Annotated in this window: 55 protein-coding genes and 4 pseudogenes; 33 read left to right on the top strand and 26 right to left on the bottom strand. The window is 74.3% G+C overall.

Annotated elements, in window-relative coordinates; translation table 11 throughout:
* The first annotated feature begins 150 nt into the window (after positions 1-150).
* The gene (locus ACZ4WV_RS15895; protein ID WP_465746908.1) at positions 151-423 is read left to right on the top strand and encodes an HPr family phosphocarrier protein; all 273 of its coding nucleotides are present in this window, start codon (positions 151-153) and stop codon (positions 421-423) included.
* A 38-nt stretch (positions 424-461) separates the two neighbouring features.
* Here the strand turns inward: ACZ4WV_RS15895 and ACZ4WV_RS15890 are convergent, their stop codons facing one another.
* Entirely contained in the window at positions 462-1,154 is a 693-nt protein-coding gene (locus ACZ4WV_RS15890; RefSeq protein ID WP_465746906.1) for a DUF3152 domain-containing protein, read from the bottom strand.
* Positions 1,155-1,495: 341 nt separating this feature from the next.
* Here ACZ4WV_RS15890 and ACZ4WV_RS15885 point away from each other — a divergent pair, with 341 nt between their 5' ends.
* Positions 1,496-1,711 carry a heavy-metal-associated domain-containing protein gene (locus ACZ4WV_RS15885; RefSeq protein ID WP_465746905.1) on the top strand — a complete coding sequence of 72 codons (216 nt, stop codon included), beginning with the start codon at positions 1,496-1,498 and terminating at the stop codon, positions 1,709-1,711.
* 146 nt (positions 1,712-1,857) lie between these two features.
* Here ACZ4WV_RS15885 and ACZ4WV_RS15880 read toward each other — a convergent pair whose 3' ends face one another.
* The gene (locus ACZ4WV_RS15880; RefSeq protein WP_465746903.1) at positions 1,858-2,409 is read right to left on the bottom strand and encodes a DinB family protein; all 552 of its coding nucleotides are present in this window, start codon (positions 2,407-2,409) and stop codon (positions 1,858-1,860) included.
* A gap of 100 nt (positions 2,410-2,509) precedes the next feature.
* On the opposite strand from ACZ4WV_RS15880, the gene ACZ4WV_RS15875 reads away from it, so the two are divergent.
* Positions 2,510-3,508, top strand: a complete 999-nt coding sequence (locus ACZ4WV_RS15875; protein ID WP_465746901.1) for a helix-turn-helix transcriptional regulator — start codon at positions 2,510-2,512, stop codon at positions 3,506-3,508.
* A gap of 121 nt (positions 3,509-3,629) precedes the next feature.
* Complete coding sequence (locus tag ACZ4WV_RS15870; RefSeq protein ID WP_465746899.1) at positions 3,630-4,400, top strand: GNAT family N-acetyltransferase; 771 nt, start codon at positions 3,630-3,632, stop codon at positions 4,398-4,400.
* 62 nt (positions 4,401-4,462) lie between these two features.
* On the opposite strand, the gene ACZ4WV_RS15865 is transcribed toward ACZ4WV_RS15870, so the two are convergent.
* Complete coding sequence (locus tag ACZ4WV_RS15865; RefSeq protein WP_465746897.1) at positions 4,463-5,383, bottom strand: LysR family transcriptional regulator; 921 nt, start codon at positions 5,381-5,383, stop codon at positions 4,463-4,465.
* Positions 5,384-5,629: 246 nt separating this feature from the next.
* Here ACZ4WV_RS15865 and ACZ4WV_RS15860 point away from each other — a divergent pair, with 246 nt between their 5' ends.
* Positions 5,630-6,160, top strand: coding sequence for an SRPBCC family protein (locus ACZ4WV_RS15860; RefSeq protein WP_465746895.1), 531 nt, complete (start codon positions 5,630-5,632; stop codon positions 6,158-6,160).
* Positions 6,161-6,170: 10 nt separating this feature from the next.
* Complete coding sequence (locus ACZ4WV_RS15855; protein ID WP_465746893.1) at positions 6,171-6,899, top strand: maleylpyruvate isomerase family mycothiol-dependent enzyme; 729 nt, start codon at positions 6,171-6,173, stop codon at positions 6,897-6,899.
* Between the two features lie 168 nt (positions 6,900-7,067).
* On the opposite strand, the gene ACZ4WV_RS15850 is transcribed toward ACZ4WV_RS15855, so the two are convergent.
* The 3 genes and pseudogenes from ACZ4WV_RS15850 to ACZ4WV_RS15840 all read right to left on the bottom strand — a co-directional run bounded on the left by ACZ4WV_RS15850 (position 7,068) and on the right by ACZ4WV_RS15840 (position 9,141).
* On the bottom strand, positions 7,068-7,607 hold the full coding sequence (locus ACZ4WV_RS15850) for an HPP family protein (RefSeq protein WP_465746891.1): 540 nt from the start codon (positions 7,605-7,607) through the stop codon (positions 7,068-7,070).
* Between the two features lie 220 nt (positions 7,608-7,827).
* Positions 7,828-8,616: pseudogene (locus tag ACZ4WV_RS15845) on the bottom strand (amidohydrolase family protein); the annotation flags it as partial.
* Between the two features lie 9 nt (positions 8,617-8,625).
* Positions 8,626-9,141 (bottom strand): hypothetical protein, encoded by a 516-nt coding sequence (locus ACZ4WV_RS15840; protein WP_465746889.1) that lies wholly within the window; start codon positions 9,139-9,141, stop codon positions 8,626-8,628.
* 136 nt (positions 9,142-9,277) lie between these two features.
* Between ACZ4WV_RS15840 and ACZ4WV_RS15835 the strand changes: the two genes are divergently transcribed.
* On the top strand, positions 9,278-9,925 hold the full coding sequence (locus tag ACZ4WV_RS15835) for a DUF6461 domain-containing protein (RefSeq protein ID WP_465746887.1): 648 nt from the start codon (positions 9,278-9,280) through the stop codon (positions 9,923-9,925).
* 36 nt (positions 9,926-9,961) lie between these two features.
* Here ACZ4WV_RS15835 and ACZ4WV_RS15830 read toward each other — a convergent pair whose 3' ends face one another.
* Positions 9,962-10,720, bottom strand: a complete 759-nt coding sequence (locus ACZ4WV_RS15830; protein ID WP_465746963.1) for an NUDIX domain-containing protein — start codon at positions 10,718-10,720, stop codon at positions 9,962-9,964.
* A 319-nt stretch (positions 10,721-11,039) separates the two neighbouring features.
* Between ACZ4WV_RS15830 and ACZ4WV_RS15825 the strand changes: the two genes are divergently transcribed.
* The 3 genes from ACZ4WV_RS15825 (at position 11,040) to ftsH (ending at position 15,558) form a co-directional block, all read left to right on the top strand.
* Positions 11,040-12,617 (top strand): alpha/beta hydrolase, encoded by a 1,578-nt coding sequence (locus ACZ4WV_RS15825; RefSeq protein WP_465746885.1) that lies wholly within the window; start codon positions 11,040-11,042, stop codon positions 12,615-12,617.
* A gap of 130 nt (positions 12,618-12,747) precedes the next feature.
* Positions 12,748-13,362: a mycothiol-dependent nitroreductase Rv2466c family protein gene (locus tag ACZ4WV_RS15820; RefSeq protein ID WP_465746883.1), complete on the top strand. Its 615-nt coding sequence runs from the start codon at positions 12,748-12,750 to the stop codon at positions 13,360-13,362.
* A 222-nt stretch (positions 13,363-13,584) separates the two neighbouring features.
* Positions 13,585-15,558 carry an ATP-dependent zinc metalloprotease FtsH gene (gene ftsH / locus ACZ4WV_RS15815; protein WP_465746881.1) on the top strand — a complete coding sequence of 658 codons (1,974 nt, stop codon included), beginning with the start codon at positions 13,585-13,587 and terminating at the stop codon, positions 15,556-15,558.
* A gap of 6 nt (positions 15,559-15,564) precedes the next feature.
* Here the strand turns inward: ftsH and ACZ4WV_RS15810 are convergent, their stop codons facing one another.
* On the bottom strand, positions 15,565-15,999 hold the full coding sequence (locus ACZ4WV_RS15810; protein WP_465746961.1) for an Lrp/AsnC family transcriptional regulator: 435 nt from the start codon (positions 15,997-15,999) through the stop codon (positions 15,565-15,567).
* Between the two features lie 91 nt (positions 16,000-16,090).
* Here ACZ4WV_RS15810 and ACZ4WV_RS15805 point away from each other — a divergent pair, with 91 nt between their 5' ends.
* From ACZ4WV_RS15805 to ACZ4WV_RS15790, 4 genes are all read left to right on the top strand, one after another.
* Entirely contained in the window at positions 16,091-17,020 is a 930-nt protein-coding gene (locus ACZ4WV_RS15805; protein WP_465746879.1) for an SMP-30/gluconolactonase/LRE family protein, read from the top strand.
* Positions 17,017-17,856 carry an ammonia-dependent NAD(+) synthetase gene (nadE, locus tag ACZ4WV_RS15800; protein WP_465746877.1) on the top strand — a complete coding sequence of 280 codons (840 nt, stop codon included), beginning with the start codon at positions 17,017-17,019 and terminating at the stop codon, positions 17,854-17,856. Before ACZ4WV_RS15805 ends, nadE begins: the two co-directional genes overlap by 4 nt.
* Positions 17,853-18,782: an ADP-ribosylglycohydrolase family protein gene (locus tag ACZ4WV_RS15795; RefSeq protein WP_465746875.1), complete on the top strand. Its 930-nt coding sequence runs from the start codon at positions 17,853-17,855 to the stop codon at positions 18,780-18,782. Before nadE ends, ACZ4WV_RS15795 begins: the two co-directional genes overlap by 4 nt.
* Before the next feature lie 84 nt (positions 18,783-18,866).
* Positions 18,867-18,992, top strand: coding sequence for a hypothetical protein (locus ACZ4WV_RS15790; RefSeq protein ID WP_465746873.1), 126 nt, complete (start codon positions 18,867-18,869; stop codon positions 18,990-18,992).
* Between the two features lie 14 nt (positions 18,993-19,006).
* Here ACZ4WV_RS15790 and ACZ4WV_RS15785 read toward each other — a convergent pair whose 3' ends face one another.
* The 3 genes from ACZ4WV_RS15785 to ACZ4WV_RS15775 form a co-directional block, all read right to left on the bottom strand.
* Positions 19,007-19,741, bottom strand: coding sequence for a hypothetical protein (locus tag ACZ4WV_RS15785; protein WP_465746871.1), 735 nt, complete (start codon positions 19,739-19,741; stop codon positions 19,007-19,009).
* Positions 19,742-20,044: 303 nt separating this feature from the next.
* Positions 20,045-21,001 (bottom strand): SDR family oxidoreductase, encoded by a 957-nt coding sequence (locus tag ACZ4WV_RS15780; RefSeq protein WP_465746869.1) that lies wholly within the window; start codon positions 20,999-21,001, stop codon positions 20,045-20,047.
* A 186-nt stretch (positions 21,002-21,187) separates the two neighbouring features.
* Positions 21,188-21,607: a DUF5997 family protein gene (locus tag ACZ4WV_RS15775; protein ID WP_465746867.1), complete on the bottom strand. Its 420-nt coding sequence runs from the start codon at positions 21,605-21,607 to the stop codon at positions 21,188-21,190.
* Positions 21,608-21,665: 58 nt separating this feature from the next.
* On the opposite strand from ACZ4WV_RS15775, the gene ACZ4WV_RS15770 reads away from it, so the two are divergent.
* Together ACZ4WV_RS15770 and ACZ4WV_RS15765 are read left to right on the top strand one after the other, a co-directional pair.
* The gene (locus tag ACZ4WV_RS15770) at positions 21,666-22,517 is read left to right on the top strand and encodes a LysR family substrate-binding domain-containing protein (protein WP_465746865.1); all 852 of its coding nucleotides are present in this window, start codon (positions 21,666-21,668) and stop codon (positions 22,515-22,517) included.
* 59 nt (positions 22,518-22,576) lie between these two features.
* Positions 22,577-23,158, top strand: coding sequence for a DUF421 domain-containing protein (locus tag ACZ4WV_RS15765; protein ID WP_465746863.1), 582 nt, complete (start codon positions 22,577-22,579; stop codon positions 23,156-23,158).
* A gap of 84 nt (positions 23,159-23,242) precedes the next feature.
* On the opposite strand, the gene ACZ4WV_RS15760 is transcribed toward ACZ4WV_RS15765, so the two are convergent.
* Positions 23,243-23,965 (bottom strand): rhomboid-like protein, encoded by a 723-nt coding sequence (locus tag ACZ4WV_RS15760; RefSeq protein WP_465746861.1) that lies wholly within the window; start codon positions 23,963-23,965, stop codon positions 23,243-23,245.
* Positions 23,966-24,114: 149 nt separating this feature from the next.
* On the bottom strand, positions 24,115-25,488 hold the full coding sequence (locus ACZ4WV_RS15755; RefSeq protein ID WP_465746859.1) for a cytochrome P450: 1,374 nt from the start codon (positions 25,486-25,488) through the stop codon (positions 24,115-24,117).
* 287 nt (positions 25,489-25,775) lie between these two features.
* Between ACZ4WV_RS15755 and ACZ4WV_RS15750 the strand changes: the two genes are divergently transcribed.
* Complete coding sequence (locus tag ACZ4WV_RS15750) at positions 25,776-27,179, top strand: amidase (protein WP_465746857.1); 1,404 nt, start codon at positions 25,776-25,778, stop codon at positions 27,177-27,179.
* A 102-nt stretch (positions 27,180-27,281) separates the two neighbouring features.
* Here the strand turns inward: ACZ4WV_RS15750 and ACZ4WV_RS15745 are convergent, their stop codons facing one another.
* Positions 27,282-29,225, bottom strand: a complete 1,944-nt coding sequence (locus tag ACZ4WV_RS15745) for an FUSC family protein (RefSeq protein ID WP_465746855.1) — start codon at positions 29,223-29,225, stop codon at positions 27,282-27,284.
* Between the two features lie 431 nt (positions 29,226-29,656).
* Between ACZ4WV_RS15745 and ACZ4WV_RS15740 the strand changes: the two genes are divergently transcribed.
* The 6 genes from ACZ4WV_RS15740 to ACZ4WV_RS15715 all read left to right on the top strand — a co-directional run bounded on the left by ACZ4WV_RS15740 (position 29,657) and on the right by ACZ4WV_RS15715 (position 36,345).
* Positions 29,657-30,793, top strand: coding sequence for a phytanoyl-CoA dioxygenase family protein (locus ACZ4WV_RS15740; RefSeq protein ID WP_465746853.1), 1,137 nt, complete (start codon positions 29,657-29,659; stop codon positions 30,791-30,793).
* Positions 30,775-32,088, top strand: a complete 1,314-nt coding sequence (locus ACZ4WV_RS15735) for a DUF6271 family protein (RefSeq protein ID WP_465746851.1) — start codon at positions 30,775-30,777, stop codon at positions 32,086-32,088. The genes ACZ4WV_RS15740 and ACZ4WV_RS15735 overlap by 19 nt, the downstream gene beginning before the upstream one ends.
* A 154-nt stretch (positions 32,089-32,242) precedes the next feature.
* A complete protein-coding gene (locus ACZ4WV_RS15730; protein ID WP_465746959.1) occupies positions 32,243-33,490 on the top strand; it encodes a type III PLP-dependent enzyme in 1,248 nt (415 codons plus the stop codon).
* Positions 33,487-34,104 (top strand): GNAT family N-acetyltransferase, encoded by a 618-nt coding sequence (locus tag ACZ4WV_RS15725; RefSeq protein ID WP_465746849.1) that lies wholly within the window; start codon positions 33,487-33,489, stop codon positions 34,102-34,104. Before ACZ4WV_RS15730 ends, ACZ4WV_RS15725 begins: the two co-directional genes overlap by 4 nt.
* 5 nt (positions 34,105-34,109) lie before the next feature.
* Positions 34,110-35,345, top strand: a complete 1,236-nt coding sequence (locus tag ACZ4WV_RS15720; protein WP_465746847.1) for an MFS transporter — start codon at positions 34,110-34,112, stop codon at positions 35,343-35,345.
* 259 nt (positions 35,346-35,604) lie between these two features.
* Entirely contained in the window at positions 35,605-36,345 is a 741-nt protein-coding gene (locus ACZ4WV_RS15715) for a PIG-L deacetylase family protein (protein ID WP_465746845.1), read from the top strand.
* Position 36,346: 1 nt separating this feature from the next.
* Here the strand turns inward: ACZ4WV_RS15715 and ACZ4WV_RS15710 are convergent, their stop codons facing one another.
* The 3 genes from ACZ4WV_RS15710 to ACZ4WV_RS15700 all read right to left on the bottom strand — a co-directional run bounded on the left by ACZ4WV_RS15710 (position 36,347) and on the right by ACZ4WV_RS15700 (position 38,115).
* Entirely contained in the window at positions 36,347-37,099 is a 753-nt protein-coding gene (locus tag ACZ4WV_RS15710; RefSeq protein WP_465746843.1) for a DedA family protein, read from the bottom strand.
* A gap of 29 nt (positions 37,100-37,128) precedes the next feature.
* Positions 37,129-37,323 carry a DUF1918 domain-containing protein gene (locus ACZ4WV_RS15705; protein ID WP_465746841.1) on the bottom strand — a complete coding sequence of 65 codons (195 nt, stop codon included), beginning with the start codon at positions 37,321-37,323 and terminating at the stop codon, positions 37,129-37,131.
* Positions 37,324-37,446: 123 nt separating this feature from the next.
* Positions 37,447-38,115: a TetR/AcrR family transcriptional regulator gene (locus ACZ4WV_RS15700; RefSeq protein ID WP_465746839.1), complete on the bottom strand. Its 669-nt coding sequence runs from the start codon at positions 38,113-38,115 to the stop codon at positions 37,447-37,449.
* A 445-nt stretch (positions 38,116-38,560) separates the two neighbouring features.
* On the opposite strand from ACZ4WV_RS15700, the gene ACZ4WV_RS15695 reads away from it, so the two are divergent.
* The 4 genes and pseudogenes from ACZ4WV_RS15695 to ACZ4WV_RS15680 all read left to right on the top strand — a co-directional run bounded on the left by ACZ4WV_RS15695 (position 38,561) and on the right by ACZ4WV_RS15680 (position 40,483).
* Positions 38,561-38,872 carry an aminotransferase class III-fold pyridoxal phosphate-dependent enzyme gene (locus ACZ4WV_RS15695; protein ID WP_465746837.1) on the top strand — a complete coding sequence of 104 codons (312 nt, stop codon included), beginning with the start codon at positions 38,561-38,563 and terminating at the stop codon, positions 38,870-38,872.
* Positions 38,869-39,738: a TauD/TfdA family dioxygenase gene (locus ACZ4WV_RS15690; protein ID WP_465746835.1), complete on the top strand. Its 870-nt coding sequence runs from the start codon at positions 38,869-38,871 to the stop codon at positions 39,736-39,738. The genes ACZ4WV_RS15695 and ACZ4WV_RS15690 overlap by 4 nt, the downstream gene beginning before the upstream one ends.
* A pseudogene (locus tag ACZ4WV_RS15685) lies at positions 39,681-40,091 on the top strand (SDR family NAD(P)-dependent oxidoreductase); the annotation flags it as partial. The gene ACZ4WV_RS15690 and the pseudogene ACZ4WV_RS15685, both read left to right, overlap by 58 nt.
* Positions 40,092-40,171: 80 nt before the next feature.
* Positions 40,172-40,483 (top strand): hypothetical protein, encoded by a 312-nt coding sequence (locus ACZ4WV_RS15680; RefSeq protein ID WP_465746972.1) that lies wholly within the window; start codon positions 40,172-40,174, stop codon positions 40,481-40,483.
* A 36-nt stretch (positions 40,484-40,519) separates the two neighbouring features.
* Here the strand turns inward: ACZ4WV_RS15680 and ACZ4WV_RS15675 are convergent, their stop codons facing one another.
* The 3 genes from ACZ4WV_RS15675 to ACZ4WV_RS15665 all read right to left on the bottom strand — a co-directional run bounded on the left by ACZ4WV_RS15675 (position 40,520) and on the right by ACZ4WV_RS15665 (position 43,121).
* Positions 40,520-41,305 carry a DUF6585 family protein gene (locus ACZ4WV_RS15675; RefSeq protein WP_465746833.1) on the bottom strand — a complete coding sequence of 262 codons (786 nt, stop codon included), beginning with the start codon at positions 41,303-41,305 and terminating at the stop codon, positions 40,520-40,522.
* Positions 41,306-41,421: 116 nt separating this feature from the next.
* Entirely contained in the window at positions 41,422-41,928 is a 507-nt protein-coding gene (locus ACZ4WV_RS15670; protein WP_465746831.1) for a hypothetical protein, read from the bottom strand.
* Positions 41,925-43,121, bottom strand: coding sequence for a molybdopterin-dependent oxidoreductase (locus ACZ4WV_RS15665; protein WP_465746829.1), 1,197 nt, complete (start codon positions 43,119-43,121; stop codon positions 41,925-41,927). The genes ACZ4WV_RS15670 and ACZ4WV_RS15665 overlap by 4 nt, the downstream gene beginning before the upstream one ends.
* A gap of 114 nt (positions 43,122-43,235) precedes the next feature.
* On the opposite strand from ACZ4WV_RS15665, the gene ACZ4WV_RS15660 reads away from it, so the two are divergent.
* The 3 genes from ACZ4WV_RS15660 to ACZ4WV_RS15650 all read left to right on the top strand — a co-directional run bounded on the left by ACZ4WV_RS15660 (position 43,236) and on the right by ACZ4WV_RS15650 (position 46,057).
* Positions 43,236-44,675 carry a glycosyltransferase 87 family protein gene (locus tag ACZ4WV_RS15660; RefSeq protein ID WP_465746827.1) on the top strand — a complete coding sequence of 480 codons (1,440 nt, stop codon included), beginning with the start codon at positions 43,236-43,238 and terminating at the stop codon, positions 44,673-44,675.
* Between the two features lie 64 nt (positions 44,676-44,739).
* Complete coding sequence (locus ACZ4WV_RS15655) at positions 44,740-45,453, top strand: molybdopterin-dependent oxidoreductase (RefSeq protein WP_465746825.1); 714 nt, start codon at positions 44,740-44,742, stop codon at positions 45,451-45,453.
* Positions 45,437-46,057, top strand: a complete 621-nt coding sequence (locus tag ACZ4WV_RS15650; RefSeq protein WP_465746823.1) for a cytochrome b/b6 domain-containing protein — start codon at positions 45,437-45,439, stop codon at positions 46,055-46,057. Before ACZ4WV_RS15655 ends, ACZ4WV_RS15650 begins: the two co-directional genes overlap by 17 nt.
* 18 nt (positions 46,058-46,075) lie before the next feature.
* Here the strand turns inward: ACZ4WV_RS15650 and ACZ4WV_RS15645 are convergent, their stop codons facing one another.
* The 3 genes and pseudogenes from ACZ4WV_RS15645 to ACZ4WV_RS15635 all read right to left on the bottom strand — a co-directional run.
* Positions 46,076-46,744, bottom strand: coding sequence for a class I SAM-dependent methyltransferase (locus ACZ4WV_RS15645; RefSeq protein WP_465746821.1), 669 nt, complete (start codon positions 46,742-46,744; stop codon positions 46,076-46,078).
* Positions 46,741-47,271, bottom strand: a complete 531-nt coding sequence (locus ACZ4WV_RS15640; protein ID WP_465746957.1) for a TIGR04282 family arsenosugar biosynthesis glycosyltransferase — start codon at positions 47,269-47,271, stop codon at positions 46,741-46,743. The genes ACZ4WV_RS15645 and ACZ4WV_RS15640 overlap by 4 nt, the downstream gene beginning before the upstream one ends.
* Before the next feature lie 99 nt (positions 47,272-47,370).
* Positions 47,371-48,099 (bottom strand): annotated as a pseudogene (locus ACZ4WV_RS15635) (glycosyltransferase family 2 protein); the annotation flags it as partial.
* A 228-nt stretch (positions 48,100-48,327) separates the two neighbouring features.
* On the opposite strand from ACZ4WV_RS15635, the gene ACZ4WV_RS15630 reads away from it, so the two are divergent.
* Positions 48,328-49,083, top strand: coding sequence for a response regulator transcription factor (locus ACZ4WV_RS15630; protein ID WP_465746819.1), 756 nt, complete (start codon positions 48,328-48,330; stop codon positions 49,081-49,083).
* Positions 49,080-50,222: a sensor histidine kinase gene (locus ACZ4WV_RS15625; RefSeq protein WP_465746817.1), complete on the top strand. Its 1,143-nt coding sequence runs from the start codon at positions 49,080-49,082 to the stop codon at positions 50,220-50,222. The genes ACZ4WV_RS15630 and ACZ4WV_RS15625 overlap by 4 nt, the downstream gene beginning before the upstream one ends.
* Positions 50,223-50,264: 42 nt before the next feature.
* On the opposite strand, the gene ACZ4WV_RS15620 is transcribed toward ACZ4WV_RS15625, so the two are convergent.
* Together ACZ4WV_RS15620 and ACZ4WV_RS15615 are read right to left on the bottom strand one after the other, a co-directional pair.
* Positions 50,265-51,320, bottom strand: a complete 1,056-nt coding sequence (locus ACZ4WV_RS15620; protein WP_465746815.1) for an NAD-dependent epimerase/dehydratase family protein — start codon at positions 51,318-51,320, stop codon at positions 50,265-50,267.
* A gap of 54 nt (positions 51,321-51,374) precedes the next feature.
* Positions 51,375-51,497: a hypothetical protein gene (locus ACZ4WV_RS15615; RefSeq protein ID WP_465746813.1), complete on the bottom strand. Its 123-nt coding sequence runs from the start codon at positions 51,495-51,497 to the stop codon at positions 51,375-51,377.
* A 660-nt stretch (positions 51,498-52,157) separates the two neighbouring features.
* On the opposite strand from ACZ4WV_RS15615, the gene ACZ4WV_RS15610 reads away from it, so the two are divergent.
* Positions 52,158-52,919, top strand: a complete 762-nt coding sequence (locus ACZ4WV_RS15610) for a class I SAM-dependent methyltransferase (protein ID WP_465746955.1) — start codon at positions 52,158-52,160, stop codon at positions 52,917-52,919.
* Between the two features lie 603 nt (positions 52,920-53,522).
* On the opposite strand, the pseudogene ACZ4WV_RS15605 reads toward ACZ4WV_RS15610, so the two are convergent.
* A pseudogene (locus ACZ4WV_RS15605) lies at positions 53,523-53,830 on the bottom strand (hypothetical protein); the annotation flags it as partial.

The following is a 53,830-nucleotide window of genomic DNA, read 5'->3' as shown; positions in this document are numbered from 1 at the left end:
ACCGGATCACCGGACCGGGCCGGCCTTCAGGCCGCGCGACCTGCCCCCGAGCGCGACGCCCGTCCCGTCCGTGGTCCGTATCGGACGGCCGCCGGGTTCCCACCCCGGCGCCGCCGCCCCCCTCTTCCGCCCTCGCGATTGGACAGATCCATGCACTCGATCCAGGTGGCCGTCGGCTCCCGCAGCGGCCTGCACGCCCGTCCCGCCTCGCAGTTCGTCCAGGCCGCCGCCCGGCAGCCGGTGAAGGTCACCGTCGGCCGTCCCGGGCAGTCCGGCGTGGACGCCCGCAGCCTGCTCTCCGTCCTCGCACTGGCGGCGAGCCCGGGGGAGGTGCTGGAACTGGCGGCGGAGGGCGAGCAGGCGCCGGCGGCGCTCACGGCACTCGCCGAGGTGCTGGCGGCCGACCACGACGCGGCGGCCTGAGGCGTTCTACGGTGCGGTGTGGTGGTGGTCGGCGGGGCTCACGGCGCGTTGGTCGGGGCCTGGAGCGGCGGGCCGGTGAGTAGAGTGCCGGTCTCCGAGTAGGGCCAGCCGTTGGGGACGCAACCGTGCAGGCCCTTGATCTGCTGCATCATCACCGGCGCCGGGGCTCCCGGGCCCGGGCAGTCCACGTGGCCGTTTCCGAGGATGTGGCCGACCTCGTGGTTGACGGCGAGGGCGTGGTAGAGCTCGGGCTGGCCCAGGTAGAACTCGGACAGCTCCGTCCAGCGCTTCAGGTTGATCACCACCTGGTGCCCGACCCCGCAGTTGACCGTGCCTCCGGTGTCCAGGCCGTACTGGCCGCAGATCCGGTCGGTGGAGCTCGGGGTGGCCAGGTAGACGGTGAAGTCCACCGGGTCCGCGGCCATCCGCTGGAACGAGGCGGTGTTGCCGGCGGCCCAACCGTGCCGGGTGTCGCCGAGGACGGCGTCCACCTCGGCGGCGAACTGTGCGGGGGACTCGGCGATCCCGTTCTCCACCCGCACCTTGTAGCGGTAGAGGTGCTCCCCGGTGCCGAAGCGGGCGGAGCCGCCCGGCGCGGTGGTGAAGGCCAGCGGCGCGGGGCCGGTGCGCCAGGGTTGCCACCAGAGCAGGCCGGCCGTCACCGCCGCGACCAGCGCCAGGGCGAGCGCGCCGGGCCAGGGCTTCCAGCGCTTGCGGGGTGTCGCGGCCATGCGTAGGAACTCCTGAGCGGGGTCGAGAAGAAGGTGCACCAGGAGGGACGCGCGAACCGGCGGTCATGGTTCACGCGGATTCGGTCAGGGGTTCGGGCGCGGGTCGGGGTGCGGTGGGGGTCACGGCGGCCGCGTCGGCTGCGGGGGCCCGGCGGTTCCCGGAACCACTCGAAGGTGCCACCCGTGCGGCGTGTCCCTGGGGATCGCCGGCGGATTCCGGTGTGGTGGTGCGGGTCGACCGCTTCGACCCCTCCGGTGCGCCGTCGCTCACCAGGCGAGGGCGGGCCCCTCGACGCACGAATCCGACCCGCGTACTCGACGCACCATCGAAAGGCACCGTCATGTCCATCACCACCGTCCTCAACGTCTCCGGCATGAGCTGCGGCCACTGCGAGAAGACGGTGAGCGCCGGGCTGGCCGCCATCACCGGCGTCACCGACGTCGTCGCGGACGCGCCGAGCGGCCGGGTCACCGTCGCCTCCGCGCAGCCGCTGGACGAAGCGGCGGTCCGCAGTGCGGTGGACGGGGCCGGCTTCGCGCTCGTCGGTCAGCTCTGACCCCGTCGCGTGGTGGGGCCGTGCGGTCGGGCCGTGCGGGCAGGCCATGCGGTCGGGCCATGCGGGCAGGTCACGCGGTCTGGCCGTGGGGTGGAGCCGTGCGGTGGGGCCGCCGCTCACGCTGAGGCGGCGGCCCCACCCGCCGGTCAGCCCATGCTCTTCGCGCCGTCCAGGGATTCACGGATGATGTCGGCGTGGCCCGCGTGCTGGGCCGTCTCCGCGATGATGTGCGTCAGCACCCGGCGGGCCGACCACTCGGCCCCCGCCTCGAACCAGGGAGCCGACGGCAGCGGGTGGGCGGCGCCCAGGTCGGGCAGGGTGGCCACCAACTCGTCGGTGCGGCGCGCCACCTCCTCGTAGTCGGCGAGGACCCCGGCCAGCGTCTCCCCGGGCAGCATCCGGAACTCGTCGGCGCGGTGGGCGAAGTCGGCCTCGGTCATGGCGGTGAAGTCGGGCATCGCGGACGGGCCCTCGACGATGAAGTTCGCCCACGTGCGCTCGACCGACGTCACGTGCTTCACCAGGCCGCCCAGGCACAGCTCGCTCGCGGTGCTGCGCAGGCCGGCCTGCTCGTCGGTGAGGCCGCGAGTGGTGAAGCGCAGGAAGTGCCGCTGCTGCCCCAGCGCCGCCAGGAAGTCGGCGCGCTCACCGGTGACGGCGGGGGCGGTGGGGGCGGCGGTGGTCGTGGTCGGGGTCATGGCTCTGGCCTTCCGTTTTCGGTTCCTGCTCCCTCGGACAGGAACCACGTTACGGAGCATTGCGGCCAGTTCCTGTCCTGAATCCGGCGACAATCGAGACATGGCGAACACCAGCACCCGAACCCTGCGCCTCCTCTCCCTGCTCCAGACCCACCGGTACTGGCCCGGCGATGAACTGGCCGACCGGCTCGGCGTCTCCGTCCGCACCCTGCGCCGCGACATCGACCGGCTGCGCGAACTCGGTTACCCCGTCGAAGCCCAGCGCGGGGTCGACGGCGGCTACCAGCTGGCGGCGGGCGCGGCGCTGCCGCCCCTGGTCATCGACGACGAGGAGGCCGTCGCGCTCGCGGTCGGTCTGCAGGCGGCGGCCGAGAGCCCGGTCGAGGGCGTCGGCGAAGCCTCCGTGCGCGTGCTGGCCAAGGTCGTCCAGGTCATGCCCGCCCGGCTGCGCCGCCGGGTCGAGGCGCTGCGAGCGATGACCGTCCCGGTCGACTGGGGCAGCTCCGCCGGGTCCGGCGTCGACCCGGACGCCCTCACGGTGGTCGCCATGGCCTGCCGTGACAGCGAACGGCTCCGCTTCTCGTACACCGCCGCCTCCGCGCCCCGCACCGAACGCCACGTCGAACCGCACCGGCTGGTCTGCCTCGACCGCCGCTGGTACCTGGTCGCGTACGACCTCGACCGCGCCGCCTGGCGCAGCTTCCGCCTGGACCGCCTCACCGCGCCCCACGGCAGCGGCGCGCGCTTCGCCCAGCGCGCCCTGCCCGCAGCGGACGCGGCCGAATTCGTCCGCGCGGGCCGCAACGGCGTGCCCCGGCCGCACCGGGTCGAGGCGCTGATCGAGGCGCCGGCCGAGCGCGTTCGCGCTTTGGTGGGCCGGTGGGGCGAGGTCGAGGAGGCAGGCCCCGAGCGCTGCCGGCTCCTGATGACGGCGGACTCGCTGGACTGGCCCGCGATGGCCCTGGGATCGCTGGGCGCGGAGTTCCGGATCGTCCGGCCGCCCGAGTTGCGGACGCTGGTCGCGGAGTGGGCGGCCCGCTTCGGACGGGCGGCGGGGGAAGGGGAGGGGGAGTGCGAGGGGGAGCGGGACGGGGCGTAGACACGAGAAGTCGGCGACACCGACTTCTCGCGCTGTGCGGCTCCGCGGTCGCGCCTCGACCGTTCGCGGACGGGCCGATAATCGCTTGGCCCGCGGTGGCGGGCGGGGCGATCATGGCGGGATGACCGATCTGCTTGAGCGTGTGACCGCCTTCCACATCGCCTTCGCCCGTCGACAGGCAGCTGAGGTCATCGAACTCCCCGAATACCCCGGGGTGTTCGCGGTGCGGGACGAGGAGTTCGTCCTCTCCCATGAACACAACCACCTGGTCGTGACGGGCCCGGGCACGGACCCGGCGATGCTGCCCGAGCTGGCGGCGCGGTGGCTCGGGCCGCGTCAGCAGTACGCGATCACCGTGCTGGACGACGCGTTGGGCGAGTTGGTCGCCCCGGTGCTGGTCGAGGCCGGCTACCAGTGGGGCACCGTCGTCGTGCTGGCCCGCGACACCGCGGGCTGCGCCCTGCCCCGACCGGCGGCCCTACCGGTCGAGTTGTCCGAGCTGCGGGCGGCGGTGCTGCACCAGCAGTCCGAGTGGTACGCGGACGCGGAGCTGAGCCGCCAGCTGACCGACCGCCGGACCGCCCGGCTGCGCGGCGCCGACCAGGTGCGGTTCCTGGCCGCCCGGACGGCGGATGGCGGGATCGCGGCCTGGAGTGACCTCTACCTCGACCGGGTAGCCGGGCTGGCCCAGGTCGAGGACCTGGTCACCGCTGCCCCGCACCGCGGCGCGGGCCACGGTGACACCGTGCTCGCCACCGGCCTGGCGCTCGCGGCCGCCGCCGGGATCCCGCAGCTCTTCCTCCTGGCGGACGCCGCCGACTGGCCGCGGACCTGGTACGGCCGGCGGGGCTTCACCGAGATCGGCCGCAGCCACTCCTTCCAGTCGCGCTGAGCGGCGGAGCCGGCGGAGGCGGCTGAGGCAACTGGGCCGGTGCCTGGAGTCCGGGCTACCGATCAGGGAGCGGCAGGCGGGCCGGCCGCTGCCGCCGTCCGTCCGCAGTGGGCCGCGACGGTGTCCGCGAAGGCGCGGGCCAGCGGGTACAGGGTGTCCCAGTCGCGCAGCGCCCAGCCGACGGTGAGGGCGGGCAGCGCGGGCAGCGGCAGCAGTCGCAGGCCCGGGTGGCCGGGGCCCTGCCACTCGGGGAGCGCGGGCACGACGGCCTGGCCGAGGCCGAGTTCGGCCAGCAGGATCGCGGTGTCCCAGTCCGTGACGCTGGTGTCGAAGACCGGCCGGATGCCCGACTTGCCCAGCCAGTCGTCGAGTTGGGAGCGGGACACCGAGTTCTGGGGCAGTCCGATGAGCCGGGCGTCCTGGAGGTCGGCGGGTTCGATGCGGCCCCGGGCGGCGAGCGGGTCGTCGGCGGCGACGGCCAGGACCCAGGGCAGATCCGCCACGGGCCGCTGGTCGATCCCGCGGACCGGGGCGCCGAGGGTGATCCAGGCCAGGTCCACGTGCCCGGCGGTCAGCGCCTCCAGGCAGCTGCGACTGGAGATCCCGGTCTGGAATTCCAGGCTGACCTGCGGGAAGCGCTGCCGGAAGTCCACCACCGCCGCGGACATGAAGTGCCGGATGCTGGTGGCGCCGGTGGTGATCCGCACCGATCCGCTCTCGCCTCGGGCGAGTTCGGCGATGGTGCGCAGCGCGTGGTCGATCCCGCCCAGGCCGGTGGCCACGGCGGTCTGCAGGTGGCGCCCGGCCGTGGTGGGCACCACGCCGCGCGGGTGCCGCTCGATCAGCGGGAGGCCGAGTTCGCGCTCCAGCCGCTTCACGTGCTGGCTGACGGCGGACTGGCTGCACGCCAGGTCGCGGGCGACGGCACTGAGCGAACCGGCCCGGCAGACGGCGGCGAAGACGCGGAGGTCGTCAAGGGTCACGGGGGCCAAGGTAATGCTTGGAGCATCCCCAGCAAACCGGTGGATTGACTTGGGTGTTCGGCAGGATCGATCATCGTTGGCAGGGCCCGCGAGAAGGGCGGCAACCCGCCCGCTGCCTTCGCGGCGTTCCGGACGCCGGGACGGGGGTATGGCGGGTGCCGACCCACAGTGACATGAGTGAAGTCAGTGATATCGGCGACGTTGGTGACCGTGGCGTCAGCACGTCAGGTACGGAGGGGGAGCGGAATGCGGTACGCCGACGGTCCGGGTACGCAGAGCGAGGTGTTCGTGCAGGCCTCGGTCGAGCGCGTCTGGGAGCTGGTGACCGACATCGCCCTGCCCGCCCGGCTCAGTCCGGAATTGCAGCAGGTCGCGTGGCTGGACGGCGCGGACGGCCCCGCGTTGGGCGCGCGCTTCGAGGGGCACAACCGCAGGGCGGACATGCCTGACTGGCGGACGGTCTCCGAGGTGATCGAACTGGCCGAGTGCCGCTCCTTCGCCTGGGCCGTCATGGACGTCGACGGCCACTACGGCGCCCCGGTGACGGAGGTGGCCGGCGCACTGGCCCGGTGGCGCTTCGACCTGTTCCCCGAGGACGGCGGCACCCGGGTGCGCCAGTCGACGGTCCTCGGCCCCGGCCGAAGCGGGGTCACCCGTTTCATCGAGTCCCGGCCGGAGGCCGAGGAGCGGATCGTCGCATTCCGTCTGGAGGAGCTGCGGGGCGGGATGGCGGCGACCCTGGCCGGCATCAAGTCCCTGGCGGAGGCGGAGCGTTAGGCCGGCCGGCATGGAAACGGACTTCGCGAGCCTGCTGGAGGCCGTCCGGGCCTCGGCGGAGCGGCTGGACGGGAGCGTCGGGCCGCTGACCGACCGGCAGGCCCGGGAGCCGTCGCTGCTGCCCGGGTGGAGCCGGGGCCACGTCCTCACCCACATCGCCCGCAGCGCCGACGCGTACCGGTGGATGTTCGCGGTGGCCCGCACCGGCGTTCCGCCCGGGCCGCGCGCCGACTCCGCCGAGCTGGAACGGCGGTTGCGTGACGGCGCGGAGCGGGGCGCCGGTGCGCTGCTCGTGGACCTGCGGGGCAGCCTGGACGGACTGCTGGCGGACGCGGCGGCGCTGCCCGCCGGGCGCCGGACGGTGCTGGTCACCGCGCTGGCGGGGTGGCGGCACCCCGCCTGGTACCTCCTGTGGCGGGCCTGGCGGGAGCTCGAGGTGCACCACGTGGACCTGAACCTCGGCTACGCCTCGCGGAGTTGGCCGCAGGCCTTCGTCCGGCGGGCCCTGGAGGAGAGCATGGCGGCGCTGGCGGCACGGGGGACCGCGGTCGCCCGCGTCGAGGCCGAGGACCTCGGCCGCACCTGGACACTGGGCGGGCAGGGACCGGTGGTGCGCGGCCCGGGGCACACCCTGCTCGCCTGGCTCGCCGGCCGCGGCCCGGCGGCGGACCTGCGCGCGGACGCTCCGCTGCCGGCACTCCCGCCGTGGCCACTGCCGCCGGTGCCCGGCTGGGGGTGAGCACCCGCGAGCTGCCCGCCCGCCGTGGGGCGCCGGCCGGCGGCTGTCGTGTGCGTCCCGGGGAAGGGGTCGGCGCTGTGGGCGAGGGAAGGGTGACGACCTCCCCGGTAGGGGGCCCGTCGTCGTCGGAGCAGCGCCCCACGGCCGGATCGATCCGGCCGGCCACCGCTACCAGGAGAGGGGATAGCGGACCTGATCCCCGCCGATCCGGCCGGGCAGCAGGCCGACCACGACCAGGAGCACGGTGGCCAGCACGAGCAGCGGAAGGAACGGCATCAGCTGCGGGGCTTGGAGGACCACGATGACGGCGGTCGCCACGGCCGGGGAGTGCGAGAGGCGGGTGAGCATCATCGCGCCCAGCGCGAGCCCGGCGGCGACGGCCGCGCCCCAGGAGGTGCTTCCGGTGGCGGCCACGGTGGCGAAGCCGATCACGGCTGACAGCAGGTGACCGCCCACCAGGTTACGCGGCTGCGAGATCGGCAGTCCGGGCGCCCCGTGAACCAGCGCCGCGCTGGCCGCCAACGGCGGGATCAGAAGGGGCTGGTGGAGTAGCACGCCGATACCGACGAGTACGAGAAGGGCCCCGATGGCGAAGGCGGCCGCCCGAAGTGCGTGCAGTGGATGCGGCCGGGGTGACCTGGGCGGTCGGTGAGCCGCGACGGGCGGCGTCGGGGTGGGCAGAGGCGGAGGGGACAAGGGGACGGGCATGGCGCGGGCGGCTCCGGACGGGGGTGGGGGCCCGCAGATCATAAACAGACTGTTGAAGGAAGCGTAGGACGTTTCGCCTGCTGGACAGATCGCCGAGTCCCGGCACGAACCATCGTCCGGGGAACGCCGCATCGGACCGGGCCCGCCCCCGCTCCCGACGAAGGGACCGCGGGTCGCCCGGTCCGCCGGGGTGACGGCCGTCGGGGCGGCGCCGCGGTCGTCAGCCGAGGGCCTCCGCGCGGTGGGTGGGGCGGCCGTCCACGACGGTGAGCAGGACGGGCAGCTCGGCGAGTTCGCTGTCGGGGGTGGTGAGCGGGTCGGCGGCCAGGACGGTGAGGTCGGCGCGGTGGCCGACGGTGATCCGGCCGGCGTGCTGCTCCTCGCCCGCCGTGAAGGCGGCGTTGACGGTCATGGCGCGCAGTGCCTCCAGGGCGGTGAGCGCCTGGCCGGGGTTGTGCGGGGGCTGGCCCAGGTCGCGGGTGGGGCGGCGGTGGCGGGCGCCCGCCATGACGCCCAGCGGCGGGTAGGGGGCGATCGGCCAGTCGGAGCCCAGGACGACGGTGGCGCCGGCGTCCCAGAGGTCGCGGCAGCGCCAGGCGCGGTCGGCGCGCTCCTCGCCGAGCCGGCGGGACCAGTTGTCGGTGTGGTCGGCGCGGGTGAAGTCGCAGCAGTGGGTGGGCTGCATGGAGGCGACCACCCCCAGCTCGGCGAAGCGCCGGACGATCTCGTCGGGGACGGTCTCGATGTGCTCGATCCGGTGGCGGACGGGCCTCGGCGCGACGGCGACGCGGTCGACCGAGCCGTTGGCGGAGCGGCTGGCCAAACCGTCGGCCGGGCCGACGGCCAAACCGCCGGCCAAACCGTCGGCAGACGCCTTGGCGACGGAGTCGAGCGCGTGCCGAACGGCGGCGTCGCCGATGGCGTGGGTGGCGGTCGGCACGTCGGCCCGGTGCAGCTGCCCGATCACGTGGGTGTAGTGCGCAGGGTCGGGCCAGAAGGCGTGGGTGGACGGGCGGACTCAGCAGCAGGGGCCTTCGTGCTCACCCCCGGTCAGGCTGCGGACTGTCCGCTGTTCCGGACAGTGCTCGACAAGATCCGGCTCCCTCGACCCATCGGCCGTCCCCGCACCCGACCGACGCGTGTTCCAGGACCGCGCCCAGCTCTCCGCTTGTTCCAGGGGCCACAGGAAGTGGGCGCCGAACTCCCTCTCCTCACCAGGCTCCGCTTCCGTCAGCGCACGCACCAGCGCCGGGCTGTAGACGGCGCGGACCCGGAAGTTCACCAGGAATCGGCTCTTGACCACGATCCGCACGTAACGACGGCGGTTACCCCGGTGACGGCCGGCCACGATGACGTGTTCGCCGCCATCGCCCCAGGCCGGCGGTGCGATCCACACCTTCGCCCCCGGTGCGAAGTGCCGCAGCCCCTTACGGATCTCCAGCCCACCTTCGCCGTGGCGGGTCTCCTGAGCGACGTTGGCCACGAGACATACGCCCAGCGGCTCCGGTGCAGTTGTATCCGTCATGGTTGCCATGATCGCTCAATGCGGGTGTAGCGGCCCTGGTGCGCTGGAATCCCGGCCGTGGGGGCAGTTGGGTGTCGGGGGTGTGGGCTAGGGTGCGAGCCGGTTGTGGCTGTCCGGTGCGGGTCGGCGTGAGGGGAGGGGCGGCATGGGTGTGGGGCGGGGCGGTGTCGGTATCCAGTGGTTGGTGGACGCCGGTGGGCAGGTCGACGGTGTGGTGTTCGCCCGGGGGATTCCGCCCGGGGAGCTGGCCCGCCGGATGGGGGCCGACCCGGCGGCCGTGACGGGGCCGATCAGCGGGACGGAGATCTGGGGCCTGGACATCGAGGGCTACCGCCCCGGTGACGATGGTGACGGTGTGATCCGGGTCGGCGAGGCGGCCGGCTGGACCTTCGCGATCGAGTACGGGGACTCCACCGGCGGCGAGTTGCTCACCGAGATAGCCGGGCACGGTGCCGAGGTGGTGCACTTCCGCCCGATGCCGGAACAGCCGCCGGCCCTGCTCGACTACGCCCGGGACGGCGCGGTGCTGTGCGGCTTCGGCCTCGGCGAGGAACGCTGGCGCTGGGGGAAGGAGCCCGACCTGCTGCTGCCGGAGCTGGTCGCCGCGAAGGTCCTGGAGGCCGACGGCATCACCCCCTGCGGGCCCGGCGGCAAGCTGTACGGAGCCGTGCGGCACCGCGCCCTGGAGGCGGTCGGACGGCGGTTCGGGCTGTGCCTGCCCCGGGCCGTGCTGGGCGAGCTTCGGCTGCCGGCCTACGTGGTGCGCGGGACGCCGGTGCTGGAGCCACGGTGAGGCTGCTTGCCGTCCGCAGCAGGGGCGACCGGCGCGTCACTCCTCCCGTCGCAGGGGCCGCCAGCCCGCGAGGTGTTCGGCGAGGACGGCCCCCGGGTCCTCCGTGGTGTCCCGCAGGGCGACCATGGCGGCCGTGATCACGTCGCACAGCTCGCCCTGCAGGTCGGCCGCGGTGTGGCTGAAACCCTTGCGCGGGTTGGCGCCGAGCACGCCGAGCAGGGCCTCGGCGACCTCTCCGACCTCCTCCTGGAGCTTCACCACCTGCAACGGCAGCAGCGGCAGCCCGACCCGCGCCCGGTGGTCGGTGAGGTGGCGGTGGATGTCGTCGACCACCTCCCAGTCGGCCGTCCGGCCCGCTCGCAGTCGCGTCTCCAGCTGGCGCAGGTAGCCCTTGAGCGCGGGCGGCACCTTCATCTCCTGCGCCTCGGCGAGCGGGACCAGCCGCAGCTCCTGGCCCTCTCCGAGGACCAGTTCGGCCGGGTCGACGTCCACCAGGGCGTGGAAGTACCGCCGCCTGCCGCCGCGGTCGGTCTCGGCGAGCACGGGGTGGAAGGGCCGCAGCCCGGGCACGTGGAGGCCGGTCTCCTCGCGCAGTTCGCGGACGGCGGTCCGGTACGGCGTCTCGCCGGGCTCGCGGTGCCCGCCGGGGACGACCCAGTGGGCGGGCCAGCAGATGTCCGGCTTGTCGTCGCGGAGTTGGAGCAGGACCTCCCGGCGGCTGGTGGTGATGAAGACGTCCACGCTGGCGAACTCGGCGTCACCGGTCAAGGCGTTCGCAGCGTCCACGGCGTCCATGGCGTCCAAGGTGCCCTCCCCACGCACGGCTGCGGCCCCCGGCGCTGGTAGCCGGTGATCGGTGGTAAGGCTGCCACCCGGTGGGCCGGTTGAACCCTCACCCGGTCGGCCGGTGGCGGCCCGTTCGGCGCACGCCCCCCGTCCGGGGGTTCAGGCAGGCATCGCCGCGTCGCGGCCCCTAGGGTCTGTGATGCGCCGCCGGTGCCGCGCGCCGGGGCGTACGCCGCCTTGCCGTGCGCCGGTGTGCTCGGGGCGCCCGAGACCGAGCACGTCGGCGCCCGGCAGACCTGAGAGGTGGACCCGAGAGGTGGACCGCTGCATGCACACCGTCGTCCGCGGCGCCGCCGCGCTGGGCCTGGCCGCGCTGCTGCTCGCGCCCGCCGCCGGCTGCCAGAGCGGCAGCCGCTCCGCCGCCGAGCCCGCGCCGACCTCGCCGGCCGGCGGGGCCGCCACCACCGTCAGCGGCCTGGCCGCCCAGCAACTCGCCTGGCACGCCTGCCAGGCGCCGAGCACCGCCCAGGGCGGTGGCACCGCGCCCCCGGCGGACTGGCAGTGCGCCACCCTCAAGGCCCCGCTGGACTACGGCAAGCCGGACGGCGGCACCATCGACCTCGCGCTGATCCGCAGCAAGGCCAAGGACGACCAGCACCGGATCGGCTCGTTGCTCTTCAACTTCGGTGGCCCGGGCGCCTCCGGCGTGGCCACCCTGCCCGCCCTGGCCGACACGTACTCCTCCCTCAACACCCGCTACGACCTGGTCGGTTTCGACCCTCGGGGAGTCGGCGCCAGTGCCGGGGTGAAGTGCCTGGACGACCAGGCCATGGACGCCAACGCGGCGGTCGACAGCACCCCCGACACCCCGGCCGAGATCAAGGCCCTGGACGACGGCAACGCGCAGTTCGCCGCCGCCTGTGAGCACAACTCCGGCTCGGTGCTGCCCTACGTGGACACCGAGAGCGCCGCCCGTGACCTCGACCTGATGCGGCAGGTGCTCGGCGACCGGACGCTGTCCTACTTCGGCATCAGCTACGGCACCCAGCTCGGCGGCGTCTACGCGCACCTGTTCCCGCAGGGGGTCGGCCGGCTCTTCCTGGACTCGGTGGTCGACCCGACGAAGGACCCGGAGCAGAGCGCCCTCGGCCAGGCCCAGGGCTTCCAACTCGCCCTCGGCGACTTCATGAAGGCCTGCGCCGCCCAGGAGGCCGCCGCCTGTCCGACCGGCACCGGTGGCGCCGAGGGCACGGCGCGGATCACCGAACTGCTGCAGCAGCTCGACCAGTCGCCGCTGCCCACCGCCGGCGGGCGCAAGCTCACCGAGACCCTGGCCGTCACCGGGATCGCCGGCGCGCTGTACAGCCGGCAGACCTGGCCCGCGCTGGCCTCCGGACTCACCGAGGCGATGCAGCAGGGGAGCGGCGACACCCTCCTCCAGCTGGCCGACGCGCTGCTCGGGCGGGACCCGCAGGGGCACTACAACAACCTGAGCGCGGCCAACCGGGCGATCTCCTGCGTGGACTCCCGGCAGCGCTACTCCGACCAGGACGTCGAGCAGCGGCTGCCGCAGTTCCGCGACGCCTCCCCGGTGTTCGGCACCTTCACCGCCTGGGGCCTGACCGGCTGCACCGGTTGGCCCGTCCCCGGCAAGGCCGACCACCCGGAGGTGTCGGCCCCGGGTGCCGCCCCGATCCTGGTGGTCGGCACCACCGGTGACCCGGCCACCCCGGTCCAGGGCGCCCGCACGATGGCGCAGCAGCTGGGCCAGGGCGTCGGCGTCACGGTGACGCTGAACGGGGAGGGCCACGGCGGGTACAACACCGGCAACCCCTGCCTGAAGCAGACCGTGGACGCCTACCTGCTGGACGGCACGGTGCCACCGGACGGGACCACCTGCAGCTGACGGCGGCCCACCGGTAGCCGGGCCCGGCCGCAGGCCCCGAGCCCAGGCCATCCGTGCCGCGAAGTGGCCCAAGCAGAGAAGCGATGATTGGCTCTGGGGAGCGGTCCAATCCGCCCCTAGAGTCGTCGACGTGACCACGGAAACCACCAAAATCGACTTCTACTTCGATCCCGTCTGCCCCTTCGCATGGATCACCTCCCGGTGGATCCTCGAGGTCGAGCGGCAGCGCGAGCTGGATCTCACCTTCCGGGTGATGAGCCTGTCCGTCCTCAACGAGGGCCGCACCGACCTGCCCGAGCGCTACCAGCGCCTGATGACCACCGGCTGGGGCCCCGTCCGGGTCTGCATCGCCGCCGCCGAGCAGCACGGCGAGCACGTCCTGCGTGACCTCTACACCGAGCTCGGCACCCGGCTGCACGACCAGGACCGCCCCGCCGACGACACGGTCATCCGCGAAGCGCTGGTCGCCGCCGGGCTGCCCGAGGAACTCGCCGAGGCGGCCGGCAGCACGGCGTACGACATCGCGCTGCGCAAGAGCCACCACGAGGGCATGGACCCGGTGGGTGAGGAGGTCGGCACCCCGACCCTCCACGTGGACGGCGTCGCCTTCTTCGGCCCGGTGCTGAGCGCGATCCCGCGCGGGGAGGACGCCGTCCGGGTGTTCGACGGCGTCCGGCTGCTGGCCGGGTACCCGAAGTTCTTCGAGCTCAAGCGGACACGGACGGGATCGCTGGACTTCACCTGATCGCTGCACGCGGCCTGAGCCGGCGGCCTTGCGGCTTGGCGGCTTGGCGGCCCGGCGGACCACGGGCCGTCGGCCGTGGGCAACGCGGCCGGCTTTGCTCCGTCAGCCGCTCGGCCTCCCGTCCGGGGCCGAAGGGGCCGACCATGGAGGGTAGGGCTCCGGGTCCCGACCCGAGCAGGGCCCCTGGCAGGACGGGTGGCGCCCGAGAGGCGGTGAGCGTGGATGATCGTACGAACGCGTCTGCGTGCCGCCGTCCGCCACTCCGCGACCCCGCCCGGACCGGGCCGAAGCCCCGGCGGCCCCGGCCTGGGCCCCGGCCCCGGCCCCGGACGCGGCCCCGGCGGCCCCCCGCCCAAGCCACCCGTCCCCTCGTGGCGCCGCTGGCTGCTGCCCTTCGCCGTCCTCGCCACCCTGCTCCTGCTCCTCCTGTTCTCCAGGTCCGCCCCGACCGGCACCCGCTACGGCTACACCGACTTCCTCAACCGGGTCGACGCCGGGCAGGTGCAGACCGTCGACGTCAGCGACACCGGCGGCGTGAACGGCTCGCTCAAGGACGGCACCCGCTTCACCAGCCAGATCCCCACGGCCCTGGACACCTCCCAGCTCAGCCACGCGCTCTCCGACCACCACGTGAACGTCACCGCCAGCCACTCCGGCGGCAGCTCGATCTGGTCCACCCTGCTGCTGTTCCTCCCGCTGCTGATCTTCGGCGGGCTGTTCCTCTGGTCCGGCCGACTGGCCGCCCGGTCGCTCGGCGGCGGGCTGAGCGCGATCGGCCGCTCCAGGGCGAAGATCATCGAGGCCGAGCGGCCCGCCACCGGATTCGCCGACGTGGCCGGCTACGAGGGGGTGAAGCAGGAGGTCAGCGAGGTGGTCGACTTCCTGCGCAGCCCGGAGCGGTACGCCGCCGCCGGGGCCAAGGGGCCGCGCGGGGTGATCATGGTGGGCCCGCCGGGCACCGGCAAGACGCTGCTCGCCAGGGCGGTGGCCGGGGAGGCCTCGGTGCCGTTCCTCTCGGTGACCGGATCGGGCTTCGTGGAGATGTTCGTCGGCGTCGGCGCCTCCCGGGTCCGCGACCTGTTCGACGAGGCCCGCAAACGCGCGCCGTCCATCGTCTTCATCGACGAGATCGACGCCGTCGGCGGCCGTCGCGCGGGCGGCTCCCGAATCGGCGGCAACGACGAGCGCGAGCAGACCCTCAACCAGCTGCTCGCCGAGATGGACGGCTTCGACCAGAGCACCGGCATCGTCGTCATCGCCGCCACCAACCGGCCGGACGCCCTCGACCCGGCCCTGCTGCGCCCCGGCCGCTTCGACCGGCAGGTCACCGTGCCGCTGCCCAACCAGGCCGAGCGGGCCGCCATCCTCGCCGTGCACACCGTCGGCAAGACCCTCGCCCCGGACGCCGACCTGGACCGGATCGCCCGCGGCACCCCCGGCTTCTCCGGCGCCGACCTCGCCAACCTGGTCAACGAGGCCGCGATCAACGCCGTCCGCGCCGAACGCGCCACCATCACCGCGGCCGACCTCGACGACGCCCGGGACCGGGTGCTGCTCGGGCGCCGGGAATCCTCCAACGCCCTGCTGCCCGAGGAGCGGCACGCCGTCGCCGTGCACGAGTCCGGGCACGCGCTGGTGGCCGCGCTGTGCGAGCACGCCGATCCGGTCGCCAAGGTGACCATCCTCCCGGCGGGCGTCGCGCTCGGCGCCACCGAGCAACTCCCCGAGGCGGAGCGGCACCTGTACAGCGAGAGCTACCTGACCGACCTGCTCACCGTACAACTGGGCGGCCGCGCCGCGGAGTTGGTGGTCTTCGGCGAGGGCTCGACGGGCGCCGCCAACGACCTCGCCAACGCCACCTCGGTGGCCACCCGGATGGTGCGCGAGTTCGGCCTCTCCCCGGACCTCGGCCCGGTCGGCTACTCCAGCGGCTCCCCGCAGTACCTCGGTGAAAACCCCGAGGACCTGCTGCGCCGCCCCTACTCCGAGCAGACCCAGCGTGCGGTGGACGAGGCGGTGGCCGCGCTGCTGCGCGGCGCCGAACGCCGGGCCATCGAGCTGCTGCGCCGACACCGCCATCACCTGGACGAGTTGGCGACGCTGCTGGTCGCCCAGGAGACCGTGGACGGCGGCGTGGTGCTCGACATCCTGCGGCACCCCGTGCCGCTGACGAAGGAACCCGAAGGCGGGGCCTGAGCCGCCTCAGGGCGCGGGCGGGCGCTCGAAGAAGGTCTCCAGGACCACGGTGGCCTGGGTGCCGCTCACGCCGTCGATCGCGTAGAGCCGGCGCAGGACGTCCTGGAGCTGCTCGGTGGACGCCGTCCGCACCTTCACCAGCACCGAGGCGCTGCCCGCGATGATGTGCGCCTCCTCGATCTCCGGGATCGCGGCGAAGGCGGCGGCCGAATCGCCCATCCAGGCCGAGGAGTCCACCAGCACGAAGGAGAGCACCCCGAGCCCCAGGCTCCGCGGGTCCACCTCCACCGTGGTGCGGCGGATCACCCCGCGCTCCCGGAGCTTGCGCACCCGCTCGTGCGCGGCCGCCGCCGAGAGCCCCACGGCCCGCCCGAGGGCCGCGTACGGCCGGCCGGCGTCCTGCTGGAGCAGGGCGAGCAGGGCGCGGTCGGTTCCGTCCAGATTCTCGATCACCATGGTGGAACCATATCGCGTTCTGCCATACTCCCATTCGACAGAATGCCATTCGGCAGAAATCGACGAGGAGTGAACGATGTCTTCCAGTGCCATGTTCGGACTGTACGAGATACTGGACGACAGGTTCCGGCGGTGCGCCAACGGCGACACCCGGCTGGAGAAGCTCTACGGGGACTGCCGCTGGGCCGAGGGGCCGCTCTACCTGCCGGCCTGGCGGCAGGTGATCTGGAGCGACATCCCCAACGACCGGCTGCTGCGCTGGGACGAGGCCACCGGCAGCGTTGGCGTCTTCCGCACCCCCGCCGGCCACCCCAACGGCAACACCGTCGACCGTGAGGGCCGCCTGATCAGCTGCGAACAGGGCAACCGCAGGGTCACCCGGACCGAACACGACGGCAGGATCACCGTGCTCGCCGCCCACTACCGGGGCAAGCGCCTCAACTCCCCCAACGACGCGGTGGTCGGCTCCGACGGCGCGATCTGGTTCTCCGACCCGGACTTCGGCATCACCTCCGACTACGAGGGCCACCTCGCCGAGAGCGAGATCGACGCCTGCAACGTCTACCGGATCGACCCGCACAGCGGGGAAGTACGGCTCGCCGCCGACGGCTTCGAGGGGCCGAACGGACTGGTCCTCTCCCACGACGAGCGGCAGCTCTACGTCAACGACAGCCGATCCGGGCAGATCCGGGTCTTCGACATCGGCGAGGACGGCACCCTCGGCGGTGACCGGGTCTTCGTCTTCGGAGACGGCCGCCGTTTCGACAACATCCGCTTCGACCTCGACGGCCGGCTCTGGGCAGCCGCCTTCGAGGACGGCGTCCACTGCTACGCCCCGGACGGCGACCTCATCGGCCGTATCCTCGTCCCCGAGCCCGTCTCCAACATCACCTTCGGCGGCCCGAAGAACAACCGCCTGTTCATCACGGCCACCACCTCGCTGTACTCGCTGGTGACGTCGATGACGGGCACCCACCGAGTGACCACCCCGAAGGAGCCGGCATGACCGAGACCCCGCCCGCGGACCTCCAGCGGCAGATCGCCCTCGCCCTGGGCGTGGCGCCCGTCCCCGACCCCGCCAAGGAGGCCGACCGCCGGGTGGACTTCCTCGCCGAGCAACTGCGGGCCGCCGGCGCCCGCACCCTGGTGCTCGGCATCAGCGGCGGCGTCGACTCCACCACCACCGGCCGGCTCTGCCAGCTCGCCGTCGAGCGGCTGCGCGCCGAGGGCTACCGGGCTGGCTTCACGGCGATGCGGCTGCCCTACGGCGTCCAGGCGGACGAAGCGGACGCCCAGCGCGCGCTCGACTTCATCCGCGCCGACGAGGTGCTGACGGTCGACATCAAGCCCGCGACCGACGCCGCCTTCGACGCCCTCCTCGCCGCCGGGCTCACCTTCACCGACCACGCCCACGAGGACTTCGTGCGCGGCAACGTCAAGGCCCGCCAGCGGATGGTCGTCCAGTACGCGGCCGCGGGCGCCTCCGGCGGCCTGGTCGTCGGCACCGACCACGCGGCCGAGGCCGCCGTCGGGTTCTTCACCAAGTACGGCGACGGCGCGGCGGACGTGATGCCGCTCTCCGGACTGACCAAGCGCCAGGTGCGCTCGATCGCCGCGGTGCTGGGCGCACCCGCCGAACTCGTCGGCAAGGTTCCCACCGCGGACCTGGAGAACCTCGCCCCCGGCCGCCCCGACGAGGACGCCCTCGGTGTCGACTACGACGCCCTGGACGACTTCCTGGAGGGCCTGCCGGTCAGCGACGAGGTCTTCCGCACCGTCCTCGGCCACTACCGCCGCACCGAACACAAGCGCGGCCTGCCGATCACCCCCGGCCACGCATGACCGACCGCCCGTCCCGCGCGGCCGGCGCCGTCCTCGGCTCGGCCGTCGGCGATGCCCTCGGCGCCCCGTACGAGTTCGGGCCGGCCGGCGCCCTCACCGCCCGCTTCCCGTCCGGGCCGGTGGAACCGGTCGCGGGCGGCGGCTGGGAGCGCGGCGAGGCCACTGACGACACCCAGATGGCCGTCCTGGTCGCCGAATCGCTGCTGGCCCGGGGCGAGTTGGACCTCCCCGACATCTTCGGGAGGTTCCGGCGCTGGGCCGCTGCCGCTCCCAAGGACATCGGGATCCAGACCGAGGACGTCCTCACCAGCGGCCTGCCCTGGGATCTGGCGGCCGCCGCCCACTTCGACACCACCCTGCGCGCCGCCGGCAACGGCTCACTGATGCGCGCCGCCACCTCCGCCGTCGCCTTCGCCCGTGCCGGGCGGGAGGCCACCATGGACGCCGCGCGCCGGATCGCCGCGCTAACCCACGGCGACCGGGCCGCCTGGGAGGGCACGGCGATCCTCCACGAGTTCGTCCGCCTCGCGCTCGATGGTGCCGACCCGCTCGCCGAACTCCCCGACGTTCTGGCCCGTGTCCACCCCGACCACCGCGAGCGCTTCGCGACCGTCCTCGGCCCCGACTGGCACCCCGATCTCGCCACCGAGGCCAACGGCGCCGTCTGGCCCTGCCTCGGCTCGGCGGTCTGGGCCCTGCGCACCACCGACAGCTTCGAGCGCGCCGTGCACGCGGCCGTCGACCTCGGCGGCGACACCGACACCGTCGCCGCCGTGACCGGCGCGCTGGCCGGAGCCCGCTACGGCCTCGCGGCCGTTCCGGCCCGTTGGATCGAGCCCCTCCACGTCCCGCTGCCCGGCTTCGCCGGCCGGGTCCTGCGGTCGGCCCAACTGCTGGAGCTGGCTGAGCGATTGGCGGACTGGTAGGAGCAGCCGGCCGAGCGTGGAGCGGCCGGTCGAGACGGGGCCGGCGGGGTCGACCTGCGGACCGGCCGCCCGGCGCCGGTGGAGGTGGGCCAGGCGGTCGAGCGGATGCTCGGGGAGGGCCGGTTCCGTGAGCGGGCCCGGGCGTTGGCCGCCGAGTTCGCCCGGTACCGGCCGTTCGACGCGATCGCCGAGGCGGTGGAGTCGCTGTAGCGGGTGACGGACGGTCAGTCGCCGTCCGCGTCCGCCTCCGGGGTGGGCGCGCCGGCGGGCTTGAGGCCCACCTTGACCTCGGCCGTGGTCCAGTCGGCGGCGATCGCGGCCTGGGCCGCGGCCAGGGTGACCTGACCCTTGCAGATCGCGGTGTGCAGGTGGGTCTCCACCGAGTCCTTGGGGTTGTTCGGGCCCTTGCCCGGGACGTGGCCGGGGGAGGGCGGCTGGATCCACAGGTTGCGCGGGTCGTTGGGGTCGCCGCCGAGTTGCAGGCTGATCAGGTGGTCGTACTCGGCGTCGCCCATCGGACCGGTGTAGCCGTAGGACCTGGCGTTCTCGGCCTTCTCCTTGCCGGTGACGTTCGACGGCGGACGGATGGCCGAGGTGTAGCCGCCCGGCTTGCAGATGGTGTCATTGAGGTTGCCCTGGTTGACCGCCGGGCTGATCGCGCCCGGGGTGCAGTTGGGGTCGGGCAGGGGCTGCTGGTCCGCCGTGTAGTGGAAGTGGCAGCTGCCCGCCGCGGGCTGCGGCTGCGCGGTGTAGGAGCTCTTGGGGCCTGGCCCGGCGACGATGGCGGCCGGGGCGGGCTGGGCGGCGTCGCCGGCGGCCGCCGGGGTGGTGCTGTGGGCGCCGCCCTTGCCGTGGGCGCTGTCCTTGGCGGTGTGGCCGCCACCGGACGAGCAGCCTGCGGCTGCGGCGAGCAGGACGGCCGCGGCTATGGCGAGAGCGCCTCGGGCGGGAGCCGGCACGGAGTTCCTCCAGGTCGTCGGGGGTGGGCGCGGCCGGCCGGCGATGGTGCCGGAGGCCGCGCCAGCGGACCTTACCGTGTCGAGGAGGCCGAAGGGGTGACGCCCCGTCCGGGCGCGGGAGGACTGGCGCGGGCGCGCGGAATCGTTTCCGCGTCCTTGACGCGCGCGGCGGGAAACTCCCCGCCCCGCCCGACCGGGCGCGAGCGGTCGGACTCGGGGACGGCGCGGTCAATGTGCGGCGGCGGGGGAGACGTTCCGTCCGCTCGCGGTGAACGCGCCGACGCCAAAAGGCGATTCAGGTGCTCAGCGGTACGACTCCGGCGCGGCCGGCTTGCCCGCGTCCTGCACCTCCACCAGGTAGCGCCAGCAGTCCGGGCGGCTGCCGTCCCGGTCCGTGAAGCCGTACACCCGGGCCAGCTCCCCGCTGGAGACGGACCGGCCGTTCCAGCGGGCCACCTCGGGGTCGGCGGCCAGCGCCGCGACCGCCCGGCCGACGTAGTACGGGCTCTCCGAGATACCGAAGTGCGGCTCCCCGGCCAGCGCGTCGCGCCAGTTCTCCTCGGTCACGCCGAAGTGGTCCAGCATGATCTCGGAGCGCATCCAGCCGGGGGTGAGCGCCACTGCGGTGGCGCCGCGCGGGCCGAGCTCGTGGCCGAGCGAGAAGGCCATCCGCAGGACGGAGGACTTGGCCAGGTCGTAGAAGAAGGAGTTGCGGTAGGTGGTGCGGTTGTACTCCTCCGTACCGTCCGTCATCTCCACCAGCAGGCCGCCCGGGTGCTTCAGCAGCAGCGGCAGGGCGTAGTGGCTGGTGATCGCGTGGGTCTCCACCGCGAGGCGCAGCAGCCGCAGACCGTCGTCCAGGCTGTGCTCCCAGAGCGGGGTGTTCCAGCCGAACAGCTTCTCGCCGCCCCAGATGTCGTTCACCAGGACGTCCAGTCGGCCCTGCTCGGCCTCGATCCGCTCCACCAGGGCGGCCACCTGGGCCGGGACCAGGTGGTCCGCCGGCACCGCGATGCCGCGGCCGCCCGCCGCGGTGACCAGCTCGGCGGTGTCCTCGATCGTCTCCGGCCGGTCGTACTCCGAGCGCTGCTGCCGCGTGGTGCGACCGGTCACGTAGACCGTCGCGCCCGCCGCGCCGAGCTCCACCGCGATGCCCCGGCCGGCGCCCCTGGTCGCCCCCGCGACCAGGGCGATCCGGCCGTTCAACGCCCCCGTCGGCGCGCCTGCCCCTGCCCCTGCCCCTGCCCGTGCCCCTGCCATCCGCCCGTCCTCCGTCCGGCTGTGCTCATGGCTGTGCCGGCGCCCGTCCGTGGACGAACGCCGGCACCATCGAAGCGCAGGGGTCTGACAACCGGCGCCGAGCCCGCGAACCGGCAGGTCAGCACGGGAGGTCGGTCAGCGGGGCAGTCGGTCAGCGGGTCGGCCCGCTGGTCGTGGGGCGGCGGGTCAGCGGCCCTGGGACTCCTTGGCGGCCTTCTCGGCGGCCTCCTTCTCGTGCTTCGCCTTGATCCGGGCGGACTCCTTGCGGACGTCCACCTGGTTGGCGCGCTCGTGCTGGAGCCAGAGCGGGTTCTCGGCCTTGATCGCCTCGATCTGCTCGGTGGTGAGCGCCTCCGTCACACCGCCGCGGGCCAGGCCGGAGATCGAGATGCCCAGCTTGGCGGCGATCACCGGGCGGGGGTGCGGGCCGTTCTTGCGCAGCTCCTGGAGCCACTGCGGCGGCTCGGCCTGCAGCGCGTTCAGCTCCTCGCGGGAGACCACGCCCTCCTGGAAGTCGGTCGGCGCCGCGGCGAGGTGGATCCCCAGCTTCTTGGCCGCCGTGGCCGGCTTCATGGTCTGGCTGGTCTTCTGCTTGAGCGATGTCATGAGGACAAGGGTAAGGGAGCGGGCGGGCGCCTCCGGTCACGGTCGGTAGCCTTGCCCTGTGACAGACATGCAGGTGAACCCGCCCTTCCGGCTCGCGTACGTCCCGGGCGTGACCCCCGGCAAATGGGCCCGGGTCTGGGTCGAGCGGCTCCCGGACGTCCCGCTCGACCTCGTCGCGGTCCCCTCCGAGGACGGCGAGCGGACCGTACGGGAGGGCTCGGTGGACGCCGGGCTGATCCGCCTGCCGGTCGACAAGGACCTGCTCAGCGCGATCCCGCTGTACACCGAGACCACCGTCGTGGTCTTCCCCAAGGACCACTGGCTCGCCGCCGCCGAGGAGGTCACCCTCGACGACCTTGCCGACGATGTGGTCTTCCACCCGCTCGACGACACCCTCGGCTGGGCCGCCGATGCCCTGCCGGGCCGCCCGGCCATCGAGCGCCCGGCGACCACGGCGGACGCCGTCGAGCTGGTCGCGGCCAACGTGGGCGTGCTGCTCGTCCCCCAGTCGCTGGCCCGGCTGCACCACCGGCGGGACCTCACCTTCCGGCCGGTGGTGGAGGCGCCGCAGTCGCAGGTCGCGCTGTCCTGGCTGCAGGAGCGGACGACGGACCTGGTGGAGGAGTTCATCGGGATCGTCCGCGGCCGCACGGTCAACAGCTCGCGCGGGCGGGGGGCCGGGCAGGCCGTGGGCGACGCCGCGGCCGCTCCGGCGAAGAAGGCGGCGCCGCAGCGCAAGCCGCAGCAGCAGAAGGCGGGCGCCGGGCAGCAGCGGGCCGGCCAGAAGGCGGGCGGGCAGAAGGCGGGTGGCCAGAAGGCCGGTGGGCAGAAGCCCGGTGCCCCGAAGGGCGGGGCCCGGGGCGGGGCGGCGGCCGCCGCCAGGCGCGGCAAGCCGAAGCGGCGGGGTTAGCAGCCGCGTGGCGTAGCGTCGGCCCCGTTCCGGACTGTCGTGGTGGGAGGAGCGGGGCCGTGTGGCATGACCTGGTGGTCGTCCAGATTCCGATCGGGGAGAAGATCCTCCGAACGGTCGCCGTCTACGTACTGATCCTGATCCTGTTCCGGCTCGCCGGGAAGCGCGGGCTGGCGGGGCTGAACACCTTCGACATGGTGGTCGTGTTCCTGCTGTCCAACGTGGTGCAGAACGCGATCATCGGCAACGACAACAGCCTTCTCGGGGGCGCCGTCGGCGCCGTCACCCTGGTCGCCGTCAACTCCGGCGTGACCCGCTGGCTGGCCCGGGACCCGCGCGCCGCCCGCCTCCTGGAGGGCGGCGCCACCACGGTGGTACGCGACGGTGCGCTCGTGCCCGGCGCGTTGCACGACCTGGCGCTGCGCCCGTCCGAGCTGGAGCACGCGATCCGGATCCAGAACGGTGATGACGTGAGCGACGTGGCCCGTGCCCGGCTGGAGCCGGACGGGCAGTTGCTGGTCACCCTCCGGGCGGCCGAGCGGAGCGCCACCAAGGCCGATGTCGACGAGCTGCGGGAGCGGCTGGCGGCGATCGAGCGGCTGCTGACGAACCTGTCCGCCGACGGCCGTCCGCCCCGCTGAGCCCTTCGCGGGCGGCCGCCGGTGATCAGCGACTCCGCGGGCGGCCGCCGGTGATCAGCGACTCCGCGGGCGGCCGCCGGCGACTCAGCCCTTCGCGCGCACCGCTGCCGGTGTGCCGGTGCGGTCGCGTGCGCCGGCCGCCGTGACGCCGGCGACGACGAAGCCGAGGGCGGCGGCGAGGAGGTGGCCGACGGTGGTGAACTCCGGTAGTGGGCCGCTCCAGTCGCCGTCCCCGGCGAGCGGCCAGGCGAGGACGAAGGCGGCCCAGGGCAGTCGGGCCCAGCGCGGCAGCGCGAGCACCACGAAGGCGAGGGCGGCCTGGGCGCCGTAGCTGATGCCGTAGTCCGGGGCCTCCCGGACGCTCTGGGGGTACCAGTCCTGCTGGAGGGCGAGCAGGATGACGAGGGCGGTGAGCAGCGTGGCGCCGATGTGCCCGGCGACGAACACCGCGGCGGCGCGCAGTGTCCCGTGGCGGCGTTCGGCCCAGGCCAGGCTGACGACGATGCCGAGGCCGAGGGTGATCAGGGTGCCGCCGAACCCGGTGGAGGTGACGTCCGTCAGGGTGCCGTCGTAGAGCAGCGCGCTGCCGAGGAGGGCGCGGACCGGGTGGTCGTGGAGGTTGTCCAGGTTGGTGCTGATGTAGTCCCGCAGGTCGTCGGCCCGCGCGGCGGACAGGCCGTACTGGACCCAGGCGTGGCCGAGCAGGAGCAGGCCGACGTAGCCGGAGGTCAGCGGCGAGCGGCGCGGATACGTGCGGACGGCGCGCAGCAGCCCGGTCAGGAGCCCCAAGAGGGGTCGTGCGTTCATGGTCTGATGGTGTCCCGGTCGAACGGCAGGTCCGGCCGACGCGTCTGCGGCCGGCCCCGCGGGGACAGTACCGAACGTCGGCCACCGCTCGCCCGGCGCGCCCCCTCACCTCGCCCGGAGGCACCCCCGCCCCGGCCGCGGGGCGCCCCTCACCTCGCCCGGCGGGTCAGCCGCGCGGTGAACGGCCGGGGGCAGAGCGAGGAGCTGCGGGCGGGGCGGGCGGGGCGGCCCGGGGTGGGGGTGACGGTCCAGTGCGCGGCGATGGTGGCGATGGCGAGGGCGGCCTCGGTGGTGCCGAAGGCCTCGCCGATGCAGCGGCGGACGCCGAGGCCGAAGGGCACGTAGGTGCCCGGGGCGGGGTGGGCGGTGGTGAGCCAGCGGTCGGGGTCGAAGCGGTCCGGGCACGGGAAGAGGTCGGCCCGGCGGTGCAGCAGGTAGGGGCTGACCAGGACGGTGGCGCCGGCCGGGATGCGGTGGCCGCCGAGTTCGGCGTCGGCGGCGACGGTGCGGCTGAGCACCCACGGCGGCGGGTAGAGCCGCAGGGTCTCGCTGACGATCCGGGCGGTGAGCGGCAGCGCGGGCAGGTCCTCGTACCGGGCGGGGCGCCCGTCGAGGACGGTGTCGAGTTCCGCGTGCAGGCGGTCGCGGACGGCCGGGTTGGCGGCGAGCAGTCTCCAGGCCCAGGACAGGGTGGCGGCGGTGGTCTCCGTGCCGCTGAGCAGGAAGGTGACCAGCTGGTCGTGGATCTCGGCGTCGGACAGGCCCTGGCCGTGCTCGTCGCGGGCGCCGAGCAGGGCGGAGAGCAGGTCGTTGCGGTCGGTGCCGGTGGTGCGGTAGTCGGCGATCAGCCGCCGGGTGATCTTCCGTAGGTCCTGTTCGGCGCGGTGGAGGCGGCGGTTGCCCGGGGTGGGGATGCGGTGGGCGCCCGGGAACGGGACCGGGAACGGTGGTGGGGGCAGGAACGGGATCCGGCGGGCGGCGCTCCGGGCGACCGTGGCCACGGTCTCGTGCACGCGCGGCCAGTCGGCCCGCTCGTGGGCGGCGAACAGGCAGCGGGCGGTGACGGCGGTGGTGAGGCGGTGCATCGCGGCGGGCACGTCGACCACGTCACCGTCGCGCCAGGGGGCGGTGGCGCCGGCGATCTCGGTCGCCATCATGGCGGCGTACCCGGGCAGCCGGTCGCGGTGGAACGCGGGCCGCAGCAGCCGGCGTTGGCGTCGGTGGTCGGCGGCGGGACAGCCGGCGAGACCGGTGCCGGAGGACTGGCGGGCCGTGTCGAGGAGGACGCCGCCCTTGTCGAAGGTACGGTCGTCGGCGAGTAGTCGGCGCACCAGGTCGGGGTGGCAGGCGACGTAGGGGTCGAGCGAGCCGAGCCGGAGTCTGACCAGGTCGCCATGGGCGGCCAGGCCGGCCAGGAAGGCGAAGGGGCGCCGGAGGAGGGCGGGCGCGTGGCCGAGCAGCGGCAGGGCGCCGGGAGCGGTGGTCGAGGTGTAACGGGTGGTCGGGTGGTACTGGGTGGTCAAGGGCGTCACCTCGGGAGGGGGATGGCCGGATCGGCGGGCGATGTGGATCTTTCCCGGGGCCCGACGACCAAACGGTTCGTGACCGGCGGGTGGGGTGAACGCGGGGGCGCATGCCGAACGCCCGTGCGCCGTCTGCGGCTTGACCGACGGCCGGACGGTCGTGGACGGAAGGGCGCCGGCGTGGGGGTACCGGGCGGTGGCGCCGCGTGCCTAGACTGCGAAGCTCCTGCGAGACTACCGGTCAGTACTACCGGGCAGTACGGCCCGGCGGGGAATGGGGAGTTGGGATGACCGACGAGCGGGCCCACGCGTTCACCGACGACGCCCTCGGCGCGCACGACGCGGTGGCGCTGGCCGCCCTGGTGCGGGCCGGCGAGGTCAACCCCCGCGAGCTGGTCGCCGCGGCCGCCGCCCGCGCCGGGCGGATCGACGGCACGCTGCTGCCCGTCGCCCACGCCTCCTACGAGCGGCCGCGAATCAGTCGGAAGGGCCTCGACGGCCCGCTCTGGGGCGTGCCGACCTACCTCAAGGACAACGTGGATCTGCGCGGCCTGCCGACCGCCATGGGCAGCGAGGCCTTCCGGGCCCGCCCTGCCCGGCGCAACGCGCCCTTCACCGACCAGTTGCTGGCCACCGGCCTGGCCGTGCTCGGCAAGACCAGGCTGCCCGAGTTCGGCCTCAACGCCTCCACCGAGTTCGCCACCGCCCAGCCGGTGCGCAACCCCTGGAAGCCCTCGCACTCGGCGGGCGCCTCCTCGGGCGGCTCGGCGGCGCTGGTGGCCGCCGGGGTGGTGCCGATCGCCCACGCCAACGACGGCGGCGGGTCGATCCGCATCCCGGCGGCCTGCTGCGGGCTGGTCGGGCTCAAGCCCACCCGCGGCCGGCTGGTCACCAACGCCCAGGGCGGCAAGCTGCCGATCGACCTGGTCACCGACGGGGTGGTGACCCGCTCGGTGCGTGACACCGCCGCCTTCTTCGCCGCCGCCGAACGCCACCGCCACAACCCGAAGCTGCCCCCGCTCGGCCTGGTCGAGGGCCCCGGCGGGCGCCGACTGCGGATCGGGCTGGTGGTCGACTCGCAGATCGCCGAGACCGACGAGCCGACCCGTCGGGTGGTCGAGGAGACGGCGGCCCGGCTGGAGGCGATGGGCCACCGGGTCGAGCCCACCACCCTGCCCTTCGGCGAGGAGTTCTCCCGCGACTTCCTCTCGTACTGGGGCTACATCGCCTGGGTGATCGCCGTCACCGGCCGGCTGCTGCTCGACCCGAGCTTCCGCAGCGGGCGCCTGGACGGCCTGACCACCGGGCTGCGCCGCCGCTTCCAGGCCGAGTTCCCGCGCACCCCGGGCGTGCTGCGGCGGCTGCGCCGGGCCGAGGCGGTGTACGCGGGGATTTTCCGGCACCACGACGCGATCCTCTCCCCGGTGCTCGCCCACACCGTCCCGCCGATCGGCCACCTGAGCCCGAACGTGGCCTTCGACGAGCTGGTCGAGCGGCTGCTGCGCTACGTCGCCTTCACCCCGGTCAACAACGTGACCGGCGGCCCCGGCATCGCCCTGCCCGCCGGGGCGGCGCCGAGCGGTCTGCCGATCGGGGTGCACCTGTCGGCCGCGCACGGGCAGGAGCGGCTGCTGCTGGAGCTGGCCTTCGCGCTGGAGGCGGACCGGCCCTGGCGGCGCATCCAGGACTGACGGGACGGGCCCGCGCGGGGCCGTCGTCCACCCGGGCCGCCGTCACCCGGGCGCTGCTCATCCGGCCACCACTCACCGGGCCATCCCGCACAGGATCGCCTCTCACTGGGCCGCCACCGAGCGGGCCGCGTGCACCTCGTGGTGCAACCGGGCCAGCGCGCCGTCCGGCGCCGGTGCGTCCGCTGCGTCCTGTTCGGCCGCCGGCAGCGGGGCGCCGGTGCGCAGCGCGTCGGCGAGGTCGGTGAGCTGCCGGGTGACGGCGCGGACCTCGGCCGGAGTCGGCACGGGTGCGCCGTGCTCGACCCGCACCCGGGTCGCGGTCGTGGTGTCCACGATCCGCTCCACCGCGATCACCAGCGGCCACCAGGCCTCCGCCCGGGTGCCGACCGGCGGCGGCTCGGTGAGGGCGCGCTGGAACTCGCTGCGCACGGCGGACAGGTCCCGGTAGAGCCGCCGCCGGTACCGGGCCCGGCCCGGTTCGTCGCGGCCGGGCCCGGTGGTGAAGGCGAGGGACACGTAGGAGGCGGTGTCCTGGACGGCGTCGGCCAGCCGCTCGCCGATCCGGGTGTGCCAGGACTCCGGCCACAACAGGTAGCCGACCAGCAGCGCGATGCCGCACCCGACGAGGGAGTCGTAGAGCCGGGGCAGCACCAGGTGGAAGCCCTGGTGGTTGAGCAGGTCGGAGAGCAGCAGGATCACCGGGGTGATCGCCGCGGTCTGGAAGGCGTACCCCTTGACCGACAGCGCCGGGATCAGCGTGGCCAACGCGGCCATCACCGGCACGTCCCACCAGCCGCGCGGGACCTCGGCCAGCACCGGCACGGCGATCAGCAGCCCGGCGGCCGTGCCGAGCGCGCGCAGCACCGCCCGGGAGAACACCGAGCCGAAGTCCGGCTTCATCACGAAGGTCACGGTCAGCGTCACCCAGTACGAGCGGGGCACCGCGATCACCGAGACCAGCACCTGGGCCAGCCCGATGCACAGCGCCAGCCGCAGCCCGTACCGCCAGGACCCGCCGGACAGCAGCAGCGACCGGGCCGCCCGACGGGCCCGGACCTGCAGGCCGGCGGGCCGGCCGAGCCGGTCGCCGGCGGCGTACGGGTCCGGCGCGGCCTCGTGCACCACGGCGGCGGCGTGCCGGATGGCCTCGGCGAGCGCGCGTGTGGACGGGCCGCGCGGCTCGGGCAGGTCGGGCGGCGGCGCGGGGCCGGTGTGGCCCTGTTCGACGGCCGCGGCCAGCGTGCGGACGGCCGCCGGGTAGTCGGGCGCCGGCGGGCCGGACCCGGGCGGGCGCAACTGCACCGCCGCGACGGCCTCGACCACCGGGACCAGCGCGTTGAGCTGGGCCAGCAGCCGGACCAGGGTAGGTGAGCGGCCGTGCCGGCGGGCGCGACGGGCCAGCAGCAGGTCGTAGGAGTGGTTGAGAGACTGGGTGAGCTCGTGCCGCATGGCGTCGTACGCCGGTGATCCGGTGGCCTCCAGCAGCGCGGCGACCGCGCGGTAGGTGTCGGCGACGACCCCGCGCTCGGGCGTGCCGCCGCGCAGCGGCCAGGCCAGCAGGCTGAGGGCGAGCACCAGCAGGCCGCCGAGCAGCAGCAGGGCGGGCGGCAGCCACCACGGGGAGGGTAGCGGCAGGCCGGCTCCGACCACGGCGTTGAGCAGCAGGAGCAGTCCGGAGACGGAGGCGACCGCGCCGATCGAGGAGATCATGCCGGAGAGCAGCGCGATGCCGGTCAGCGCCGCGACGGCCGTCCAGCCGGTGCCGTACACCTGGGTGCCGAGCAGGACCCCGAGGGCGCCGAACAGTTGCGGCACGGCGATGTTGTAGACCCGCATCCGATAGGCGTCGGCGGTGTCCCCGATGACGCCGGACAGCGCGCCCATCGACACCAGCGCGCCGTAGCCGGGCCGTCCGGTGGCGGTGCCCACGGCGAGCGGGGCGGCGAGGGCGACCGAGGCGCGGACGACGGCGGCCCGGGGGACCGGCGCGTCCCGGGGCCGCAGGCCCTCGGTCAGCCAACTGGGCGGCCTCAGCGCGCGTGCCATACGCCCAACGTACGGCGGCCCGGTTCGGTTCACCGTTTCGCGGTCATGGCAATGTCGGAAACAATGACCGTTCTTATGTCCGCCCGCGAAACGTAAAGGGATCTCCGAGAGGCGCCGTGAGCTGCGCCGATTTCCCCGCCGGTAACCCCTGGAAAGGGTTGACACCATTAGTTGGTCTAGTCCAACGTATGGGGAGCGCGGTTCGACAGGTGCTGATGCGCGGTGAGTGGCCTTGTCGGACCGGTGAGTTGGCCTCCTGGCGCGGCGCTGTTCCGCGCTCGCGGGCCGAGGCGAGAAGGGGCGTGTGCGGACGGGCATCCGATCCGCGGGCCCGGTTCCCCATCCGGCCGATGACCGGCCGTCGGCTCGCCGTGCCCGTGCCGGGCGCCCCAGGAAGCGCCGCATCGACTACGAACATGGAGTGACCGCCCATGCCGAGCCCTGACGAACGCCCTGACGAACGCCTTGACGAACGCGCTGACGTACGCGCTGACGAGCGCCCTGACCCGGCCGCCAGTGCATACCTGTACCGGGCCGCCTCGCGGCGCCCCTACTTCAGCGCCGACACCGAGAGCTACCTCGCCCGCACCGCGCTGCGCGAGCTGCGCAAGGAGCGCCCGCTGCGGGTGCTCTCCGAGGAGGACTTCGCGCACTGGCAGACCTACGGCTACGTCGTGGTGAAGCAGGCGATCCCGGCCGAGGCCGCCCGGCGCCTGCTCGACTTCACCTGGGACTTCCAGGGCCTGTCGCCCGACCGCCCCGAGGAGTGGTACCGCGAGCGCGAGTACCGCGACGAGCTGGACCGGCACCTGCACATCTACGGCTTCGTCGAGGCCTACCACCACCAACTCCTCTGGGACAGCCGCCAGTCCCAGCGCGTCTACGACGCCTTCGTGGACGTGTGGGACTGCGAGGAGCTGTGGGTCACCCTCGACCGGCTCAACCTCAACCCGCCGAACGTCCGCAACCGCGACCGCGCGCTCATCGAACCCACCGACAAGGGCTTCGACATCGAACTGCACTGGGACGTCGACACCACCCAGGGCATGCTGCCGCAGCGCGTCCAGGGCATCATCGCGCTCAACGACACCGCACCCGACCACGGCGGCTTCCAGTGCAACCCGGAGCTGTTCCGCCGCTTCAACGAGTGGCAGGCCGCCCAGCCCGCCGACCGCGACCCGATCCGCCCGGCCGTCGACCCCGACGAGTTCCCGGTGGTCCGGCCCGAGTTGAAGGCCGGCGACCTGCTGATCTGGAACGGCCTGCTGGCCCACGGCGTCGCCCGCAACACCTCCGCCGACGGCGTGCGCGCCGTGCAGTACCTGTCCATGATGCCCGCCCTGGAGGAGGCCGAGCCGTTGCGCCGCTCCCGGGTCGAGTCCTGGCGCACCCTCAGCACGCCGGACTGGAACCGCACCCTGGTCGGCGACGCCGACAAGCCCGAGGCGCTGCGCTACGGCCCGGCCGAACTGACCGAACTGGGCGAGAAACTGCTCGGCCTGCGGTCCTGGACCGGCGCCACCTTCGAGGAGCCCAGCGGGGAGCGGGAATGCGCGCCGTCTGCCTGACCCTGCCCACCAACCGCGAGTGCGCCGGCACCATCACCGCCGTCGGCGCCGAAGCCGCCCACGCCGCAAGGCGGTTCGGCGTCCTGGTGCACCTGCTGGTCCTGGACTCCGCCCGTCCCGAGGCGCGCCGGCGCCACGCCGACGCCGTCTCCGCCCTGCCGCCGGCCGAGGGCGTGGTCGTCCACCACTTGGACGAGCAGGCCCAACGCGCCTTCCTGCGCGACGTGATCGAGCGCTCCGGCCTCGCCGGACCGGACAAGCTGCTCGACCTGATGCTGCCCGACACCGTCTCCTACGGCGCCTGCACCAACCGCGCGTTCCTGCTCGCCGCCGCGCTCGGCTGCACCTCGGTGCACCGCCGGGACTCCGACAGCCGCTACCAACTGCTGGACGGCGAACCGGTCTTCCCCATCGACCACGAGCTCGCCGTGATCGGGGTGAAGGCCGCCGACGCGGCCGCCGCCGTCACCGAGCACACCCTCGACCCGGCGCACGCCGACAAGCCGGTCGCCCTGGTCGGCGCCTCCTTCATCGGCGAACTCTCCGTCGACCTCGGGGAGATCCGCGACATCGACCCCGAGGTCTACCACGACGTGGTCGCGCTCTGGGCGCCCACCGGCGCCACCGAGGAGCAGAAGCGCGAACTCGTCGCCGAGTCCTTCACCGGGGCCGGCACCGAGCCCTTCACCGCCGACCGCGCCGTCCTCGACCGGCCCGACACCTGGCGGATCGACATGTGCAACATCGCCCTCGACCACGAGGTGTACGAGCGCGTCCCGCTGCCGCCCGCCACCGACACCATCGGCAGCGACTACTTCCTGCACCACCTGGTGCACGACGCCACCCTGCCCGGCGTCACCCACAACCGGCACATCGTCAACTACTACACGCCGGAACGCCGCACCGGCACCGGCTTCACCGCCTACCAGGAGCGCTACGCCAAGTTCCTGCTCTCCATGCTCTACCTCCACCCGGTCTACGCCGACCTGGAGCGGACCGGCGCCGCCCTGCTCGACGAGCACCACCACGTCCGCCCCGAGCCGATCGCCGACTCCGTCCGCCGCAGCGCCGCGACGGACCGCACCGAGAACCACCGGCGGCTCGCCGAACTCGACCGCTGCTACCGCCGACTGGGCGGGAAGTACGCCGAATTCGCCGACCACCTGGCGCCCCGCCGGGCCCGTCTGCTCGACGAGGCGCAGGCGGACATCGAGGACTTCGCGCTGCTGATCGACGCGTGGGGCCCGCTGGTGCGGGCGAGCAAGGCCACCCCCACCGAACGGCTGCCGCACTAGCCGGACCGGGAGTTCATCCGTGACACCTCAGACCACCGACCACCGCTGCCAGGCCGACGGCTGCCGCACCGGCACCCGGCAGGCGGGCCACCGCACCCCCGCCCCACCAGCGGGCCACCGCGCCCTGACCGCCCAGCCGGCCGGCCCCGCCGACATCAAGCCCCGCCGCGACCCGCACGACCAAGCCGCCCTTCTCGCGGCCCTCGCCGCCGCCACCGACGACACCGTCATCTACGACCTGGACGGCATCGGCCGCCAGTACGCCGCGCTACGCGCCGAACTGCCCGGAGTCGCCGTCCGCTTCGCGATGAAGGCCTGCCCCGTGGACGAGGTGCTCGGCCACCTCGCCCGGCTCGGCTCCGGCTTCGACGCGGCCGGCCCGCAGGAGATCACCCAGGCGCTGGGCACCGGGGTCGCCCCCGAACTGATCCACTACGGCAACACCGTCAAATCCGACCGCAACATCGCCGAGGCCTACCGCCTCGGGGTGCGCGACTTCGCCACCGACAGCCTGGAGGACGTCGCCGCCATCGCCGAACACGCCCCAGGATCACGGGTGTTCTGCCGCCTCGCCACCACCGGCGAGGGCGCGCTGTGGGGCCTGAGCCACAAGTTCGGCTGCTCACCCGAGGACGCCCTGCGGGTCCTCGCCGCCGCCCGCACCTCCGGGCTGGTGCCCTCCGGCCTCTCGGTGCATGTCGGCTCCCAGCAGATGACCGCCGAGGCCTGGAGCGCGGCGATCGACTCACTGGCGGACGTGCTGGAGGCGCTCAACCGCCAAGGCATCACCCCCGACCGGATCAACCTCGGCGGCGGGCTGCCCGCCCTCGGCGTGCTGGACCGCCGGGGCCGCCCCCTCGAACCGCCGCTGGACAAGATGTTCGCGGTCATCCGGGAGGGCATGGAGCGGCTGCGCGCCGTCAACGCCGCCCCGCTGGACTTCCTGATCGAGCCCGGCCGCCACCTGGTCGCCGACCACGGCGCGATCCGCGCCCACGTCGCCCGGCTCACCTCCCGCCACCGGCTCGACGGCACCCGCGACGACTGGCTCTACCTCAGCTGCGGCAAGTTCAACGGCCTCTACGAGATGGACCAGTTGCAGTACCGGCTGGAGTTCCCGACCCACCCGGGCGGGCAGACCGTCAACGCGGTGGTGGCCGGCCCGACCTGCGACAGCGACGACGCGTACGCCCAGGACGGCGGCCTGGTGCCGGTCCCGCTCGCGCTCGCCTCCGGTGACCCGGTGTGGATCCACTCCTGCGGCGCGTACGCCACCGCCTACGCCACCCGGGGGTTCAACGGCTTCGCGCCGCTGCCGCACACCTGCGTCGGCGGCGACGCCGAGCGGCCCGGCGGCGCGGCGGAGCGGGTCGGCGGCGAGTCCGAGGGGGCCGGCGCATGACCGACGACACCCGGATCCGGCCGCTCCGCGAGGAGGACTGGCCCGACGTGATCGCGGCCGAAGAGCGCGCCTACGCGGCCAGCGGCCTGTCCGAGGGAGGGCCGGCGCTGCGCTCCCGGCACCGCGCCTCACCCGACACCTGCTTCGTCCTGGAGCACGCCGGCGGTTTCGGCGGCTACCTGCTGGCGCTGCCGTACCCGCTGTTCCACTGCCCGGACCTCAGCCAGGCCGAATCCGGCGGCGGCGGTGCACGGACCGGCAATCTGCACGCCCACGACCTCGTGATCGCCGAACGGGTGCGCGGCCGGGGCCTGGCCCACCGGATGCTGCGGCACCTCGAGGAGACCGGGCGGGCGGCCGGGTACCGCAGCCTCTCGCTGGTCGCCGTGCGCGGCTCGCAGGTGCTGTGGACCCCGCTCGGCTACCGCCCCCGGCCCGAGGTCGGGCTGCCCGCCAGTTACGGCGCCGAGGCGGTCTACATGGCGAAACCGCTCGAGCCCCCTGCCACGGGTGGGCCCGCCGGTGCTGCCGCCGGTGCTGCCACTGCCGCCCGCCCGTCACCGTGTCCCACCGACCCGACCCCCGGGTCCCCACCCAGAGCCGAAGTGGGCTGATGCACATGCCTCCCGTACGCGATGAGTTCCGCCGCTCCCAACTGTCCACCGGCGCCCTGTTCTTCGTCCTCGGGTTCCAGTACGCGACCTGGGTCTCCCGGGTGCCGGCGCTCAAGGCCCGGCTCGACCTGGGCGAGGCCCAGATCGGCCTGCTGCTGATGACCTGCGGGATCGGCGCGGCGGTGTCCTTCCCGCTGGTCGCGGTGCTGATGCGGCGGCTCGGCTCCCGCCTGCTCTCGGTGCTGTCCGCGCTCGCCCTGGGCGCCGTGCTGCTCGCGCTGTCGGTGGTGCCCGACTACCCGGTCACCCTGCTGGTGCTGTTCTGCGACGGCGTCGCGGTCGGCTGTCTGAACGTCGCGATGAACGCCCAGGGCGCCGCGCTGGAGGCCCGCTTCGAGCGGACCACGATGTCCAGGCTGCACGCCACCTTCAGCGCCGGCTCGCTGCTGGCCGCCCTGCTGGCCTCCGGCGTCAACGCCTTCACCGGCACCCTCGCCGTCCACTTCGGCCTGGCGGCGCTGCTGCTGGGCCTGCTGGTCCTCGCCGCCAGGCCGGGGCTGCTGGCCGACGGCCCGAAGGCAGCACCGCAGGAGGCGGCAGCGCAGGAGGTGGCCGGTCAGGAGGAGCCCTCGGGCGCCGGGAGGAAGCGCCGCGGCCTCACCCTGCCCACCGCGGTGACGCTCTGGATGGGCCTGGCGATGGTCTTCGGCACCGTCACCGAGGGCGCCATGAACGACTGGTCCGCGCTCTACCTCAAGGACGTGGTGCACGCCGGCGCGGGACTCGCCCCGATGGGCATCGCCGTGGTCTCGGTGATGATGGTCTGCGCCCGGATCTTCGCCGACGGCTGGCGCACCCGCTTCGGCGACGGCACCATCGTCCGCACCGGCAGCCTGCTGGCCGGCCTCGGACTCGCCGTCGCGCTGCTGGTCGGCGGCACGGCCCCGACCCTGCTCGGCTTCGCCTGCGTCGGCCTGGGCGTCGCCGCCGTCACCCCGTGCGTCTACGTCGCCGCCGCCCGGCAGGGCTCCGACGCGCTCTCCCTGGTCGCCGCCATGGGCACCACCGGCCTGCTCGCCGGCCCCGCCGTCATCGGCTTCATCGCCGGCGCCACCAGCCTGGTCTGGGGCATGGCCGCCGTCGCCGCCTCCGCCGCCGTCGTCTCCCTCTGTGCCACCCGCATCCAGTGGCCCCGGCCCGCCCCCGCGCCGGACCCGCTGCTCGCCCCCGAGGCCGGCTGACACCCTCAGCTCTCGCCCGGTACGCCCGCACCCCCGTCGCGGACGTACCGGGCGAGGTTGCTTCGCGGTGCGTGCGGTCCAAGACGCGAGTGGCAGCGGGTGTCTGATGACGCGTGAGGCGGTGGGGCCTTCTAGAGTCACCTGCGGTACGACGGTAGGACGTATGACCGTGAGCACTGAGCGCACTGAGAGCACTGAGAGCATCGTGAGCACGGTGAGCCGCACGAACCACACGAACCGCACGAGAGGGAAGAAGAGCATGACCGAGCAGGCCCCCGCACCCTTCGAGCACGTCGACGAGGACTGGCAGACCGCGGTCGCGATCGTCGCCCACCCCGACGACATGGAGTACGGCGGCGCCGCGGCCGTGGCCCGCTGGACCTCGCAGGGCAAGAAGGTGATCTACGTGATGGTCACCAGCGGCGAAGCCGGTATCGACTCGATGAGCCCCGAGGAGTGCGGGCCGCTGCGGGAGGCCGAACAGATCGCCTCGGCGCGGGTGGTCGGGGTGGACACCGTGGAGTTCCTCGGCCACCCCGACGGAGTACTGGAGTACGGGCTGCCGCTGCGCCGGGACATCGCCCGGGTGGTGCGCCGGCACCGGCCGGAGATCGTGATCACCAGCAACTTCCGGGAGACCTACGGCGGGGTCTTCCTCAACCAGGCCGACCACATCGCCGTCGGCCGGGCCACCCTGGACGGCGTCCGGGACGCCGGGAACCGCTGGGTGTTCCGCGAACTGCTGGACGAGGGCCACGAGCCGTGGAGCGGGGTGCGGCAGATCTGGGCCGCGGCCTCGCCGGAGGCCCGGCACGCGGTGGACACCACCGAGCACTTCGACCGGGGCGTCGCCTCGCTGGAGGAGCACAAGGCGTACCTGGCGGGGCTGGGCGGGGCGATGGCGAACCCCCGGGAGTTCCTGGAGGGCTTCGGCCGGGGCGCGGGCACCCGGCTGGGAACGCGTTTCGCGGTGCCGTTCGAGGTGTTCCCGCTGAGCTGACTCAGGACGACCCCTCGTCCGTCCCCTCGTCCGAGTCGGCGTCGGCGTCGGGGGCGGCGTCGCGGTCGGCGTCCGCGTCGGGGCCGGACTCGGCTTCCGTGGCCGAGTCGGCCCCGGCGTCCTCGCGGCGCCTGCGCCGGTAGAGCAGCACCTGCCGGAGCAGGAACGCCGCGACCAGCACTCCGAGCCCGATCGCGAACCACAGCTGGTAGCGGATCGCGGTCCGGTACACCGTGCCGATGTTGGCCCCGGCGACGTAGCCGAAGGTGCCCCACACCGCGGTCCACAGCACCGCGCCGATCAGATTGAAGACGGCGAAGCGGCGCCAGGGCATCTCGGTTGTGCCGGCGATGATGCCGTTGTACTGGCGCAGCCCGTCGACGAAGCGGGCGGCCACGACGACCTTGCCGCCGTGCCGGGCGAAGAAGCCGTCCGCGCGTTCCATCCGGGCCGGGGTGAGCAGCACGTAGCGGCCCCAGCGGTGGACGAAGGCGCGCCCGCCGGAGTGGCCGATCAGGTAGCCGAGGCTGTTGCCGAGCGTGGCGGCGACGGCCGCGATCAGCAGCACGGCGGCGAAGTCCAGGTGCCCGGTGCCCGCGTACACCGAGGCGAGGACGAGGATGGTCTGCCCGGGCACCGGGATGCCGCAGTTGTCCAGCAGCACGAGCAGCGCCACCGCGAGGTACCCGTAGTGGTCCAGCAGTGGCGCGAGCCCGGCGAGTGCCCCGGGCAGTGGGGGCGAGGGGGAGGACACCGCTCCTCAACGGGCGGTGGGGAAGTCGGTCAGCGTTCCGCCGGGCGCGGTTCGACGTTGCAGTCGGGGCCGGGGAAGATCAGGCTCTCGTGGCCGTCGCCGAAGCGGACCACGTACGGGGGCTCCCCGTTGGCGCCGCGCACCTCGATGATCTCCCCCTTCTGGTCCACCATGCCCACCGACCTGCTGTGGATGTGGAGCTGGTCGCCTACCGCTGCGTGCATGGTCATGCTCCTCCGGTCGCGGTGGCCGCCTCCGCGGCTGTTCCGCTATCCACTCTGCTGCGGGCGGGGCGGCCTCGCAACGGCGCGGGGCGGACGGGACGCCCCGGGCCGGCGGGACGGAGGTCACAGCGCGGACGGCTGTTGCGCGAGGTAACCCCGCACCAGCCGCTTGCACTCGGCGATCAGCGCCGGATCGCCGTCCGGATCCCCCCGGAACGCCAGCTTGAGCACCGCGTCGGCCGCCTCCAGGGCGACCCGCAGGGTGAGCGTGGTGGCCGACGGGTCGTCGGTGGCGAACAGTTCGCCGCCGAGGGCCTGCAGGCGCAGGGCCACCGCGGTGTTGTTGTCCACGCCCGCGTCCAGCAGGTGCGTCCCGTCCCGGACACCGGAGGGCACCACCGGCCCCGCCAGCCCGAAGTCGACCTGGCCGAAGCCCGGCACCGTGCGCTTCATCGTCACGAACTCCTCCACCGCGAGGTCGGTGAAGCCGGCCGGGCCGACCGGGGCCGACTCGGCCAGCCGGGCGCCCAGACGCTGGAGGTACTGGTCGAGGTTGCGGGTGGCGAGCGCAGCCAGCAGGTCCTCCTTGCCCGCGAAGAACTGGTACAGGGTGCCGATCGGCACCTGGGCGCGCTGGGCGACCTCCTTGGTGGTGAGCGCCGTCGCCCCGACCTCGTCCAGCAGCCCGGCGCACGCGTCGAGGATGCGGCCGTACCGCTCCTGGCTGCGCTGCTGGACCGGCCGGCGGCGGGTCGGTCCGGACGTTTGGGGACTCCGGGTGTCGGCGCTCATGCCGCCACTTTGCCGCATCCGCTGTTCCGACGGCGAATCACCGGGGCGGAAAAGGGCCGGAGTTTCCGGTGGGGGAGGAAGCGAGTGGTGGCCGGAGCCGGACGGCACGGTGGCGGAAAGGTGTCCACGGGCTGGCGATGGTCTTGTCGTGGACGCGATAACCGGTTCATACTCCTGAGGAGCGTGACCTTCCGTGATCGGAGCCTGCCTCTTCGTGGCGACTGTGAAACCCCTTGACCCACTCGCCGCTGCCGCGCGCGCCGACCCGCCCGATCGGGCCCTCCTTCGTCACCTGCACGGCGACCGCCAGGCCCCGGGCATCCCGGGCAAGCCGCTTCGCCGCGCCGACCCCGCAGTGGTGGTCGGCCGCGCTCATCCGGGCCGCCGAGGCCGGCCACCTCCCGCCCCGCTGACCGTGTTCCCCTCCAGAGAAGGGCAGTCCCCGTTGTCCCAGCTCTCCCCGGTGCTCAAGCAGGCCACCCCCGTCGTCGCCGTGCGCGGTGAAGGCCTCCACCTCTTCGACGTCGCCGGCCGCCGCTACCCGGACTTCACCTCCGGCATGGGGGTGACCGGCACCGGCCACTGCCACCCCCGGGCGGCGGCCGAGGCTGGCCCGCTGCTCCTGCTCTGCGGGATCCACCCCGGCACGGTCCGGATGATCCCCGCGCCGATCGTCACGGCCGGGCGGACCGCCGAGGCGCTGCCGCCGTGGTCCACGGCCGTCGCGGCTGGGGCCCGGGCGGAGGGGGCCCGATGAGCGGGCGCGCGGTGGCGGAGATCGGCTGGGACGGACTGGAGTTGGAGGCCAGGCGGGAACTGTGGTCGGTCCCGCTGGGCGAGCCGGAGCGGCGGCTGCTCTGGGCCGACGCCCGGGCCGGGCTCTGGGGCGCGGCCGAGCCGGTGCGGGAGCGACTGCGGAACTTCGTCCGGGACAGCATCGCCTCCGTCGGCCTCGCCCACGTCGGGCGGCTGGTCGACCCGGCGCGACCGGAGCCGGAGATCGCCGAGGCGGTGTCCTTCCTGCTGCGGGACTACGGCCGGATCGTGCCGCAGAACGGGCGGGGCGACCTCATCTCGGTGCTGCGCGACCAGGGCGGTGACGGAAACGCCGAGCTCGGCTTCCACTGCGACACCTGCGACCTGCTCGTCCTGCTCTGCCTCCGACCCGCCCACCACGGCGGAGGGCTGACCAAGCTGGCGAGCGCCCGGCACGTCCACGACCTGATCGGGCGGGAGCGGCCGGACGCGCTGGCCACCCTCCGGGAGGACTGGACGTTCGACCGGACCGGCCGGGCGGGCCCGCAGGTCGTGGTCACGCCGATCCTGTACCCGCGGAAGGACGGCACCATCGGCTGCTACTACCAGACCCGCACCGTCCGCACCTCGCCGGACCGGGGCGGCCCGGAGTTGACGGACCGTCAGTGGGAGGCGCTGGGCGTGCTGGACGAAGTGCTCTACCGGCCGGAGATCGCCTTCGGGCTGCCGATGGCCGCCGGGGACCTGCTGATCATCCGCAACGGCCGGGTGCTGCACGGCCGTTCCCCCCACGTGGAGGAGCCCGGGCGGTGCGCCCGGCGGATGCTGCGGATCTGGCTGAACGAGGGGGAGACGTGGACGCCGTGAACGGGAGGATCGCACTGGTCACCGGAGGTGGCAGCGGGCTCGGCCGGGCCTCGTCGCTGGCCCTGCTGGCGGCGGGCTGGACGGTGGTGCTGGCCGGGCGGCGCAAGGACGCCCTGGAGGAGACCGCCGCGCTCGCCGCGGTGGACCCGGCCCGGGTGCTGACCGTACCGACCGACATCCGCAACCCGGAGGAGGTCGCCCGGCTCTTCGACGCCGTCCGCGACCGCTACGGGCGGCTCGACCTGCTGTTCAACAACGCGGGCGCGGCCGCCCCGCGGCGGCCCGTCGTCGAGACCCCGTTGGGGGACTGGAACCGGGTGCTGGACACCATCGTCACCGGCAGCTTCCTGTGCGCCCGCGAAGCCTTCCGGCTGATGAGCACCCAGTCCCCGCAGGGCGGCCGCATCATCAACAACGGCGCGCCTCGGCCCATGTGCCGCGCCCCGACTCCCTGGCGTACACGGCCGCCAAGCACGCCGTGCTCGGCCTCACCAAGGTGCTCGCCCTGGACGGCCGTCCGTACGGCATCTCGTGCGGGCAGATCGACGTCGGCGACGTCGCTCCGCCGGACGGCGGTCCGCAGCCGGCCGCGACGCAGGCCGACGGCACGATGGCGGTGGAGGCGACCGTTCCGGTGGACCGCTTCACCGAGGCCCTGCTGCTGATGGCCTCGCAGCCGCCGGACACCACCATCCAGTCCCTGGTGCTGCTGCCGAGCACCATGCCGTTCGTCGGGAGGGGCTGAGCCGCGCCGGGGCGGAGCGCCTGATCGACCGGGCGGTCACCGCCGCCGGGGGCGCAACTCGTCGGCGAGGTCCAGGAAGACGTAGAGGTTCGGCAGCGACGCCCCCAAGACCAGGAGCGCGCGGCCCGAGCCGGGCCCCGTCAGCCGGACCTGCCCGTTGGCGACCTTGACCTCGCCGACCTGCGACCACGGCACGCTCTTGCCCCGGTCCCCGACCGCCTCGGCGGTGACCCACACCGTGCCGAAGGTGACCCGCCGGCCGGACCGCACCGCCGCCAGCGCCTTTGGGAACTGGGCGGCGGTGACGGCCTGTTGCAGCTCCGGGCCCCAGACCTTCGGCTCGGTGAACCGGCCCTTGGCGGCGACGCCGTCGGAGCGGGCCTGCAGTTCGAGCTTCGCCCCGTCGACGTCGATCAGGGTGTAGTGGTAGTCCGTGTACCCGCCGACGCCGGTGTGCCGGATGATCACCTGCCGCAGCTCGGTGTCGGCGTAGCGCACGACCCGGACCCCGCCGTCCGCGCGGGTGACGGTGAGGCCGTGCTCGAACCGGTCCATCCGCAGTCCGGTGTTCTTCCGGGCCGTCGACTTGTCGATCGCCAGGCTCAGCAGCGCGAGCAGCAGCAGCGCGACCGGCACCAGCGCCACGCCCGCGTTGCCCACGGCGAACAGCACCACCGCGATCACGGCCGAGACGGCCACCACGCCGAGGCAGCAGCCCGAGTTGTCCGGCGGCTGGGCGCCCGGGTGGGTCGCCCAGTGCGCACCGAGCCCGTGGCGCGCCGCCGCTTCGGCGACCCGCGTCGGTGGTGTCCGCTCCGCCACTGTCCAGCCCCCCGTTCGACGCTTCCTCCGGACTGCCGGAGTAGCCGCGGAGCGTAGCGGGGGCGGATGACAAGCGAATGACATGCCCGCCTCCGCATCCGCCTCCGCATCGGGCCTCACGGCCGGTCTGGCCGGGGCGGCTGCTGGTTACGGGGCGGCTGGTCGTCAGGGGATACCCGGGGTACCCGCGGAGGCCTGGGCGCCCGGGGCGCCGGGCGCCGGACCGCCCGGTCCCGGCGCCGCCACCGCCCGGCGAACGCGGCCAGCAGCGCGATGCCGGCGGTGGCGGCCAGCACCAGCAGCCAGTTGCGCAGGTACGGCAGCGGCAGCACCGTCGGGTTGCCGTGGTCGTCGTCGGCGCGCAGCACGGCGGGCAGGCCGACGGCGGTGACGGCCGCCGCGACGACCAGCCAGCCGCGCAGCACCGGCCGGCGCACCAGGAACGCGCCGAGCAGGCACACCAGCGGCACCCACAGCCCGTCGTTGATCACCAGCCCGCCGACCGCCCAGAACAGGACGCCCAGCGGGTCGGTGATGTACGGGTCGCCGAGCAGCCCGGACAGGCCGTAACCGATCACGGAGAGGCCGGCGGCCAGCAGCGGCGCCCGGACAGCGGTGGTCATGCGATCACCTCGATGCGGGCGACCCACTTGGTCTGCAGGACGCCGGGCCGGTTCGGCGCGATGACGCGGGCGGGGTATCCGTGGTCGGCGTTCAGGACCTCGCCGTTGACCCGCACGGCGAGCAGGCTGAGCGGATCGTCCACGTACGTCGCGGGCATCTCCATCACCCGGTACGGTCCTTCGGCCTCCAGCGAGGTCACCCGCACCGCCGAGCCGGGCGGCGCTCCCGCCAGGCGCACCAGCTCGGCCATCCGGACACCGGTCCACCGGGCCCTGGCGCTCCAGCCCTCCACGCAGGAGATCGGCAACTCCGCGGAGTACTGGGGCAGTTCGCCGAGCTCGGCCAGAGTGAGCTGGTACGGCTTCGGCCCGTCCACCCGGAGCCGCCAGTCCGCCGGCACCGTCACCGTGCCGGCCTGGGCGGCGGTGCGGTTCACCGGCAGGCCCTGGGCGCCGATGTCGGGCCGGCGCGGGGCCAGCAGGTCCAGGGCGCGCAGCCAAGGCACGCTCTGCCCGGCCGTGACCAGGGTGACGGCTCCGACGGCGGCGGTGGTCGTCGTGAGGAACGCACGGCGCTGCGCCAGGGCCGGAGCGGCTCGGCGCCACCAGTGCCCGGCGATCAGCGGCGCCTTGACGGACATGTGGACCAGCAGCCCGCCGACCGCCATCCAGCCCAGCCAGAAGTGGGTCTGCCGGAACGGGAACGGCCACGGGTACCACTGCAGGGTGTTCAGCAGGCCGGTGAACAGCTCCAGCAGGACGGCCGCCACGAGGAGCGCGATGCCCAGCCGCTCCAGGGCGTGCAGCACGCTGCGCGCCGGCGGCCACTCGAACAGCCGTGGGTAGACCGCCCACAGCTTCGCGCCGACCAGCGGGATCGCGGCCAGACCACTGATCACGTGCAGGCCCTGGGTGACCCGGTAGCCGTTCACCGGCCGGGCGGGCAGGTGGGGCGCGAGCCAGCCGGGCGGATCCTGGAGCAGATGGCTGGTCAGGCCGGTCAGGAAGCAGACCAGGAGGGCCGCGCCCAGCCAGCGGCCGACGACGACCACCGTCCGGGGCTCGTGCAGCGGTGAGGTGAACGCCCCCTCGCGCCACGGCCCGCGGCGCAGGAACGCCGGGGGAGCGGGCAGCCGGGGGTCGTAGCGGGGGCGGGTGGTTGGACGGCCGGAGTCGGCGGGATCGGTTTCCACCCGTCCATCGAAGCGCCCCGGCAGGTCCCGGCGGGGGACCGGCGTGCTTACGGATTCCGAACGGCGGCCTCGCCGCCCACGGCGAGGGGGCCGTCCGGTGGGAGGGTGGGCCCCGTGATCTCCCGTAGCGTCCTGCCCTGCCTCCTCGCCCTGGCCGCCCTGGTCACCGCCCTCGCGCTGACCGTCCTGCGGGCCGGCGCCCTCCCGCTCCACACCTGGTACCTCCTCGATGTCGCCCTCTTCGCCGTCGCGGTGCTGCTGCTGCGCAAGGTGCCCGCCGGTCAGGTCGCGCCGCTGGTCCTGGCCGGCGGCGTCGCCGTGGCCGCGGTCGGGCTGCTGGCGCCGCCGCGCACCAGCGACGACGCCTACCGCTACGTCTGGGACGGCCGGGTCCAGGCGGCCGGGATCTCGCCCTACGCCCACACCCCGGACGATCCGGCGCTCGCGCGGCTGCGCGATCCGGGGCTCTTCCCGGCGGGGGACGGATGCACGGGCTGGGACGAGCGGCGCACCACGGCCGGCGACTGCACCCGGATCAACCGGCCGGCCGTGCACACCATCTACCCGCCGGTGGCGCAGGCGTGGTTTCTCGCGGTGCACCCGTTCGGCGGCGGGGTCCGCGGGGTGCAGGCCGGCGGGGCGGTGCTGGCGGTGGCGACCACCGGGCTGCTGCTGAGGACGGCGGGGCGGGAGAAGTGGCGGGCGGCGCTGTGGGGGTGGTTCCCCGGCGTGACGGTGTGGGCGGTCAACGACGCGCACGTGGACACCCTCGGCGCCCTGCTCACGGTCGCCGGGCTCGGCTGCGCGGCGCGGGGGCGAGCCGTGCGCGGAGGACTCCTCATGGGCGGCGCGATCGCGGCCAAGCTGCTCCCGGCCCTCGCCCTCCCGGGCGCGCTGTCGGGCCTCTCGGGCCTCTCGGGATCATCGGGCCGGCTGTGCCTCGCGGGATCATCGGGCCGGTCGGGACTGTCCGGCAGGTCCGGCTGGTTGGACTGGTCGGGCCGGTCGGCCTGGCGTCCTGCCCGCAGTGACGTCCTGCTCCTCGGTTCCGCGCTCGGCGCCTTCGCGCTGTCCTACCTCCCGTATGTGATCGCCTCTGGCACCTCCGTCCTCGGCTACCTGCCGGGCTACCTGCGGGAGGAGGGGTACGAGCAGGGGCACATCGACCGGTTCGGGCTGCTGCGGCTGGTGCTGCCCGACCCTCTCCTCCCCTGGGCGGCGGCCCTGGTCCTCGCGGCCGTGGTGATCCGGGTCCTGCGCCGGGGCGACCCGAACCGGCCGTGGGCCGGGGCGCTGCTGGTGACGGGCACGGCGCTGCTGGTCGTCGCGCCCTCCTACCCGTGGTACGGGCTGCTGCTGGTCGCCCTGGTCGCACTCGACGGCCGCTGGGAGTGGCTGGCCGTCCCGGCCGCCGGGCAGGCGCTCTACCTGACGGGAGGGCAGACGGCCCAGCAGCTCTCCTACGGAGCCGCCCTGTGCGTCGTCCTCGTGGTCCCGCTGCTGCGGCGGCGCCAGGCGGGAGGGCCGGCTCTGGCGGTGGGCGGCGAAAGGTGACGGAAGTCTGACGGGCCGGCGCAGGATCTGGCCGTCGCGCCTCCGGGCTGGTCGAATCGGCGGTGTGAGCGAACAGATCGAAGAGGGCCGGGGAACGCCGGTCGGCCGCAGGGTGGTGCTGGGCCTGCTCGGGCTCGGCGCGGTGGGCGTCGCGGTCGGTCCGTACCTGGAGCGGGCGCAGGAGGCGGTGGCCGGCAAGGACCCGACGGGCCTCACCGGTCTGCTGCCCGGAGGAAGCGGCTTCCGGTACTACTCCGTGGTGGCCTCGGTCCCGACCCGGGGCCCGGACACGTACACCCTGACGGTGGACGGGCTGGTGGAACGCCCCGGCACCTACCGCCTCGCCGACCTCCAGGCGATGCCGCAGCGCCGGATCGTGCGGGACGTGCAGTGCGTGACGGGGTGGCGGGTGCCGGCCACCCCCTTCGAGGGCGTGCCGCTGGCGCACCTGCTCGATGCCGCCGGAGTCCGGGCGGGCGCCGGTGCGGTGCGGTTCAGCTGCTTCGACGGCGAGTACACCGAGAGCCTCACCCTGGAGCAGGCCCGGCGGGACGACGTGGTGGTCGCGCTCAAGCTCCAGGACGCCCCGATCCCACATGCCCACGGCGGCCCGGTGCGGCTGTACGTGGCACCGATGTACTTCTACAAGTCGGCCAAGTGGCTGTCCGGGATCACCGTCACCGGCTCGGTGGAGCCGGGTTACTGGGAGCAGAACGGCTATGACGTCGACGCCTGGGTCGGCCGCTCGAACGGACGTGACGATGCACCGACCGCCTGAGCGCCTGCTCCGCTTCACCCGCGCCGAGCGCTGGGTGCACCGCGCCACCGCCGCCCTGGTACTGACCTGCCTGGCCACCGCCGCGTGCCTGTACGTCGCGCCGCTGGCCGAGCTGGTCGGGCGCCGGCGGCTGGTCGTCACCGTGCACGTGTGGTGCGGCCTGGCGCTGCCGGTACCGCTGCTGCTCGGACTGGCCTTCCGGGCGGTGCGGGCAGACGCGTCGCGGCTGAGCCGCTTCCATCCCGTGGACCGGCAGTGGCTGCGGGCGACGCGGGCGCGCGCGGCGCACCGCCCGGCGGGGAAGTTCAACGCCGGGCAGAAGCTCTACGCCCAGTGGACCCTGGGCGCCATGCTGACGATCCTCGGCACCGGCCTGCTGATGTGGCTCACCCACCTGACACCGGCGGCCTGGCGGACCGGCGCGACCTTCGTCCACGACTGGCTCGCGGCGGCCATCGCCCTGGGGACCGCCGGGCACGTCCGGATGGCCCTGCGGGACCCGGAGGCCCGGCGCGGGATGCGGACCGGGCTGGTCGACCGCGACTGGGCCGAGCGGGAGCACCCGCAGTGGCCGGCCGTGAGCCCCGCGAAGGCACGGGAGTAGCCCCGGCGGCACGCCGCGTCAGCGCGGACGCGGCGCCTTCCGGAATGCGAGGAAGTACCGGCCGTGGGAGGACCAGCGCTCGGTTTCGACGAGTCCGGCCCGGTGGGCACGACGGGCGGTGGCCGCCGCGCCGCAGCGGGCCCAGGCGAACGGTGGCCCGAGCCGCCCGTCGCCGCCCTCCACCCGGACGGTGATCCGTTCGTCGATCTCCGCCGGCTCCACCTCGACCAGCAGCGCGCCCCCCGGGGCCAGGATCTCGGCGCTCCGGCCGAGCAGGAGCCCCGGGTCGCCGCCGATGCCGAGGTTGCCGTCGGCCAGCAGCGCGCCGCCCCAGCGGCCCTCGGCGGGGAGCCGGTCGAAGACCGACCGGCGCAGGGCCGGCCCGCCGAGGCTCCTGGTGCGCGCCACGGCCGCTCCGGTGACGTCGACCCCCAGGGCCGGCACGCCGAGGCCCAACAGGGCCGCGACGAGCCGGCCGGGTCCGCACCCGAGGTCCACCACCGGCGCGGCCAGCCGGGTGCAGCGCAGCAGCAGCCCGTGATCGGCCCCCGCGGGCGGCGCGCACCAGCGTTCGACGTCGAGCGGGATCCGGCGGCCGTCCTCGCGCCGCAGCCACAGCGGGCCCCGGCCGGCGCGTACGGCCTCGGCGAACGGGTCGTCCACCCACGCCTCGGCGGCGACGGTCACCCCGTCACCTCCCGGGCGGCGGTCTCGATCGACCGGAGGCATGCCGCGAACCTGCTGCCCGGAGCCTCGGCGGCGACCTGACGCGCGTCCCGGACGGTGTCCACGTCCGTGACCACCGGCAGGTGGCTGATCACCAGGTTCTCCGCCACGAGCCGGGCGAGCAGGGCCCGTCCGGTGTCCGGCGTGGACATCGGCAGGCCCAGCAGCAGCCGCCGGGCCAGTCGCTCGGTGGGCCTGGCCAGCCCGAGCGCCCAGAACCCGCCGTCGGCGGCCGCGCCGTACCAGGCGTCGACGCCCGTGCGACGGGCGGGCGACAGGGCGCCGGCGAGGAGCGCGGCGTCCACCTGCGGGGTGTCCATGCCGACCAGCAGGGCGGGCGCGTCCGGGGCGATCCGGGCGGCGTCCGAGAAGGCGGCCGCGAGCCGGGCGTCCAGCCCGCCGTCCGCCTGCGGCACGACCTGCCAGCCGGGCGGCAGCCAGGCGCCGGGATCACCCTCCAGGACGAGCAGCCGCCGGCCGGCCGGCACCTGTGCGAGGGTGGCGAGGGTGTCGGTGAGGGCTGCCTCCGCCAGCGCTGCCGCCTGCTCGGGAGTGCAGGGCGGGGTGAGGCGGGTCTTGACCCGCCCGGGGACCGGCGACTTGGCGATCACCAGCAGGGTCGGCGGCGGCGCGGCCAGCACGGCCCGCATGTCGCGGACGGCCTGCCGGGTGCCGCGCACGGTACCGGTGACCTTCGAACGCCCGGTGCGCGGCAGGTAGTCGACGGGCGTCTCGGCGATCCGCATCCCGGCCGCCGACGCGGCGAGCACCATCTCCAGGGGGTAGCCGGAGCGGCGGTCGCCCAGGCCTAGGGCCAGCAGCCGGTCACGGCGAGCGGCCCGCATCGGCCCGAGATCGTGCAGCGGGGCCCCCGTCCTCGCCCGCAGCCGGCCGGCCAGGGCCGCGTTGGCCAGCCGGGCGTGCAGCGGCCACGCCCCGGCGGTCGCCGGGCGGCGCCGGCCGAGCACCAGGTCCGCCGAGCCGGCGAGGACGGGCGCGGCGACCCGCGGCAGCTGGGCGGGATCCAGCGAGCCGTCGCAGTCCATGAAGCAGACCAGCTCGGCGGTCGCGGCGAGCAGCCCGGCGTGGCACGCGGCGCCGAAGCCGCGCCGCGGCTCCTCGACGACCATCGCACCCAGCGAGCGCGCCAGCTCGGCCGAGCCGTCACGAGAGCCGTTGTCGACGACGATCGCCCGCCAGCCCGCGGGCACGCGGTCCAGCACCCAGGGCAGGGCCTCGGCCTCGTCGAGGCACGGCAGGACCAGATCGGCGCACGGCGATGAGGGAGTGGGAGTCGGAGAGATCACGTCGGCCACGCTAAGCGCGGGCGGGCCCGTGGCGGCCGAACCGCGCCCTTACGGAAGTCGTACGTCGGCCCGTCGGCGGCGGCACCCGCGTTCCGCCGGAGCCGCGCTCCCCCTGGCCGAGTTCCGTCGAAGCCGCGTTGTGCCGACCGCGTGGCGCCGGAGCCGCGACCTTACGGAACACGAACATCGGTCCCCGGCGCGGCACCCACCTCGCCCGCGCCTCGTATCCTCGGCGAGGTGACCGACAGCCTCGCTTCCGCCGCACCACCGGATCCCGCCCGCATCCTGGTGATCGACGACGACCTCACCGTGGGCGAGGTCGTCGCCGGCTACCTCACCCGGGCCGGCCACCGGGTCGACCGGGCCTGCGACGGCGACCAGGGCCTCGACCTGGCCCGCGCCCACCGTCCCGACCTCCTGATCCTGGACCTGATGCTTCCCGGGATCGACGGTCTGGAGATCCTGCGCAGGCTGCGCGCCTCCGAGGGCGGTGCCGACCTCCCGGTGGTCATGCTGACCGCCAAGGGCGACGAGGCGGACCGCATCCTGGGCCTGGAACTGGGCGCGGACGACTACGTCACCAAGCCCTTCAGCCCGAGGGAACTCGTCCTGCGCGTCCAGTCCGTGCTGCGCCGCTCCCGTGGTACGGCTCCCACGGCGCCCACTCCCGGGCCGTTGGCGTCCGGGGACATCACGCTGGACCCGCAGGCCCGCCGGGCCGGCCGCGGCGGGCACGAACTCGCGCTGACGCTCAGGGAGTTCGACCTGCTCGCGTTCCTCCTCCGGCACCCCGGCACGGTCTTCTCCCGCCAAGAGCTGATGCAGCGGGTCTGGGGCTGGGACTTCGGCGACCTGTCCACCGTCACCGTCCACGTCCGTCGACTGCGTGAGAAGATCGAGGACGACCCCGCCGCACCCCGACTGATCACCACCGTCTGGGGCGTCGGATACCGCTACGACCCCGTGACGGACGAGCAGAACGGCCAGAAGTGAAGGACCTGTTGCTGATCGCCCTGTTCGCGGGGCTCGGCGCGACGGGCGCCGGCCTGCTCGGCTGGCTGGCCGTCCGGCTGCTGCGCCGCCGTTCGATGGCGCTCTCGCTCTTCTGCGTCGCCGTCGTCACCGTCCTCGCCGTCACCTCCGGGACGCTCGCCGTCGCCCAGGCGATGTTCCTGTCCGGCCACGACCTCGGCGTGGTGATAACCGTGCTCGGCATGGCCTCCGTGGTCTCGCTGCTCACGGCCGCACTGCTCGGACGCCAGGTGGTGGCCGGGAGCCGTGCCCTGACCGCGGCCGCCCGGACCGTCGGCAGCGACGCCGGCTTCACCGCACCGCGGCACCCCCTGGGGCTCGAACTGGCCCAGCTCAGCGAGGAACTCGCCGCCACCAGCGCCCGGCTCGCCGAGTCGCGCGCGCGGGAGCAGATGCTGGACGCCTCGCGGCGCGAGCTGATCGCCTGGATCTCCCACGACCTGCGCACCCCGCTCGCCGGGCTGCGCGCCATGGCCGAGGCCCTGGAGGACGGAGTGGTCGACGAGCCGGAGCACTACCTCAAGCGGATCCGCACCGAGGTGGAGCGGCTCACCGGGATGGTCGACGACCTCTTCGAACTCTCCCGCATCCAGGCCGGGGCACTCTCCCTCTCGGTGTCCAGGGTGTCCGTCTACGACCTGGTCGACGACGCACTGGCCGGCGCCCACCCGCTGGCCCGCCAGCGCGGCGTCCGCCTGGAGGGCCGTCAGGTCGCCGCCGAGCCGGTGGAGGTGGACAGCCGCGAGATCACCCGGGTGCTCGGCAACCTCCTCGTCAACGCGATCCGCTCGACGCCCGAGGACGGAGTCGTCGCGGTGTCGGCCCGCCGAGAGGTGGACGAGGTCGTCCTCTCCGTCACCGACGGCTGCGGAGGCATCCCGGAGCAGGACCTCTCCCGCGTCTTCGAGACCGGCTGGCGGGGCAGCACCGCCCGGACGCCCCGGCGCGATCCCGGTGGCGGCGGGGACGGGGACAGCGGAGCCGGGCTCGGACTGGCCATCGTCCGCGGCATCGTCGAGGCCCACTCCGGCCGGGCCGAGGTGCGCAACGTCGCCGGAGGCTGCTGCTTCGAGATCGCGCTCCCCGCGGCGCGCGGCTGACCGGGCGCCGGGCCCTCCCCTCCGCGACAGAGCTTCGGACCCTCAGGCCCGCAGGGGCGCGGCGGCGAACTCCGCCATCCCCGCACGGAACGGCACCCGCGCCCGCCACCCCAACTCGGCCCGCAGCCGCGCGGAATCGGCGGTGATGTGCCGGACGTCCCCGAGCCGGTACTGCCCGGTCACCACCGGGGCCGGTCCGCCGTAGGCGTCGGCCAGCGCCCGGGCCATCTCGCCGACCGTGCGCACCTCCCCGCTGCCGACGTTGTACGCCCGGGCACGGCCGGGCATCCGGCCGCGGACGTCCTCCACAGCGGCCAGGTTCGCCGCCGCGACATCGTCGACATGGACGAAGTCCCGGCGCTGGCCGCCGTCCTCGAACACCCGGGGAGCCTCGCCGCGGGCGAGCGCCGAACGGAACAGCGAGGCCACCCCGGCGTACGGGGTGTCGCGCGGCATTCCCGGGCCGTACACGTTGTGGTACCGCAGCGTCAGGACCGACCCGCCGCACGCGCGCGCCCAGGCGGCGGCCAGGTGCTCCTGGGCGAGCTTCGTCGCGGCGTACACGTTGCGCGGATCGCCCGGCGCGTCCTCCGCCACCAGACCCGGCCGGAGCGGGGCACCGCACACCGGGCAGGGCGGTTCGAACCGGCCCGCGTCGAGATCGGCCGGGCGCCGCGGACCGGGCGCCACGCCCCCGTGCTCCGGACACTCGTACCGGCCCTCGCCGTACACCACCATCGACCCGGCCAGCACCAGGTGCCGCACCCCGGCGCGCGCCATCGCGGAGAGCAGCACCGCCGTCCCGAGGTCGTTGCAGCCGACGTACTCGGGCGCGTCGTCCAGATCGAGACCGAGGCCCACCATCGCCGCCTGGTGGCAGACCGCGTCCACCCCGGCCAGCGAGCGCTCCACCGCCGTCACGTCCCGTACGTCGCCGTGCCGGAACGCGACGCCGGCCGGCAGGTCGGGCACCGACCCCGAAGGGTGGACCGCGGACAGCAGCGCGTCCAGCACCCGCACCTCGTGGCCCGCCGCCACCAGAGCACGCACGACCGCCGAACCGATGAACCCGGCGCCGCCGGTGACCAGAATCCTCATGACCGGCGACGCTACCGCCCGAGCAGCACGGCGGAGCGCTACGGCGGGAGGGCGTCAGCAATCCGTAAGGCGGACGTACCAGGGCGCCGTCCGCACTCCGCGCGGTGGCGGCGGCCGTCCGGCCGGGTCGCCCTGCCGCTGGGCGGTGACCAGCCAGGCCGCGGAGTCGAGGAGCACTCCGAGCAACTCCTCAAGATCTTCTTCGCGGAGAACGGAACCCGCGACGACACCCTGGCCACCCTGCGCGCGGCGCGCACCTGGGCCCGCGAACGCAACGACGAGAACCTCGCCACCGCCCGCGCCCACCTCGCCGGCCAGGCCCTCTTCCCCGAACGCGCCGCCCAGACCCGGCTGGTCGGCCGTTTCCTCACCGACTTCTACCGCATGGTGGACGCGTGCGGTTCCTGTGGTCGGGCATCACCGACAGGACCGCCCGCTGGGAGCAGTCCTTCTCCGTGGACGGCGAACGCACGTGGGTGACGAACTGGATCATGGAATTCATCCGCAAGGGCTGAGCCTCGACACGGTCATGGCCCGGCGGCGGTGAGCCTCGCCTCGTTCCTCGTCCTCGCCGCGCATTCCGCGGCACCATGCTGTGCCGAACTGCCCGATACGGAGGCGATGGGAATCTCCCAGCACGACAAGCGGCTCGCCCTGTCCACCGCGGAACACCTCAACGCCCGCGCGTCCTGGACGGTTTCACGTGCCTGACCGGGCGGACCCGGTACGGCTGACGGCCTCGACCACCGCGGCGCGGCGGAGCCGGCGGCTCCCCGAGGCGCCGCTACCGTTCTGCGGGTGACGGGAATCGACGATGACCGGCGGTGGGCCGAGTCCATGCCGGCGGCCTACGAGCAATACCTCGTGCCGGTGCTCTTCCGGCCCTTCGCCGAGGACCTGGCCGCCCGGGCGGCGGCCCTCGGCCCCCGGCGGATCCTCGAACTGGCCGCGGGAACCGGCGTGTTGACGTCGGAGCTGCTCGCAGCGGCGCCGGCGGCCGAAGTGACGGCCACCGACCTGAACGAGGCCATGGTCGCCTTCGGGTCGGCCCGAGCCCCGGGCGCGCAGTGGCGGCAGGCCGACGCACAGTGGCTGCCGTTCCCGGACGGCGGCTTCGACCTGGTGGTCTGCCAGTTCGGCGTGATGTTCTTCCCCGACCGGGTCGCCGCGTTCACCGAGATCCGCCGGGTGCTGGCGCCGGGCGGGCGGTTCCTGTTCAACACCTGGGGCCCACTGAGCCGGCACGCCTTCGACGCCGCCGTGCAGGCCGGACTGGAGCGGGCCTTCCCTGCCGACGCGCCGCAGTTCCTCCCGACCGTCCCGCACGGCTACGCCGACCCCGCCGTCGTGGCCGCCGACCTGGCGGCCGCCGGGTTCGCCGTCGAGGAGCAACTGGAGCTGACGCTGGAGGGCCGGGCGGCGTCGGCCGCCGACGTGGCCGCCGGGTTCCTCACCGGCACACCGGTGCGCACCGCCGTCGAGGAGCGCGGCGACGGGCCGGCCGTCCTGGCCACCGTCATCGAGGAGGTGACGGCCCGGCTCGGCCCAGGGCCGGTCACCGCTCGGATGACGGCCTACGTCTTCCGCGGCGCGGCCTGAACACGGGCAGCCGGCCACGCCCGGCTTCGGCTACACGGCCTTCCCCGGCGGGGGTACCTGAGCGACGGGCCGAGTGGCTGCCGTCGCCGTTACCCCTGTCGTGTGATCAGTGCGGAACAATCGCCGTCGAAAGGCGTGTCGGAAGGCCACGAACCGTCCCCGGGCCGTAACTAGATCATATGCCTGGCTGGAAACTGTCCTTCTGTACGGCTGTCGCCGGCCTGGTGCTGGTGGGGTCGGTCGCTAGTCTGCCGCTGGCCGCCGCGGTCGCCGGCCTTCCGCCCGGTGACCCGAGAACCGGTGAGTTGGTGCTGTCGGTGACGGTCGACGGCCGCTCCGGCGCCCCGGAGGTGAAGACCGGCGGCGAAGTGCGGGTGAGCTACCAACTCCGCAACGACGGTGAAATCCCGGTGACGGACGTGCGGATCACCGACACCCTCGCTCCTGGGACCGAGCCTCGTTGCCCGGGCGACGGCACTGGAAACATCCCTCGGCTTCGTCCGGTGACCACCATCGTCTGCACGGCGACCCTGCGTGCCCTGCCCGGTGAACACACGGGCCTGGCCACCGCCCGGGGAGCGACGGCCAACGGCCACGGCACCGTCACCAGCTCGGCGTACTCGGGTTACACCGGCGTGGCCGCCGGCCCGGGGCCCAGCCCGGGTGGGGGACCGGTCCGGACAGGAGCAGCCACTCCGGCAACCGGGGCGCCCGGAGCAAGGGTGTCTGCTCTCGCAGCGCCCGGAGCATTCGCGTGCGGACCCGGTGCTCCTCCTGGTCCTCCCGCTCCCGGTGCTCCTCCTGGTCCTCCTGCGCCCGGTGCTCCTCCTGGTCCTCCTGCGCCCGGTGCTCCTCCTGGTCCTCCTGCGCCCGGTGCTCCTCCTGGTCCTCCTGCGCCCGGTGCTCCTCCT

It is taken from the genome of Kitasatospora sp. NPDC029312 (assembly GCF_055569215.1).
The sequence above is the reverse complement of the archived record's forward strand: the minus strand, read 5'-3'. Positions and strand labels throughout refer to the sequence as shown.

What these genes read in the sequence shown, in the direction of transcription:
- ACZ4WV_RS15670 (WP_465746831.1), bottom strand. Translation starts at nt 41,928, where the DNA reads ATGACCACCGCTGTCCGGGCGCCGCTGCTGGCCGCCGGCCTCTCCGTG.
- ACZ4WV_RS15795 (WP_465746875.1), top strand. Translation starts at nt 17,853, where the DNA reads ATGACCGACCGCCCGTCCCGCGCGGCCGGCGCCGTCCTCGGCTCGGCC.
- ACZ4WV_RS15690 (WP_465746835.1), top strand. Translation starts at nt 38,869, where the DNA reads ATGAGCGGGCGCGCGGTGGCGGAGATCGGCTGGGACGGACTGGAGTTG.
- ACZ4WV_RS15835 (WP_465746887.1), top strand. Translation starts at nt 9,278, where the DNA reads ATGGGTGTGGGGCGGGGCGGTGTCGGTATCCAGTGGTTGGTGGACGCC.
- ACZ4WV_RS15840 (WP_465746889.1), bottom strand. Translation starts at nt 9,141, where the DNA reads ATGGCAACCATGACGGATACAACTGCACCGGAGCCGCTGGGCGTATGT.
- ACZ4WV_RS15860 (WP_465746895.1), top strand. Translation starts at nt 5,630, where the DNA reads ATGCGGTACGCCGACGGTCCGGGTACGCAGAGCGAGGTGTTCGTGCAG.
- ACZ4WV_RS15745 (WP_465746855.1), bottom strand. Translation starts at nt 29,225, where the DNA reads ATGGCACGCGCGCTGAGGCCGCCCAGTTGGCTGACCGAGGGCCTGCGG.
- ACZ4WV_RS15880 (WP_465746903.1), bottom strand. Translation starts at nt 2,409, where the DNA reads ATGACCCCGACCACGACCACCGCCGCCCCCACCGCCCCCGCCGTCACC.
- ftsH (WP_465746881.1), top strand. Translation starts at nt 13,585, where the DNA reads ATGATCGTACGAACGCGTCTGCGTGCCGCCGTCCGCCACTCCGCGACC.
- ACZ4WV_RS15720 (WP_465746847.1), top strand. Translation starts at nt 34,110, where the DNA reads ATGCCTCCCGTACGCGATGAGTTCCGCCGCTCCCAACTGTCCACCGGC.
- ACZ4WV_RS15895 (WP_465746908.1), top strand. Translation starts at nt 151, where the DNA reads ATGCACTCGATCCAGGTGGCCGTCGGCTCCCGCAGCGGCCTGCACGCC.
- ACZ4WV_RS15610 (WP_465746955.1), top strand. Translation starts at nt 52,158, where the DNA reads ATGCCGGCGGCCTACGAGCAATACCTCGTGCCGGTGCTCTTCCGGCCC.
- ACZ4WV_RS15805 (WP_465746879.1), top strand. Translation starts at nt 16,091, where the DNA reads ATGTCTTCCAGTGCCATGTTCGGACTGTACGAGATACTGGACGACAGG.
- nadE (WP_465746877.1), top strand. Translation starts at nt 17,017, where the DNA reads ATGACCGAGACCCCGCCCGCGGACCTCCAGCGGCAGATCGCCCTCGCC.
- ACZ4WV_RS15750 (WP_465746857.1), top strand. Translation starts at nt 25,776, where the DNA reads ATGACCGACGAGCGGGCCCACGCGTTCACCGACGACGCCCTCGGCGCG.
- ACZ4WV_RS15775 (WP_465746867.1), bottom strand. Translation starts at nt 21,607, where the DNA reads ATGACATCGCTCAAGCAGAAGACCAGCCAGACCATGAAGCCGGCCACG.
- ACZ4WV_RS15620 (WP_465746815.1), bottom strand. Translation starts at nt 51,320, where the DNA reads ATGAGGATTCTGGTCACCGGCGGCGCCGGGTTCATCGGTTCGGCGGTC.
- ACZ4WV_RS15825 (WP_465746885.1), top strand. Translation starts at nt 11,040, where the DNA reads ATGCACACCGTCGTCCGCGGCGCCGCCGCGCTGGGCCTGGCCGCGCTG.
- ACZ4WV_RS15855 (WP_465746893.1), top strand. Translation starts at nt 6,171, where the DNA reads ATGGAAACGGACTTCGCGAGCCTGCTGGAGGCCGTCCGGGCCTCGGCG.
- ACZ4WV_RS15650 (WP_465746823.1), top strand. Translation starts at nt 45,437, where the DNA reads ATGCACCGACCGCCTGAGCGCCTGCTCCGCTTCACCCGCGCCGAGCGC.
- ACZ4WV_RS15705 (WP_465746841.1), bottom strand. Translation starts at nt 37,323, where the DNA reads ATGCACGCAGCGGTAGGCGACCAGCTCCACATCCACAGCAGGTCGGTG.
- ACZ4WV_RS15725 (WP_465746849.1), top strand. Translation starts at nt 33,487, where the DNA reads ATGACCGACGACACCCGGATCCGGCCGCTCCGCGAGGAGGACTGGCCC.
- ACZ4WV_RS15760 (WP_465746861.1), bottom strand. Translation starts at nt 23,965, where the DNA reads ATGAACGCACGACCCCTCTTGGGGCTCCTGACCGGGCTGCTGCGCGCC.
- ACZ4WV_RS15850 (WP_465746891.1), bottom strand. Translation starts at nt 7,607, where the DNA reads ATGCCCGTCCCCTTGTCCCCTCCGCCTCTGCCCACCCCGACGCCGCCC.
- ACZ4WV_RS15885 (WP_465746905.1), top strand. Translation starts at nt 1,496, where the DNA reads ATGTCCATCACCACCGTCCTCAACGTCTCCGGCATGAGCTGCGGCCAC.
- ACZ4WV_RS15780 (WP_465746869.1), bottom strand. Translation starts at nt 21,001, where the DNA reads ATGGCAGGGGCACGGGCAGGGGCAGGGGCAGGGGCAGGCGCGCCGACG.
- ACZ4WV_RS15875 (WP_465746901.1), top strand. Translation starts at nt 2,510, where the DNA reads ATGGCGAACACCAGCACCCGAACCCTGCGCCTCCTCTCCCTGCTCCAG.
- ACZ4WV_RS15700 (WP_465746839.1), bottom strand. Translation starts at nt 38,115, where the DNA reads ATGAGCGCCGACACCCGGAGTCCCCAAACGTCCGGACCGACCCGCCGC.
- ACZ4WV_RS15740 (WP_465746853.1), top strand. Translation starts at nt 29,657, where the DNA reads ATGCCGAGCCCTGACGAACGCCCTGACGAACGCCTTGACGAACGCGCT.
- ACZ4WV_RS15735 (WP_465746851.1), top strand. Translation starts at nt 30,775, where the DNA reads ATGCGCGCCGTCTGCCTGACCCTGCCCACCAACCGCGAGTGCGCCGGC.
- ACZ4WV_RS15870 (WP_465746899.1), top strand. Translation starts at nt 3,630, where the DNA reads ATGACCGATCTGCTTGAGCGTGTGACCGCCTTCCACATCGCCTTCGCC.
- ACZ4WV_RS15890 (WP_465746906.1), bottom strand. Translation starts at nt 1,154, where the DNA reads ATGGCCGCGACACCCCGCAAGCGCTGGAAGCCCTGGCCCGGCGCGCTC.
- ACZ4WV_RS15830 (WP_465746963.1), bottom strand. Translation starts at nt 10,720, where the DNA reads ATGGACGCCGTGGACGCTGCGAACGCCTTGACCGGTGACGCCGAGTTC.
- ACZ4WV_RS15715 (WP_465746845.1), top strand. Translation starts at nt 35,605, where the DNA reads ATGACCGAGCAGGCCCCCGCACCCTTCGAGCACGTCGACGAGGACTGG.